At 60.3% G+C, this 57,516-nt stretch carries 53 protein-coding genes and 1 pseudogene; 11 read left to right on the top strand and 43 right to left on the bottom strand.

Annotated features, from left to right (window positions below; all coding sequences use genetic code 11):
* Positions 1-679 precede the first annotated feature (679 nt).
* Positions 680-1,513 carry a DUF932 domain-containing protein gene (locus B0G57_RS27185; protein ID WP_102607281.1) on the top strand — a complete coding sequence of 278 codons (834 nt, stop codon included), beginning with the start codon at positions 680-682 and terminating at the stop codon, positions 1,511-1,513.
* 129 nt (positions 1,514-1,642) lie between these two features.
* Positions 1,643-3,886: a ParB/RepB/Spo0J family partition protein gene (locus tag B0G57_RS27180; RefSeq protein ID WP_102607282.1), complete on the top strand. Its 2,244-nt coding sequence runs from the start codon at positions 1,643-1,645 to the stop codon at positions 3,884-3,886.
* 48 nt (positions 3,887-3,934) lie between these two features.
* Here B0G57_RS27180 and B0G57_RS27175 read toward each other — a convergent pair whose 3' ends face one another.
* The 9 genes from B0G57_RS27175 to B0G57_RS27135 form a co-directional block, all read right to left on the bottom strand.
* Complete coding sequence (locus B0G57_RS27175) at positions 3,935-4,576, bottom strand: hypothetical protein (protein ID WP_399278959.1); 642 nt, start codon at positions 4,574-4,576, stop codon at positions 3,935-3,937.
* A gap of 82 nt (positions 4,577-4,658) precedes the next feature.
* Positions 4,659-5,366, bottom strand: coding sequence for a nucleotide-binding protein (locus B0G57_RS27170; protein ID WP_102607284.1), 708 nt, complete (start codon positions 5,364-5,366; stop codon positions 4,659-4,661).
* A 10-nt stretch (positions 5,367-5,376) separates the two neighbouring features.
* The gene (locus tag B0G57_RS27165; protein WP_223258753.1) at positions 5,377-5,907 is read right to left on the bottom strand and encodes a hypothetical protein; all 531 of its coding nucleotides are present in this window, start codon (positions 5,905-5,907) and stop codon (positions 5,377-5,379) included.
* A 1,018-nt stretch (positions 5,908-6,925) separates the two neighbouring features.
* A complete protein-coding gene (locus B0G57_RS27160; protein WP_102607285.1) occupies positions 6,926-7,747 on the bottom strand; it encodes a phytanoyl-CoA dioxygenase family protein in 822 nt (273 codons plus the stop codon).
* A 156-nt stretch (positions 7,748-7,903) separates the two neighbouring features.
* Positions 7,904-8,146, bottom strand: a complete 243-nt coding sequence (locus B0G57_RS32445) for a chromate transporter (RefSeq protein WP_399278962.1) — start codon at positions 8,144-8,146, stop codon at positions 7,904-7,906.
* Between the two features lie 241 nt (positions 8,147-8,387).
* On the bottom strand, positions 8,388-10,550 hold the full coding sequence (locus B0G57_RS27150; RefSeq protein WP_102607286.1) for a prolyl oligopeptidase family serine peptidase: 2,163 nt from the start codon (positions 10,548-10,550) through the stop codon (positions 8,388-8,390).
* A gap of 505 nt (positions 10,551-11,055) precedes the next feature.
* Positions 11,056-14,127: an efflux RND transporter permease subunit gene (locus B0G57_RS27145; protein ID WP_102607332.1), complete on the bottom strand. Its 3,072-nt coding sequence runs from the start codon at positions 14,125-14,127 to the stop codon at positions 11,056-11,058.
* An 8-nt stretch (positions 14,128-14,135) separates the two neighbouring features.
* On the bottom strand, positions 14,136-15,326 hold the full coding sequence (locus B0G57_RS27140) for an efflux RND transporter periplasmic adaptor subunit (protein WP_223258754.1): 1,191 nt from the start codon (positions 15,324-15,326) through the stop codon (positions 14,136-14,138).
* Between the two features lie 17 nt (positions 15,327-15,343).
* Positions 15,344-16,852 carry an efflux transporter outer membrane subunit gene (locus B0G57_RS27135; RefSeq protein ID WP_102607288.1) on the bottom strand — a complete coding sequence of 503 codons (1,509 nt, stop codon included), beginning with the start codon at positions 16,850-16,852 and terminating at the stop codon, positions 15,344-15,346.
* A 381-nt stretch (positions 16,853-17,233) separates the two neighbouring features.
* Between B0G57_RS27135 and B0G57_RS27130 the strand changes: the two genes are divergently transcribed.
* Positions 17,234-17,833 carry a TetR/AcrR family transcriptional regulator gene (locus tag B0G57_RS27130; protein WP_158256634.1) on the top strand — a complete coding sequence of 200 codons (600 nt, stop codon included), beginning with the start codon at positions 17,234-17,236 and terminating at the stop codon, positions 17,831-17,833.
* Positions 17,834-18,006: 173 nt separating this feature from the next.
* On the opposite strand, the gene B0G57_RS27125 is transcribed toward B0G57_RS27130, so the two are convergent.
* On the bottom strand, positions 18,007-18,675 hold the full coding sequence (locus tag B0G57_RS27125; RefSeq protein ID WP_102607290.1) for an OmpW/AlkL family protein: 669 nt from the start codon (positions 18,673-18,675) through the stop codon (positions 18,007-18,009).
* A gap of 357 nt (positions 18,676-19,032) precedes the next feature.
* On the opposite strand from B0G57_RS27125, the gene B0G57_RS27120 reads away from it, so the two are divergent.
* Positions 19,033-19,764 carry a helix-turn-helix domain-containing protein gene (locus tag B0G57_RS27120; protein ID WP_308836383.1) on the top strand — a complete coding sequence of 244 codons (732 nt, stop codon included), beginning with the start codon at positions 19,033-19,035 and terminating at the stop codon, positions 19,762-19,764.
* Positions 19,765-19,845: 81 nt separating this feature from the next.
* On the opposite strand, the gene hemN is transcribed toward B0G57_RS27120, so the two are convergent.
* The 6 genes from hemN to cyoA form a co-directional block, all read right to left on the bottom strand.
* Positions 19,846-21,207 (bottom strand): oxygen-independent coproporphyrinogen III oxidase, encoded by a 1,362-nt coding sequence (hemN, locus tag B0G57_RS27115; RefSeq protein ID WP_102607292.1) that lies wholly within the window; start codon positions 21,205-21,207, stop codon positions 19,846-19,848.
* Positions 21,208-21,218: 11 nt separating this feature from the next.
* Positions 21,219-22,283: a fatty acid desaturase gene (locus B0G57_RS27110; protein ID WP_102607293.1), complete on the bottom strand. Its 1,065-nt coding sequence runs from the start codon at positions 22,281-22,283 to the stop codon at positions 21,219-21,221.
* Between the two features lie 86 nt (positions 22,284-22,369).
* Positions 22,370-22,702: a cytochrome o ubiquinol oxidase subunit IV gene (gene cyoD, locus B0G57_RS27105; protein ID WP_102607294.1), complete on the bottom strand. Its 333-nt coding sequence runs from the start codon at positions 22,700-22,702 to the stop codon at positions 22,370-22,372.
* Positions 22,703-23,311 carry a cytochrome o ubiquinol oxidase subunit III gene (gene cyoC / locus B0G57_RS27100; RefSeq protein ID WP_102607295.1) on the bottom strand — a complete coding sequence of 203 codons (609 nt, stop codon included), beginning with the start codon at positions 23,309-23,311 and terminating at the stop codon, positions 22,703-22,705.
* 3 nt (positions 23,312-23,314) lie between these two features.
* Positions 23,315-25,321, bottom strand: a complete 2,007-nt coding sequence (gene cyoB / locus B0G57_RS27095) for a cytochrome o ubiquinol oxidase subunit I (RefSeq protein WP_102607296.1) — start codon at positions 25,319-25,321, stop codon at positions 23,315-23,317.
* A gap of 3 nt (positions 25,322-25,324) precedes the next feature.
* Positions 25,325-26,215: a ubiquinol oxidase subunit II gene (gene cyoA, locus B0G57_RS27090; protein ID WP_102607297.1), complete on the bottom strand. Its 891-nt coding sequence runs from the start codon at positions 26,213-26,215 to the stop codon at positions 25,325-25,327.
* Between the two features lie 497 nt (positions 26,216-26,712).
* Here cyoA and B0G57_RS27085 point away from each other — a divergent pair, with 497 nt between their 5' ends.
* Positions 26,713-27,075, top strand: a complete 363-nt coding sequence (locus tag B0G57_RS27085) for a DUF3564 family protein (protein WP_102607298.1) — start codon at positions 26,713-26,715, stop codon at positions 27,073-27,075.
* 51 nt (positions 27,076-27,126) lie between these two features.
* Positions 27,127-27,327, top strand: a complete 201-nt coding sequence (locus B0G57_RS27080; protein WP_102607299.1) for a hypothetical protein — start codon at positions 27,127-27,129, stop codon at positions 27,325-27,327.
* Between the two features lie 186 nt (positions 27,328-27,513).
* Here the strand turns inward: B0G57_RS27080 and B0G57_RS27075 are convergent, their stop codons facing one another.
* Complete coding sequence (locus tag B0G57_RS27075; protein ID WP_223258755.1) at positions 27,514-27,882, bottom strand: hypothetical protein; 369 nt, start codon at positions 27,880-27,882, stop codon at positions 27,514-27,516.
* Between the two features lie 55 nt (positions 27,883-27,937).
* Here B0G57_RS27075 and B0G57_RS27070 point away from each other — a divergent pair, with 55 nt between their 5' ends.
* On the top strand, positions 27,938-28,195 hold the full coding sequence (locus tag B0G57_RS27070) for a helix-turn-helix domain-containing protein (protein WP_102607300.1): 258 nt from the start codon (positions 27,938-27,940) through the stop codon (positions 28,193-28,195).
* 118 nt (positions 28,196-28,313) lie between these two features.
* Here the strand turns inward: B0G57_RS27070 and B0G57_RS32200 are convergent, their stop codons facing one another.
* Together B0G57_RS32200 and B0G57_RS27060 are read right to left on the bottom strand one after the other, a co-directional pair.
* Entirely contained in the window at positions 28,314-28,850 is a 537-nt protein-coding gene (locus tag B0G57_RS32200; RefSeq protein WP_102607301.1) for an H-NS family nucleoid-associated regulatory protein, read from the bottom strand.
* Between the two features lie 43 nt (positions 28,851-28,893).
* Entirely contained in the window at positions 28,894-29,220 is a 327-nt protein-coding gene (locus tag B0G57_RS27060) for a helix-turn-helix domain-containing protein (RefSeq protein ID WP_102607302.1), read from the bottom strand.
* Positions 29,221-29,429: 209 nt separating this feature from the next.
* Here B0G57_RS27060 and B0G57_RS27055 point away from each other — a divergent pair, with 209 nt between their 5' ends.
* Positions 29,430-29,930, top strand: a complete 501-nt coding sequence (locus tag B0G57_RS27055) for a hypothetical protein (RefSeq protein WP_102607303.1) — start codon at positions 29,430-29,432, stop codon at positions 29,928-29,930.
* Between the two features lie 211 nt (positions 29,931-30,141).
* Entirely contained in the window at positions 30,142-30,570 is a 429-nt protein-coding gene (locus tag B0G57_RS27050) for a hypothetical protein (RefSeq protein WP_102607304.1), read from the top strand.
* 104 nt (positions 30,571-30,674) lie between these two features.
* On the opposite strand, the gene B0G57_RS27045 is transcribed toward B0G57_RS27050, so the two are convergent.
* The 21 genes from B0G57_RS27045 to B0G57_RS26935 form a co-directional block, all read right to left on the bottom strand.
* Positions 30,675-31,691: a relaxase/mobilization nuclease domain-containing protein gene (locus tag B0G57_RS27045; protein ID WP_102607305.1), complete on the bottom strand. Its 1,017-nt coding sequence runs from the start codon at positions 31,689-31,691 to the stop codon at positions 30,675-30,677.
* A 1-nt stretch (position 31,692) separates the two neighbouring features.
* Entirely contained in the window at positions 31,693-32,163 is a 471-nt protein-coding gene (locus B0G57_RS27040) for a plasmid stabilization protein (protein ID WP_332888234.1), read from the bottom strand.
* 80 nt (positions 32,164-32,243) lie between these two features.
* Positions 32,244-33,731 (bottom strand): LPD7 domain-containing protein, encoded by a 1,488-nt coding sequence (locus tag B0G57_RS27035; RefSeq protein ID WP_102607307.1) that lies wholly within the window; start codon positions 33,729-33,731, stop codon positions 32,244-32,246.
* A 46-nt stretch (positions 33,732-33,777) separates the two neighbouring features.
* On the bottom strand, positions 33,778-35,616 hold the full coding sequence (locus B0G57_RS27030) for a PriCT-2 domain-containing protein (RefSeq protein ID WP_102607308.1): 1,839 nt from the start codon (positions 35,614-35,616) through the stop codon (positions 33,778-33,780).
* Positions 35,613-37,334 (bottom strand): type IV secretory system conjugative DNA transfer family protein, encoded by a 1,722-nt coding sequence (locus tag B0G57_RS27025; protein WP_223258756.1) that lies wholly within the window; start codon positions 37,332-37,334, stop codon positions 35,613-35,615. The genes B0G57_RS27030 and B0G57_RS27025 overlap by 4 nt, the downstream gene beginning before the upstream one ends.
* Positions 37,335-37,342: 8 nt before the next feature.
* Positions 37,343-37,744, bottom strand: a complete 402-nt coding sequence (locus B0G57_RS27020) for a hypothetical protein (RefSeq protein WP_102607310.1) — start codon at positions 37,742-37,744, stop codon at positions 37,343-37,345.
* Between the two features lie 7 nt (positions 37,745-37,751).
* The gene (gene virB11, locus B0G57_RS27015; RefSeq protein ID WP_102607311.1) at positions 37,752-38,870 is read right to left on the bottom strand and encodes a P-type DNA transfer ATPase VirB11; all 1,119 of its coding nucleotides are present in this window, start codon (positions 38,868-38,870) and stop codon (positions 37,752-37,754) included.
* Positions 38,867-40,102, bottom strand: a complete 1,236-nt coding sequence (gene virB10, locus B0G57_RS27010; RefSeq protein WP_102607334.1) for a type IV secretion system protein VirB10 — start codon at positions 40,100-40,102, stop codon at positions 38,867-38,869. Before virB10 ends, virB11 begins: the two co-directional genes overlap by 4 nt.
* Positions 40,103-40,106: 4 nt before the next feature.
* Entirely contained in the window at positions 40,107-40,931 is an 825-nt protein-coding gene (locus B0G57_RS27005) for a TrbG/VirB9 family P-type conjugative transfer protein (protein ID WP_102607312.1), read from the bottom strand.
* On the bottom strand, positions 40,928-41,632 hold the full coding sequence (locus B0G57_RS27000) for a virB8 family protein (protein ID WP_102607313.1): 705 nt from the start codon (positions 41,630-41,632) through the stop codon (positions 40,928-40,930). The genes B0G57_RS27005 and B0G57_RS27000 overlap by 4 nt, the downstream gene beginning before the upstream one ends.
* Positions 41,633-41,827: 195 nt before the next feature.
* Positions 41,828-42,523: a P-type DNA transfer protein VirB5 gene (gene virB5 / locus B0G57_RS26990; RefSeq protein WP_102607315.1), complete on the bottom strand. Its 696-nt coding sequence runs from the start codon at positions 42,521-42,523 to the stop codon at positions 41,828-41,830.
* A 15-nt stretch (positions 42,524-42,538) separates the two neighbouring features.
* The gene (locus B0G57_RS26985; protein WP_102607316.1) at positions 42,539-43,714 is read right to left on the bottom strand and encodes a type IV secretion system protein; all 1,176 of its coding nucleotides are present in this window, start codon (positions 43,712-43,714) and stop codon (positions 42,539-42,541) included.
* On the bottom strand, positions 43,711-46,149 hold the full coding sequence (locus tag B0G57_RS26980) for a VirB4 family type IV secretion/conjugal transfer ATPase (protein ID WP_102607317.1): 2,439 nt from the start codon (positions 46,147-46,149) through the stop codon (positions 43,711-43,713). The genes B0G57_RS26985 and B0G57_RS26980 overlap by 4 nt, the downstream gene beginning before the upstream one ends.
* A 1-nt stretch (position 46,150) precedes the next feature.
* Complete coding sequence (locus tag B0G57_RS26975) at positions 46,151-46,471, bottom strand: type IV secretion system protein VirB3 (protein WP_102607318.1); 321 nt, start codon at positions 46,469-46,471, stop codon at positions 46,151-46,153.
* A gap of 17 nt (positions 46,472-46,488) precedes the next feature.
* The gene (locus B0G57_RS26970) at positions 46,489-46,830 is read right to left on the bottom strand and encodes a TrbC/VirB2 family protein (protein WP_102607319.1); all 342 of its coding nucleotides are present in this window, start codon (positions 46,828-46,830) and stop codon (positions 46,489-46,491) included.
* Positions 46,831-46,882: 52 nt separating this feature from the next.
* Positions 46,883-47,524, bottom strand: coding sequence for a lytic transglycosylase domain-containing protein (locus tag B0G57_RS26965; protein WP_189595356.1), 642 nt, complete (start codon positions 47,522-47,524; stop codon positions 46,883-46,885).
* A gap of 2 nt (positions 47,525-47,526) precedes the next feature.
* Positions 47,527-48,102 (bottom strand): hypothetical protein, encoded by a 576-nt coding sequence (locus B0G57_RS26960; RefSeq protein WP_102607321.1) that lies wholly within the window; start codon positions 48,100-48,102, stop codon positions 47,527-47,529.
* A gap of 240 nt (positions 48,103-48,342) precedes the next feature.
* On the bottom strand, positions 48,343-48,630 hold the full coding sequence (locus tag B0G57_RS26955) for a hypothetical protein (protein WP_102607322.1): 288 nt from the start codon (positions 48,628-48,630) through the stop codon (positions 48,343-48,345).
* Positions 48,623-48,856 (bottom strand): helix-turn-helix transcriptional regulator, encoded by a 234-nt coding sequence (locus B0G57_RS26950; protein ID WP_102607323.1) that lies wholly within the window; start codon positions 48,854-48,856, stop codon positions 48,623-48,625. Before B0G57_RS26950 ends, B0G57_RS26955 begins: the two co-directional genes overlap by 8 nt.
* 915 nt (positions 48,857-49,771) lie before the next feature.
* Positions 49,772-50,176 carry an ACT domain-containing protein gene (locus B0G57_RS26940; protein WP_102607324.1) on the bottom strand — a complete coding sequence of 135 codons (405 nt, stop codon included), beginning with the start codon at positions 50,174-50,176 and terminating at the stop codon, positions 49,772-49,774.
* Positions 50,177-50,321: 145 nt separating this feature from the next.
* The gene (locus B0G57_RS26935; protein ID WP_102607325.1) at positions 50,322-51,206 is read right to left on the bottom strand and encodes an HTH-type transcriptional regulator ArgP; all 885 of its coding nucleotides are present in this window, start codon (positions 51,204-51,206) and stop codon (positions 50,322-50,324) included.
* Positions 51,207-52,024: 818 nt separating this feature from the next.
* Between B0G57_RS26935 and B0G57_RS26925 the strand changes: the two genes are divergently transcribed.
* Both B0G57_RS26925 and B0G57_RS26920 read left to right on the top strand, forming a co-directional pair.
* Positions 52,025-52,972, top strand: coding sequence for a fatty acid desaturase family protein (locus B0G57_RS26925; protein WP_102607335.1), 948 nt, complete (start codon positions 52,025-52,027; stop codon positions 52,970-52,972).
* A complete protein-coding gene (locus B0G57_RS26920; protein WP_223258757.1) occupies positions 52,969-54,288 on the top strand; it encodes an SLC5/6 family protein in 1,320 nt (439 codons plus the stop codon). Before B0G57_RS26925 ends, B0G57_RS26920 begins: the two co-directional genes overlap by 4 nt.
* Here B0G57_RS26920 and argP read toward each other — a convergent pair.
* From argP to hutU, 3 genes and pseudogenes are all read right to left on the bottom strand, one after another.
* Positions 54,176-55,125 (bottom strand): annotated as a pseudogene (gene argP, locus B0G57_RS26915) (HTH-type transcriptional regulator ArgP). The gene B0G57_RS26920 and the pseudogene argP sit on opposite strands and share 113 nt — an antisense overlap.
* Before the next feature lie 131 nt (positions 55,126-55,256).
* Positions 55,257-56,636 carry a formimidoylglutamate deiminase gene (locus B0G57_RS26910; protein ID WP_189595357.1) on the bottom strand — a complete coding sequence of 460 codons (1,380 nt, stop codon included), beginning with the start codon at positions 56,634-56,636 and terminating at the stop codon, positions 55,257-55,259.
* Between the two features lie 24 nt (positions 56,637-56,660).
* The coding region (gene hutU, locus B0G57_RS26905; protein WP_104489605.1) for a urocanate hydratase at positions 56,661-57,516 on the bottom strand (856 nt) is incomplete at its 5' end.

Raw genomic sequence — 57,516 nt, 5'->3', positions numbered from 1 at the left:
GGTTTCGCCCTGCATGCGGTGTGCGTTCAGACATAGCTAACGGCATGATACTCCGCCGGAAGCCTGAAACGGCACCCCGGCACCTTGTACGGCGCCATAACTACATCGGTACACACTTCCGTCGCGTCAGCCGCCACGCGCCCGCACATTGGTAGACCGGACTGCCGCACTTTTTCGTCGATCACGCGTGTTTTTCCTCGCCATCCGGTCGCGCTATTACATCCAGACCGAAACATTCCTATCTCAACTGGACGCCTCCCGACGCTTATCCTCGGGACCGGGGTTTCTCGCCGCGCGTCGAGCCGCGTACCGCGTTTCGCCCCTGTCGGGCGTCAACCCTGGCGCAGCTGTCAACCCCGGTAGCTTCTACGCGGCACCTCATACCCGGTCACCCTCGGCACGGCATGCACCCGACTCCCAGCTCCCCGCCCTTGACCCGCGACCGTAGCCGATAGCGGGCAGGCATCAAGGGGCGAGGGACCGTGTTGCCCGCACCCCTCCCTCGCCTTTTTCCTTGACGCCTGCCCGCTATCGGCTCCTCCAGTCGCACGGGCGGTAACCCGGGAGCCTGGCGGCAGCAAAGCCAACCCCGAGTTCCACCGGGAGGTGTCCGGCCGCAACGGCAAGTCACGTCCCTTCGCCCGATTCAGGTCTTCAACCTTGACTGCGGAGAATTGCCATGCAACTCGCTTCCTATTTCCGTTACGGCTCCCCGATGCTGCGCGCTGACTCGCCCCTCTCGGACGATCAGATTCGGCGCGTTGCCCCCTCCATCTTCGCGGACGGCAAGCATGAAAGCCGTTCGGAGCGCTACACCTACATTCCCACCATCGATGTGCTGCGCGGCCTACGCAAAGAAGGCTTTCAGCCATTCATGATCTGCCAAACCCGCGTGCGCGATGAGGGCAAGCGTGAATTCACCAAGCATATGCTCCGGCTGCGGCATGCCGATCAAATCACCGGTGAGGAAGCCGATGAAATCGTGATGCTGAACTCGCACGACGGCACGAGCAGCGATCAAATGCTCGCCGGCACATTTCGGTTTGTGTGCCAAAACGGCATGGTCGCGGGCGACAACATCGCCGATATCCGAGTGCCACACAAAGGGAACGTCGTTCAGAACGTGATCAACGGCGCGTTCGACGTGCTCGACGGCTTCGACCTGATCCGCGAACAGAAGGACGGCATGCGCACTGTGACGCTCGATCGCGACGAACAACACGCGTTCGCCCGCTCCGCCCTCGCATTGCGCTACGACCCGACCGACGCCGAAGCACCCGCGCCCATCACCGACAGCCAACTGCTCGCCCCGCGCCGCTTCGAGGATCGCCGCGACGACTTATGGACCGTCTTTAACCGCGTGCAGGAAAACCTCACGAAAGGCGGTCTACATGGGCGCTCGCGCTCCGGCCGCTCCATGTCGACGCGTCCCATCACCGGCATCGACCAGAACGTGAAGCTCAACCGCGCGCTGTGGATGCTCGCCGACGCCATGCGCCAGATGAAGGCGTAGCGAATTCGGGCGGCGCACGCACGCCGCCCCGGCTTTCAGCCTCTGCGCCAGACCGCCCGTCGGGTCACGTTCTGACGCATTCGCACTGCACTGGCCCGGCACCCTCTTTCCAACTTTCTGGAGTAGATCATGCAAGCCACAATTCTCGAAACCGTCAGCGCCGCCGCTGACGCCGTCAAATCCGCAACCGTGCTCGAAACGAACTTCGGCGACGAGCAACCGGTCGCGACCGTGCCGTACTCGAGCCTGCGGCGCTCGCCGCTGAATGTCCGCACGAAACCTCTCGCCGGAATCCCCGGACTCGCCGCCAACATCCACGCGAAAGGGTTGCTGCAAAACCTCGTGGTCCCCGAAATCAAAGGCTCGCGCGGGAAACACCGCAAATACGGCGTCTGCGCAGGCCAGCGCCGGGAGGCCGCACTCGACTTGCTGTTCGAGCAAAAGCATATCTCCGCCGACTATCCGGTACCCGTGCGGATCGTTAGCGAAGGCGAAGCGCTGGCAATTTCACTGATCGAAAACAGTGAGCGCGAGGGACTGGATCCGTTCGACGTGTTGCGCGCCTACCGGATGCTGGCCGAGGAAGGCCGCAGCGTCGATTACATCGCCGCACTGTTTTCCGCCTCACCAATCACGGTTAAACGGCGCATGAAACTCGCCCACGTGTCGCCCAAGCTGCTCGCGCTGCTGCGCGAGGACGCGATCACGCTCGACCAACTAGCCGCGCTCGCCCTCGCTGACGATCACGAAACGCAGGAACGTCTCTGGTTCGAGGCAAACGAGTGGCAGCGTCAGCCGCATTATTTGCGGCAGGCGATCACGCGCGCGGAGATTGACGCGAGCCGAAGCCGTCTCGTGCGTTTCGTTGGCCTCGCGGCCTACGAAACAGCAGGTGGCTATGTGCGTCGCGACTTGTTCAGTGACGACGAAAACGCGGGCTACATTGCCGACGCCGACCTTCTGCAACGCTTGGTTGCGCAGAAGCTCGACACAGCCGCCGCCGAAATTCGCGCCGAAGGCTGGGGCTGGGTTGAAACGCGTGTCGAGCGAGACCTGCTGGAACTGAACCGCTACGGCAAACTGCAGCCGGTCCAACGCCCGTACACCGAGGACGAGCAGCGCGAAATCGATGCGCTTACTGCACAGCGCGATGAACTCACCGAAAAACTCGACGTACTGTCGGAGGACGATGAAAACGCCTACGAAGAAGCGGAACGCCTCGACCTGGACATCGAGCGAACGAGTACCGCAATCACGGCGATTGAGAGCCGCGCCGTCCGGTGGGATACGTCGCAGATGGCCGAGGCTGGCGCATACGTGATCGTCGGCTCACAAGGCGAACTCACCGTTGAACGGGGCCTCGTGCGGCGCGAGAACAGCGCGGCGCTGGACGCGGCAGGTGCGACCGTCACCGGTGTGCCCGTAGCCGACGCCCCCGACAGTGCGGACACTCAGGCTCCAAAGGCCAAACCCGTCCACAGTTCGAAGCTCTGCCAGCGGCTGACCGCGCATCGCGCCGCCGCCATCCATGCCGAACTGGTCGCGCAACCGGTTGTCGCGCTCGCAGCGCTGCTGCGACACCTGATCCCGCAGGCGCTACCCGAGCATTATGGCTATACGTCGGCGCCGGACTATCTGACTCTGTCCGGAGAAAACAATCACGACCGGCTGCTGCGTGCGGCAGACGACCTGCCCGAGAGTCAAGCATGGAACGCTATCGAAGCGCAGCGCGCACGGTGGGTCGAGGAACTGCCCGCGAAACGATCCGACCTGCTCCCTTGGTTGATCCAGCAAGACCCCGGCACGACGTTGCTCGATCTGCTCGCCTTCTGCACCGGGACGCTGCTCGACGGCATCCCGGGCGAGGAAGAGCCGCTTGCCATCAATACGCTCGCGCATGCGCTGAACCTCGATATGACCAAGTACTGGAAGGCAAACCGCATCACGTACTTCGACCATGTCAGTAAGGCTCGCATCGCCGAGGTCGTGTCCGCCGCTGTGTCACCGAAGGTGGCCGCTGATCTCGCGAAGATGAAAAAGGCTGACGCCGCTGCCGCCGCAGAAGTTCGCCTCGCCAACGTCGCATGGCTCCCGGAAATCCTCACCGATCGCGACACGCCGACTATGCCGTCGTGGACTGTCAGCGAGGACGCTGAGGACGAGGATGACGCCGGTACGGGGGAAGGCGGCAGGGACGCAGAGAGCGACGACGACGCCGATGCCGAGTCGGACTGTGGCAACGGCGAGAAGCACGTTAACAACACGCCTCGCTCGCCGGAAGCGCCTTCCGCTACCCACACTGAACAACCGCCGTGGCCCTTCCCAACTGCCACTACGCTGAACTCATCGCAAGCTGACTCGCGCACCGCGTAGCATAGGCCCTTGCCCCCGGCAGCGCGACACATCAGACGGCAGCGCCCTTTATGGCCTGCCGTCTGCCTGCCGGACCTGCACTGCACGACAGTCCGGGCCTACCAGGTGGCCCCCGATCCACCAACTTGCGCCCCCGCCGATAAGAACTAGTAGACAGAACGCCGCACCGCCAAACGCCATCATGCGATGCATCGAACGGGCGAAGCCCTTTTCCATTCGCCTCGCCATCGCCTCCACCCGCGCCGTCGACGCCTCGACTGTCCGTTCGAATGTGCGAATGGTGTCGTCCAATCGCTCACGTTGCTCGCGTGCCGAAGTCGCCGCCGCACCGATCAGCCGGTTACCTGCCATCCGCGAAACCCGATTCGACATGCGCTCGATCAAGACCGCCATCGCCGTCTCATTCACGCTCGCCAGCGCTGCCCGATACCGCGCCTCATGTTCCTCTATCAGGTTTTCCGCCAATTGGATTGTCGCCTTGCATCGCTCAAGCGCCTCCTGATGTTGCTGCATCAATGCATCGGTCGCGCAGCCAACCTCCCGACGCGCCGCTTCGAGGCTTCCCTCGCTTGCCCATCGGATGCGTTCGGGCATCGCCTCATACAGCCGTGCGTAGTATTCGAGCACAGCAATCATCGCCCATAGCGCGTCGTTATCTCGAAGATTCAGTGCGCCGGACACCCGGCGCATGCGTGCCAGGCTGGCCTCGTCCGGAACGTCGCCCGATACCTCGCGAAATAGGCGGATGAGCGGATCGACGGGCCTTGACCGCCTATTGCTCACGATCTGGCCCGTCAGTGCCGATCACTTTGGCGAACATCGCGTCGCACAACTCACGCCAGCGAAACAGCTCCGCTCGCTGCCCGATTTGCATCGTCTCGGCCGCCTTGCGGATCGAGATGCGTTGACTGCGCAACTCGTCGGCAACCCGATCCGCAAGATCAGGAAAATCAAGCGATCGGCCCTTCGTCTCGATCGACTTGCGAAGCTGCGATTCGTGATACAGCGCGAACTTGTCGGGCGTGCCGAAATATCCGTTGCGCACGACGTGCGTCACCGTATCGGGGAACGTCTGCCCGAAGATGTGTAGCAACTCCAAACTGTCTCGCTGCCTGTTAATCACCCATAGAACAACGAGTTGTCGTTCCAGTTCTTCGAGCGTCCGGGCCAGTGTGCCGCCATATCGGGCAACTCCCGTTTGATTGCGCGCCGCCGTGTTCACGATCACCGCAGCGCCCCTGTGTGTGTCGCAAAAGTTGACGAAGCCGATCCAGCCATCCGCATCGTCGAGATCGTACGCCGCACATTTCATCTCATCCCGAAGCGCTTTCATGACATCCGGATTGGACGTGTCCGTTTCGACGAGAACGGCGTGGGTGTCTCGCCGCTGCAGGTGATCTGCGAGTGCGAGCGTCACCATGCTTTTGCCTACGCCGCCCTTGCTGCCGCCGACCAGATATATGGGTTGGGTCGTATCCATGCTCGATCTCCTACAGGTTTTCGATATCAGGTCTGATCTCAAACGAGAACGCGTCCTGTATCTGCATCGATCCCGGCTGACTTACGCCCCTTTCCCTTTGTTGTCGTGTTTCGTCACGCGCATTTCCTGCGCGCTTTTCCGCTTTCTTTCGACCGGACGGCGGTTCTCCTTTACTCTTGCGTCGTGTATCCGTTTCCTGGGGGTCCGCATCGACAGGTGCGGGACGATACAGCGCATATTTGATCGCGCCGATGCTGACGTCGATTCCTTTCCGCTCGGCCTCCTGGACGATCTCTTCGAGCGTGTAGCCCTTCGCCTGCGTCGCTGCGATCTGCACGCGCTTCTCTTTCATTGCGTCGCTGACCGTGACGCGTTGCTCGTTCCGGGGCTTCTCGGGCAATGCTTCCAGCGTACGAAAAAAGTCGTCCCACTGCGCCCGCGTATAGCTCTTTGCACCCCGCACGATTCGCTCCCATACGTCGCCCTCGAGGTCATCATGCGAATCAATAAAAGGCTCGTCAATACCCTGTCCGACGCGCAATCAGCACTTCCGGAAGCGCTTGGAATACGGCGGAAATTGACGGAATAGGAAAATTTTTGTCGGGCTTTTTGCAAGCGAACGACTTCGAAGATCGAGGAGCGCAGACGGAACGGTGACTCCGCAAACTACCGCACGATCGTCGGCCAACTACAGGCACTACAGACCGCGAACTACGGTCGCCGAACATGCAACCGCAACGGAGGAAGCCGACAAACGTCAGCGTTCGCACTCGCCGAGTTCAAGGCGCACCGATGCAGACTACTTAACCGCACATCGCAAACCGAGCTGTCGCAGTGAGCAGACATCTGGCTGCAACCAGTCAGACTGTGACTGCCGATTGAAGCGACGCGAGGGAGCGCCCTTGTCAGATTCGTGGCCCGGGACTCACGAACTGTAGCGCGAACGGGAACGAACTCGCAGTGCCGACCTCACGAACCTAACTCGACCAGCCGACTGCACAGACCGGAGACGCGAGCAGACTTTCTGCAGGTGGCTAACGGAATAGCATGAACGACCTTGCAGACTCGACCGGCAGACCTCACGGAAAGCGTCGACGTAAGCAACAGAAAAACGATATTGAAAAAGTGATGGCAGGATAGGCTACCGCCGGTTTTGGGCACCATCGGCTATCATCTTTGGTGGGGTGACGGATAAAATGTCGCCCAAGACGCGGATCATGTTCAGCACCAAGTGCCCTAGTATGGGGGCGATGCGCGGCCGAAGCGAAGGCTTTGGGACCGACCGCCCGAGGAATCTGACAGCGGTCCGGACGTCGACTCCCGCCATGCGGCTCAAGCCGGCCAAACAGAGCGCACGACCACGACGCGTTGCTTGCGCAAAGACGCGACCTGCCGCGGTTTGATTGCATCACACTATGGAAAATGGCGCGCGCTCCGATGAGAGCGCGCAACTTTCTCCACACCGCGCCACCGATTCGAACTGCAAGCCTAAACCGGGCTGTAGACTTGCGAAAGCAGCAATTGCGATCGCGCCTCTCCGCCTTCTGGCGTGACTTGGGTTAGCGCGCGTGCTGCGCATTCCTGCGCCACACGACCGGGAATGCTTCGCAATCCAGGGGATCGCCATCGCGCGGAGCGCCATTGGCCGGAGGCGGGGGGGACATCTCTCCCGGCCGGCGCTGAAACCGAGCATCATCACCGGTCCAGCGCGTGGAGAGCACACGCCGGTCGGCCGTGTCGCTATTTCCTGCCGCTCCATGCAGGGTGAGACCATGGAACACCACTACGTCGCCTGGTTTCATAGCCCACCTCAAGATCTCGTAGCGATCTCGATCTGCTTCGACGTCCGGCAGGATCTCCCACCGCTGATCGTCGCCCTCGCGAAGAGATCCGGTCGTGAACCGCTGCGGTCGGTACCATTTGCCTGAAGCATGCGATTCGGCCACAAACTCGAGGGCCGTCTCGGCGGAAACCGCGCCCGTCGGCAGCCACATCGTGCAGAAATCGCGGCCATCTACTGGACTGTATGGTTGATCTTGATGCCATGGCGTCCGCTTCTCGACGCCTGCTTTTTTCACGAGCACATGGTCATGAAGAAAGTTAATTTTCGACGCGCACATCAACTCGCCCGCGATGATCTTGGCGGGAGAATTCAAGGCGAAGTCGCGAAACTCCTCGATACACCGCCAGTTATTGCTGTCTTGGAAAAACCCGCGCGATTCGCCGTCGACAAAGGCGTTAGGCCTGCTTGGCTTCTCCAGATTCTTCGTAATCCCTGCATCGACGGTCTTTATCCAATGTTCTGAGAAGACGCCTCTCAGGACAGTGGCACCCTTTTGGCGAAATTGTTCGATCTGCTCTGCGGACACGATCGGTTCCATGGCGTTTCTCCTTTCAGTTCCGACGGTACAGCTTGTACTCGGCACATACAATGTATCTCTTTTTTCATTACCAATCAACATGAATAGTCACATTCACTCCCGCTAACACCAGGCTATCGTGGTTTTGTCGTAACCGGGCAAGGACGACCGCGCCTGTCAAGTGACTGGGCGTCCCTGCCAGCATCCAACCGAGAAACGCGGCGAACGTGAAAAGAGGCCCCGGACGGCCTGGGCGGCTCCATAGCCGGCATGAAGATCGTTCGGGCTGCCCCAGCCCGTCGCGACAGTCTGTCGTCCCAAAACCGGTAGCGCGACATGGCCGCCGCCGAAAACCAAGGCTCCCGAACGGTAGAACGCGTCGAATGCCTTAATCGCATGGCTGGCGTCGATGGTGCCCACAGCGGGAAGCCCAAAGACAAGGAAGCAGAAGAGCGCCAGCGCGATGGCTCCGACCAGGCGGGAGACGCGAAATTCGTGAGCATGTCATTGCCACGCCTAGCACATTGCCTGATCCGGTTGTCCGGCATAATGCAAGCTCGAGCATCGCGCCGGACGCAATGACAATGAGTTCCGCGTACACTGTCGTTAGAACGCCGAACAGCGCCACCGCAACGAGCGCGATAGCTGCGCGACGCTGAGGTTACTCATGCACCAAGGACTCCTGAGTCCGCCCGTCAGAACCGAGGCAAGCGAGCGGCCGTAAGCCTGCCCCGATCTTCGCCCGCAGGAACTCAAATGTAATTGACGATGCGCGTGCGATGTCTTCGGGTTCGACGCCAGCGCCGTGGCCGCCGTCGTGCCATTCTAGATACCAGACTTCGCCATGTCCGAGTGCCTGCATTTTCGCTACCATCTTGCGTGCGTGCCCAGGATGCACACGATCGTCCGTCGACGACGACGTGAACAGAACCGGCGGGTAAGAGACGTCCGGCTTCACGTTGTGATAGGGCGAGTAAGCCATCAACATTCCGTAGTCATCGGGATTGTCGGGATCACCGAACTCATCGACCCATGAGGCTCCCCGCAGTAGCAGGTGAAAGCGTGCCATGTCGAGCACGGGCACTCGCGAGATAACGGCACCAAATAGCTCCGGGCGCTGAATCATGCACGCGGCAGTTAGCAGACCGCCGTTGCTTCCCCCCATGATGGCCAGCTGCTTCGGGGTGGTGACGCCGGAGGAGATCAATGCCTCAGCCACGGCAATGAAATCGTCAAACGCGACTTGGCGTTTCTCGCCTTTTGCGGCGAGATGCCACGCAGGACCGAATTCTCCCCCGCCCCGGATGCACGCAATCGCGTACACGCCACCCGGTTCGAGCCACGAGAATCCCATGGTGTCCACATAGGCAGGCGTATCGAGCGAAACTTTAAATCCGCCATATCCATAGAGCAGGCAAGGCCGAGGGTTGCCCTCAAGATCCGCTTTGCGACCGATGATCCAATAGGGAATCTGCACGCCATCGGAAGCTGTAGCATGTCGTCGCTGCGCGACGAATCCGGTTGCATCGAACCGCGCGGGAGCCCGTCCCAGCGGGCGCCAGGGGGCATCGCTGGCGAGATCGGCAAGATACAGCTTAGGTGGCGTCAGGAAATGATAGGCGCAAATCAGTACTGTGTCATCGCGAGCGCTGTCGACGGCGCTCATCCACGCCTCGCAGCCGGCCGGCAACGGAAACACTCGCGCCTCCCACGTTCCGTGAGCCAAAGCCGACGGACGCCAGAGCGTCACATGGGTAACGCTTTCGCTCTTGTGAGAGACGATCAGCCAGTGCTTCGTGTACCGCACACACGATAATACGTCCCTTTCCGCTGGCACGAAAAGTATTGCGAAATGGCGGTTTCCGTCGAGAAACGCGTCACGTCGAATAGCCAATAACGATCCACCTGGATATATCGCCACACCGACCTTCCAGTCAACGCATGGCATAACGAACAGCCATTCGTTCCACTCGAACAGTCTCGCATCGCGCGGCACATCGTACAGCCGCCATTCGCCAGCCGACTCGTCGAGCCAGAATCGCTCCGATTGGGAGAATGTCGTGCTGCGCGATGCGGTATGACGTGCCCGGATCGGGTCATAACGCGCCGACGCGGACAAATCGTCGACCTCACATTCGAACACCACCGGCGCATCTGCCACCGAGGTGCCGCGCTTCCATCTCCGTACCTGCCGCGGATAGCCAGCGTGCGTGAGCGTGGGAGCCGCGTTTGCCGCACGGTCATCCCAGCTCACATAGACCGTCTCCCGATCGATCCATTCAACGCTGTGATGGCCGGGCTCGCGCAGCTCGAACCCATTCTCGACAAACGCGCGCGCTCCTATATCGAACTCGCGCACGATGTGAGCGTCCGCCCCGCCGGGTGAAAGAAAGACCAGCGCCCGATCGGCAGTAGGGTAGATAAGACGAAAGCCGGCTAAAGTCCACCGGGTATCGTCGCTGTTTCTATTGTTCAAGTCAATCGCATCGATCTCCAGCAGCACTTCCCATTCGGGGTTCCCCTCGATCCAGGCTTTCCAGGGCGTACGCCGCACAAACCCGAGTGGATGTGCTTCATCAAGCCAACTGTTGTAAGCCCAGTTGCCCCAGCGTGAGCACGTGACAATGCGGTCTTGGGCCATCATAGACTCGATGAGCCGTTTGGTCAGCGCGTCGTTGTTTGCGCTGTGTCCGTAGGCTTTCATGGTGCGTTCCGTTTGCATACGAACCCATGAGTCGACAGCGGAGTCGTTAAGCTTCTCGAGACCGATATACGGATCCGCTGCATCTATGGCGACCACGTAGTTGGATTGCGAATTTGTCATATACCTTTTCCATTGCATTGATCCGGTACCTCCGGAAGGCAGGGGCTTCAGGATTGCAAGTCGCGCGATCCAGTTCAGCCATCGACCCGATTCGACGCGGTCGAGGCGAGCGAGTTCTGAGACGGTTTGTCGCACTGCGCAGCGCATCAATTGGCTACCGTCCGGCGAACGCGACTCGCGTATAACCGCTCCATTGAGCCCGAGGTTGGCTCGAGCTACGCCGCGATCGGCTTCGCAAGCTGACAGTTGCCGAGGCCGTTACATCCGACGACGCTCGCTCGCGACGCCACACACGGTCGACAACAAGGTCGAGCAAATCGACTATCGTGCTGCTATTGCCGTGGCGAAATGCGATGAAACGCGAGAAGTGCCGTAGCAAGTGTGACCTGAGTCATAAGCACCTCCAGGAATATGGAAGGCTTCCGCGCAGCAGATGCAAAGCTGTTGGAAAATCATTTTCGGGAGAACTGATGTTCGACGGTCGGGTCCTTGGTCTCTTTCACTGTTACGGTACTTTGCAAAGCGTGGATGGCACTTTCGAATTCGGCGTGTGGTCCTCGCGGACGTGTGTGCTACCCACGAACATATACATGGCCGGTACCACGAACAGGGTCAGCAGCGTACCGACACCAAGACCTGCGAAGATCACCAGCCCCATGTCATGCCGCCCCGCAGCGCCAGCACCGGAAGCCCACACCAGCGGAGCGACGCCGAGCACCATTGCCGCCGTAGTCATGAGAATCGGGCGAAGGCGTACCCCCGCCGCTTCCTCGATCGCGTGCCGTTTAGATCGGCCAGCGCGCTGCAACTCGTTGGCAAATTGCACGATCAGGATGCCGTGCTTGGTGATCAGCCCCAACAAGGTGACCAGGCCGACCTGCGTGTACACGTTGATCGACGCAAATCCGGTGGTAATGAAGGCGAGCGCGCCGAAGAGCGCGGGCGGGACCGAAAAGAGGATGACAACTGGATCGCGGAAGCTCTCGAACTGGAATGCAAGCGCCAGATACACGATGACGATCGAGAACAGCAAAAGCCCGAGAAATCCTCCGGATTCTTCAACGAACTGACGCGACTCACCTGAGTAGTCGGCCGAATAACCGGGCGCCACCTTCTTTAGGATGGTTGTCAACTTCGGCAGCAATGCGCCCTGGGAAAGCCCGCTGACGCCCGAGATCGTCGCCGAATTGAATTGCTGGAAGTGGTTGATCGTTCGCGGCTGAACCGACGTCTCGATATGGGCCACGGTGCGCGCGGAAACCATGATCCCCGACGGCGTGCGGATATAGTTGTCGAGAACCTGGTCCGGATTGAGTCGGTCCACCTGCAGCACCTGTGGTATGACCTTGTACGAGCGTCCGGCGATCGAGAAGTAATTGACGTAGTTGCCGCCAAGCGCCGCCGACAGTGCCGCGCCAAAATCCGCCTCGGTCATGCCCATGATCGCGAGCTTTTCACGGTCGACGACGACTTCGGCCTTCGGTTTGTCGAGCTTGAGATCGACATCCGCGAACCAGAAGAGCTTCTCCTTCTGTGCCTCCGCCAACACGGCCTGGGTAACCTCGTTCAGCTTTTCCACCGGCTCGGTCGACCTGATGACGAACTGCACGGGCAGCCCCTGCGATCCCGGCAACGACGGCAGTGAAAAGGCGACAATCTGCGCGCCCGCCACGTCGCTCCATTTGCGCTGCAGGTCCATTACCACGTCGGTCTGCGTGCGTTCACGCCGATTCCAAGGCTTCAGCAGGACGCCGCCTAGCCCCTGGTTGAGCGCGGGAGTACCGGTCAGTTGAAACATCTGGCTGTACTCTGGCACTTTACGAGCAATGTCATACGCTTGATCGGCGATGCGCCTCATTTGCTCCGGGGACGCGTTGGCCGCGCCCTTGATCTGCATGAACACGATGCCTTGGTCTTCGGTCGGTGACAGCTCGCTATTTGCGGTAAACGCGGCTGCTCCCGCGAGCAGGGAGACGACGAAGCCGAAGGTGACCAGCACCGGCCATGCGTCAATTGTCCTGGCCAGGGCAGAGTGGTACCCGCGCAGCAGGCGGGCGAAAATGCGGTCCAGCAAGAGCGCTAAGCGCCCCTCATCTTCACCACTCCTGAGGAGACGTGAAGTCATCATGGGCGAAAGCGTCAGTGCGACCACCGCGGAGACCACCACCGCGCCGGCGAGCGAAAAGCAGAACTCTTTGAACAGCGCGCCGGTAAGACCCGTTCGCATGCCGATCGGTACGTAGGCTGCCACCAGCACGACGGTCATGGCAACGATCGGTCCACCGAGCTCGCGTGCCGCAATGAGCGACGCTTCACCCGCGCTTTTGCCCGCTTCCTTGATGTGCCGATCGGCGTTTTCAACGACGATGATGGCATCGTCCACGACGAGACCAATCGCGAGCACCAAAGCAAGCAACGTGAGCAGGTTGATCGAATAGCCGAGGACGAACATGAAGAACAACGTGCCAACGAGTGAAAGCGGTATCGCGATGAGCGGCACGATGACCGCACGGAATGAGCCGATGAACAGGAAAATGACGATCGTCACAATAACCAGCGCTTCAGCCAGCGTCTTGACGACTTCCTGGATCGACGTGTTGATGTACTCCGTGGAATCGTAGGCGATGGCGCCGGTCAGGCCGGAAGGCAGTTGCGACTGAAGTTCTGGAAAGGCCGAACGGACCTTCGAGGCAACCGTCACGACGTTGGCGTTCGGCGCGACCTTGATACCGACGAACACCGACCGTTTGCCCGAAAACGCAACGCTGGTGCTGTAGTCCTCCGCGCCGAGCGTGACGGTCGCGACGTCCTGGAGCCGGACGAGCGCGTCGCCACTTTGGTTGACGACCAGTTGCTTGAATTCGTCCACCTTGTGCAGATCGGTGCCGGCCGTCAAATCGACCGTGACCGTCTGACCTTTGGTCGAGCCGATCGTGGACAGATAGTTGTTGTTCGAAAGTGCGGCATAGACCTCACGGGCGGATACATGATGCGCGGCCAGTTTGGCAGGGTCCAACCAAGCGCGCAACGCGAACTGGCGCCCTCCCAAGATCTCCGCCGTCTGCACGCCCTCGATCGAGTCGAGCTTGGGCTTCAACACGCGAACGAGATAATCGGTGATGTTGTTGGTCGGTAGCACGTCGCTGTAGAAGCCGATGTACATGGCATCGGTAGTCTGGCCGACAGCGACGGACAAAACCGGTTGCTGGGCCTGCGCGGGCAATTGGCTGCGGACCGAGCTGATCTGCGTATTGATCTCGGTAAGCGCCTTCGTCGCGTCGAAATTGAGACGCAGGGTTGCCGTAATCGTCGATACGCCGGCCACGCTGGTTGACGAAAGGTAGTCAATGCCCTGAGCCTGAGCGATTGCCGACTCGAGCGGCTGAGTAATGAAGCCAGCAATCGTCGCCGCGTCGGCGCCGTTGTAATTCGTCTGGATGGTCACGACCGCGTTCTCGGTGCGCGGCCATTGCGAGACGGGCAGTCCGGTCATCGAGCGTAGACCGAGGATCAGGATCATCGCCGAGATGACTACTGCCCATACCGGCCGTTTGATGAAGGCGTCGGTAAATTTCATCACGGGTCTCACCGTTCTTGAGGCGTCGGGGACGCTTCGTTCGCGGGCGGATTACTGTTGTCGATCGCGACCGACGTACCGTTGTTGAGCTTCATCTGACCGCTGGTGATCACCAGGTCACCCTCTTTCAGTCCGCTCAAGATGGCGACCTGATCGCCTCGCGTCGCCCCCGCCCTGACGAAGGTCTGCTGCGCCGTAAGTACATCGAGCCCCTTCGCATTCTTTTTCTTCACTGCGACGAACATAGTGGTGCCGTACGGGTTGTAGGTCACCGCCGTCTGGGGAACCGTCAGATAGTGCTGCGCTGAGCCGGAAATGACGACTGCGCGGGCAAACATCCCAGGAAGCAGCAGCCGATTGGGATTCGGAACCGTTGCTTCGACCGTCAAGCTGCGCGTGGTCGGATCCACTTTGGTGTCGATAGCCGTCACCATGCCGCGGAACGTCTGGCCGGGCACCGCATCCGTGCTGACCGAGACGGCCTGGCCCTTCGCAATCTCGGACTTTTGATCCTGCGGTACGTTGAAGTCGATATAAATCGGATCGAGCGTGGTCAGGGTCGCGATCTTGTCGCCTGGATTGAGGTACTGCCCAGGATTTACGGTGGTGATACCGATGCGTCCGCCGAACGGTGCGGTAATGGACTTTTTAGCGACCAGCGCACGCTGCTGCTCGACGGCTGCACGCTTGGACTTCCAGTCGGCCTCGTCGGCATCCACCTGGGCCTGTGAAACGGCATTTGCCTCTAGCTGCGCCTTGTCCCGGTTCAAGACGGTTGCTGCCTGATCGGCAGTTGCTTCCTGCGAATGCAATTGGGCAACATCCGTATCCGCGTTGAGCTGCACCAGCGGCTCGCCGGCCGAGACGTCCTCGCCAGATTTGAAGGTAATACTGCGAACGATGCCGCCTATTTCAGTCGTCACGTCAACGCCGCGGAAGGCTTTCATCGATCCCACAGCGGATACAACAGGTTGCCAGTCGGTGAACCGGGCGGGAGCCGCAGTGACGACGGCGGGAGGCTGGGGCGCCTTTGCGTATGCAATCTGCCGGGAAATCTGAACGAACTTCGTCCCGCCGATGATCAGGACAATGACTAGGACGGCGCCAAGCATGATCAGCATTGGCCGCAACAGGCGGCGGCTGGTACGTCCACCAGACGCTTCCCGTTTAGCTGGGGGATGGAGCGCTTCCTCTTCCATGGGGCTTCTCACGGATCCTATTGATCAAGTGGAGGCGAAATAACCTGACCGGTCTGCGCCTGCGAAGTGTTTTTTGACCGATTCCACCAGCCGCCGCCGAGCGCCTGAAAAAGCGCAACTGTATCGCTGTAACGACTGGCCTGCGCACGCACGCGTGCAAGAACGGCGTTCTGGTATGTTTGCTGCGCAGTCAAAAGATTCACGTAACCAACCGCTCCGAGTCGGTACTGGGTCTGGGTGAGTTCGAGGCTGTCTAGTGCGGCTCGTTCAGCGTCTACTTGCTGCTTTAGCTCATCGGCGTCGGTATCCAGCGCACGCAACACGTTCGCGACGTCCTGGAATGCCTTGACGACTGCGCCGCGGTAAAGCGCGGCGGATTCATCGTAGGCGGCAACGGCGGCTTGTTTGCGGTGCCAACGAGCCCCCGTATCGAAGAGGCTCTGCGAGACCGAGCCGATCAAGGCCCATACCCCTGTGCCCGGCGAAAACAGATCGACCAATCGTGAAGCATTGAAGCCCAACGAACCCGTGAGGTTGAACTGCGGCAATTCATTGGCGATTGTCACGCCGATGTTTGCGCTAGCTTGGTGCAGTCGGGCCTCCGCGGCGCGCACGTCGGGCCGCTGCTCGATGATGGACGACGGCAGACTAATAGGCAGTTCTTCCGGCAAGTGAAGTCCCGCTAGCTCGAAATGTTCCACCTGCTCCTGGTTCGGAAACCTTCCGAGATAGGCCGTCATCTGGTGTCGTGCCTGGTCCAACTGCCTTTGCAGTGGTGGAAGGGTCGCGCGCGTTTGCGCCACCACCGCTTCTTGCGCAAGGACGTCGCTATTAGATACTGCCCCCAGCCGCAGGCGCGACTTCGCCAAGTTCAAACCTGCTTCTTGTATCCGAACGAGGTCCTTTGTCACAGCGATCTGATCACGGACCGACGCGAGCGTCACTGCGGTGTTGACGACGCTCGCGGTCAGCGTCAGGTAAGTTGCTTCGAGTTCGAACTGTTGGTACTCGGCCACGGCAGCAGCCGCCTCTATCTCACGGCGTGTGCCACCGAACACGTCAGGAGCGTAGGAAACGCTCACCGAGGCTGCATTGATAGTCAATAGTTCGGGGGGAAATGCACCAAACTTGGCCTTTTCGCGCGTGGTGGATGCGTTCGCAACCACTATAGGGAAGAGCGACGCGCGGTCGGCATACACAAGTTCGTTCGCCTGCCGCAGAGACGCCTGAGCTGCCGCTACATCCGGGCTAGCACGCAATGCCTCCTCCACCAAGCCAGTCAGCTCAGATGAACGGAACAGGGTCCACCATAGTCCGGGGATGTCCATCCCTTCGATCAGGTGCTGCGCCGCGCCGCCCGGCACGGCGGAAGACGCCGTGCCGGTCAGCGGCTCTTCCCGCGAGAAGTGGGCGTTCTGCGTCATCGCCGGACGCACGTAATCGGGCCCGACGGCGCATCCGCCGAGCAAAAGTGCGCTCAGCAGGCCAAGTTGCGGTGCCAGAGCGCTCCAAATTCGAAGCGTCATTTCATCGCCCTATCCGAAGCTCTGGCACATTGCCGACGAGTCCGGGCATTGGGCTGCGGTAACGAGCGCGACGTGGCGCAGCTCAGGACGAACTGTCATTTCGGTATTGATGACGCAATCATCGGCAGCCCCGACAAATAAAACGATACCGTTTCGTTCACATACAGTAACAAGGAAACCAAAAGCGGTCAATAAGCCCTGATACGAAACCGTTTCGTTCCTTTACAACCCCGGCTCTGCCGTGGTACATCCGCGGTGTACCGATATTCGGACTACGTCCACCACAAGATGCCGAACTCAACAGATGCGATGCCGAAAACGAAGGCTTTGAAGCATTCTGCCGTACGGGCAGGAAGGCCCCCAAGCGAGCTGGCTGGAGAAGTGGACGAACGCATACTTGATGCTGCCCATCAGGTGTTCATGGAGCGCGGGTTCCATGGCGCGAGCATCGACGAGATCGCCCGTCTCGCGCACGCCGGCAAGCCCACTATCTATGCGCGGTTCGAGACCAAGGAGGCCCTTTTTGTAGCTGTCGGCTTGCGCGGTGCGGCGCGGTTCAGTGCTCACTTCGGGAAGTACGCAACCACCGGAACAACACTCGAGGCAAGGCTCGTCTGCCTCGGACGTGAAATGCTAGAACGGTTGCTCGAGGATGAAGTGATCGACTTCATGAGGCTTGCCGCCGCAGAGGCACGCCGCGTCCCGGAACTGGCCCACTTTTCTCGTGACGCGCGCGAGCGCGGCGCTTCGGCAGCGCGGGAAGCCCTACTCGACGCAGCTAGCGTCAAGGACGTCCGTCGCTTCCCGGCCTTCGGGCCCGATCACATCGAGACTACGACCAGGTTCTACATTGACTTGGTCGTCGACCCGTTGTTCATGCGCGCGCTCGTTGGCGAAGGCCTGAAGACATTGCGAGCACAAATCGACAACCATGTGCAGCATAGCGTCGCTTTTTTTCTGGCTGGATGTCGGAGTGCTTGACCTGCCTGAGCGCGACTTCTGTTATCCATGGAGGTAAGCGATCTCGCGCGACCCGCCCCATCCACATTCCGCGCGTATGCCCTCGCGTTCCCTGCATTCTTCCGGCCAGCCAGCAGCCGTGCCACATTCAGCCCTCTCGCCTTGCCCTTTTCGGCGCCTCGAATCCGCCCCGGCTAAAATTTCATCCCAATGCCCACCCCAATAACGAGCGGATCGATATGTAGAGTGCCGATTGCAGTGCCGCCAAGCGACGCGTCGGTCTTCATCCAAATCTTCTTAATGTCGGCGTTGACGAAAAGCGCCTTTGTCACCTGCACGTCGACGCCGGCCTGCAATGCTGGACCGAAGCTGTGGTTGTCTATGGAGACCGGTTGACCTCCGGCGTGCAAACTGTTGTTATAGAAGAGCGTGTAATTAAGACCCGCACCGACATAGGGGCGAATGCGTCCCTCATGATTGAAGTGATACTGTAACAGCAATGTCGGAGGCAGCACGCCGACGCCACCCAAGTTACCGAGGTTCGACGTCACTTGGTGACGCGAGGTGCCAAGAATCAACTCGATGCCTATACTGTCGCGAATCATGTAGGTGAAATCGAGCTCGGGAACGAGCGAGTTGTTCACGCCGACATCGAGCGTGGACAGCGTGTTGCTCGTGTGAACTTGCGGCTGGATGCTAATTGTACGAAGGCGAACCAGCCAATCGCCAGCATGTATCCCGGCCGCTGAACTGTCTGCGGTCGAGGCCAACGTTGCCGCGTCGCCGGCAGCACGGGCCGTGGATAGTCCAAATGCGGAAGTGAGGCAAATCGCTGCCGTGATGGCATGAATTTGGTTTTGCATGATAGTGTCCGGTTGCTATAATACCCACACAGTCTGTATGGTTATAGGGCTATCAGCGTTGACCGCAATCAACTAAACGTACGCATGTAGTTGCCCGCGACAGCGTGTCGCACGCGTCCGATCGACAAAACCTGCCGAACGGCAAACGCGTCATTGGAACGGTCAACGATTTCTGTGATGCGACGGTTAGCCGCCCATTGCTCATTGCAAGGCGACTGCAGTAAGGAGAAGCTCGGTGTCGTCGACAATTGACGCCCGTTCGTAGGCGTTGTTGTGTCAGTTTCCAATGAGCCGAACGAGATCTCGGTTGCGACAGAGTCTTGTTCGCCGTCGTCGAGGCAAGCTACTGGGTCAGTTATGGTACCAATTGGAATTACACCCACAATCAGCCTGACTGAACCGTGCAGAAGCTGTGCCATGCGGCCTTGTTGCACGGCCAATAGAGCCGAACACGCCGACATGCGCTCGACGAAAGGCCTTGCGCCTGCCCGCCACGTAGTTCGCAGAGGTGCGCCAGTCTTCCGAATCGGGGACCCGTTCACGAACATCTATGCCATACGCACTGGCTCATTCAAGAAGGTGATGCTGCTTTCCGATGGCCGAGAACAGATTACTGGATTTTTCTTCGCCGGTGAACCGCTAGGACTTGACGGCGTTTGCCACGCTTACCACATGAGCGACGCCATTGCACTCGAAGATAGCTGCGTCTGCGTTCTGCCATTCGCGCTGCTCGAACTGCTCGGCCGGCAGGTGAAAGCGATATCGGATCACCTGTACCGCGTTTTCTCCGCCGAGCTCGCTCGTGACAGCAGTCACATGGTCGTGCTCGGCACAATGACTGTAGAAGAACGCATCGCGACTTTCCTTTTGGACATGTCGTCGCGGCAATCGCATCAGCGTGCCAATTCGCCAACCCAGTTTGTGCTGCGCATGACGCGAGGAGAAGCGGGAAGTTTCCTCGGGGTAACGATGGAAACGGTCTGCCGAGTCTTGTCGCGCTTTGAGAAGCGCGGACTCATCGCTGTCGGTGGCAGAAATATTCGGATTCTCGACCTGGACGGTCTGCTCGATGTAAGTCGGGCCGAATAGTTGGTTACTTTCGACGACGCCGCGCAAACGCCGCCTTGGAGGGGCTCTGACGGCCTTTCAAAGCATACGCAAAAGTCGACCTTACGTCTGAATGCTCACGTAGTGGTCGAATACCATCGCGATATCGAGCACCAGCATTCTGCCCGCCGCAAGCACTTGCAGTCGGTCTGAGTCGACCGCGATGAGGCCATCCCGCTCGAATTCGCGCAAGCGTTCCAGCTCGGGAGCGAATACATTAGCGAAGCAAATCCCGTATGTGGCCTCGAACTCAACAAAGCACAGTTCGAAGTTGCACATCAACTGAGCGATGACGTCTCGCCGCAAGCGGTCGTCGACTGTGAGGCAAATGCCCCGTGCGATCGCGAGGCGCCCAGTATTGATCGCGGCCGAATAGCTGGCCAGATCCTTGGCGTTTTGAGCGTACACGTCGCCGACCTTACTGATCGACGACATGCCTAAGCCGATCAGGTCACAATCCGCGTTAGTGCTATATCCCTGAAAGTTCCGATGCAGCGCGCGACGCGCCTGCGCACGCGCGAGCTCGTCGGTTGGCAAAGCGAAATGATCCATGCCCACATACACATACCCGGAACTTGTCAACTTCTCAACCGCGAGGCGCAGCAGCGCAAGCCTCTCTTGCCGCGATGGCAGAGTCGACGCATCCATCTGACGCTGCATCGTGAAAAGCTGCGGTAAGTGCGCGTAGCCGAATACGGAAAGTCGATCAGGTGCGAGCGAGAGCGTGATGTCGAGCGTGCGCGCGAAGCTCTCGGCAGTTTGATACGGCAACCCGTAAATCAGATCCACGCTAATCGAATGAAATCCTGTTGAGCGCGCGGCACGCATGACGTCGGCAGTCAACTTGAGTGGTTGGATACGGTTAATCGCGTGCTGCACGAGCGGATCAAAGTCCTGTACACCGAGACTGAGCCGGTTGAAGCCTAGCGTGCGCAACTGGACGATCGTTTTCGCGCTTACCTCCCGGGGGTCGATTTCAATCGAATATTCGCCTACGTCATCGGGCAGCAACGTGAAATGCTCGCGAGTGGCGGCCATCAACTCGATCATTTCGCCAGGAGAGAGGAACGTGGGCGTACCGCCACCCCAATGCAGCTGTGTCACGGGACGCGCCGTATCGAAGCGTTCTGCCTGAAGCGCGAGCTCACGTTTCACGCAGTCGAGATAGGGCCGCGTACGTGCGCGGTTCTTCGTGGCGATCTTGCTGCAAGCGCAATAAAAGCACGCCGTACTGCAGAATGGAATATGGAAGTAGAGCGAAAGATCCGTATCCGCCGCGCCGGGATCAGCAGCCGCGCGCGCGTAGTCCGCAACGTCGAAGTCCTCGCGAAACTGGACCGCGGTCGGATACGACGTATAGCGCGGGGTGGCGGCATTGTACTTTGCAAGCAGCCGGTGCTGAAACAGGATGTCGGCATCGATCATACGTGCTCCAGTCAAACGGTCGGCCGCCCGGCGAAATCGGTCCACTGATGCGAGGCAAAATCATAGAGCTTGCAGCGCTGGGCGGTGCCGAAGTACCAACGCCATGAGAAAGGCTGCACCACGATTCGCCCTGGCAGCTGCTCCTCGAGCTTGCGCTGCGCAGCCGCGAGTCTGTAAAGCGGCAGACTCATGTCGACGTGATGAGCCGTGTGTTCCATGATCTGATGAAACAGTGCGCCAATGCCGCGTCGGAAGGTCAGGTGCACCGTCGTCGAGACGAATGGGTCCGTGCGGCCCCACTCGGCGCGCTCGTCGTACCAGCGAATTCGCGTGTGGGTGTGATGGACATACACAACAAATCCCACCATCGCACACCAGAACAGGAACGGGATGGCGAAGCCGGTCACGATGAGCGACATGGCCGGCTGATCGGTCAGATAGGCGGCCCAAACAAGGGTGCCGATCCAGAACAGCGCGAACACGGATACCAGTACGCAGTCGCGAAGAAAAACCGGCCGGCGCGTGGGCATCGCCGCGCGCGACGGGAAGAACATTCGACGCCACCAAATCTCGATCATGTAGTACAGCCCGGGCGCCCACCCGCTGCGGTAGACGCGCTCCAGAATGCGACGCGGGCCGGACAGCGCGCGAAACTCCCGCACAGAAAGCGGTGCCCACACGAAATCGACGCCTTTCAGGTTCGTATACCCGTGATGGATGACATTGTGTCCGACTTCCCAAAGGCTGTAGGGCGTGAGCGATGGCAAAAAGGCGACTCGGCCAAGCCACCGGTTCAGCTTCCGGTGTCGGGTGAGGCTCTGATGGCACGCATCGTGGCCGATGATGAACAGCCGGCCGATGACGAAGCCGGCGACGAGCCCGCAGACGGCTTTCCACATGAAGCCGTGCGTCTGTATAACCGCTGCGAGCGAAACCAAGAGCAGCGCGAAGTCGAATGTGATCAGCACCAGTGCGTAGGCGGTGTCGCTTTCACTGAACGGGATCAGCCACGACCGAATGATCCTGCGATGCGGCAGCGGCTCTCCGGCAGAGATAGGGCGGAGCGAATCAGTCATGAAACTACTGGGATAACGTGAAGTGCAAGGAGGAATGCCCTGCCCAGGGGGCCGAGCCTTTCCAGATGGATCAGCGAAGACTCGGGTCAGCGAGACATCATGTGGATGCTGACGTTGTGCATCACCCAGAGCGTTCCGAAGATCAGAAACAGCGCTGCGAATGCGGCGTAACAGAACGCGAGCACATTCCACCGCTGGCCGCGGGAAAAATCGAGATGCAGGAACGCGACCAGATGGACGACGATTTGCACGAACGCGAGCGCCCCGAGGACAATCATTGCGGTTTCCGGCGGCAGAGACCGGTGCGTGGCCAGTATGAACGATCCCGCAGTCAACAACACGGCAAGGGAAAAGCCGACGATATATCCAACAACGCTGCTGTTCCGCGCCGTCAGCGGCAAGGAAGAAGAATGGGTCATTTAAAGCACGCTCCCGAGATAAACGAAGGTAAATACGCCGATCCACACGATGTCGAGGAAGTGCCAGAATAGGCTCAAGCACGTGAGACGGGTCAGGTCGCGCTCGGAGATATCCGACGAACGGACGACGTGCGCGACGAGTACGGCCATCCAGACAAGCCCGGCTGTGACGTGGAGGCCATGCGTGCCGACCAGCGTGAAGAAGGAAGAGAGGAACGCGCTTCGGTCAGGGCCTGCCCCGCCGGCAATCAGCTGCGAAAACTCGCGCAATTCCTGAGCGAGGAAAAACGCGCCGAGCACGAAGGTCACGAGGAGCCAGCCGAGCACCGCGCGACGCTGCCGGCGATGTGCGGAAATCATCGCAAAGCCGTATGTGATGCTGCTCACGAGAAGTGCGCCGGTTTCGAGTGCGACACCCGAAATATTAAAAAGATCCCGCCCGGTTGAGCCACCTGCGAACTCGTTTGACATGACGGCAAACGCGGCGAATAGAGCGGCAAACAACACGCAGTCAGTCATCAGGTATAACCAGAAGCCTAATACCGTCGGAGAGACGCCATGTTCTGCGGCCGTTACGCCGTCGGTGGTAAGCGATGCAGTTTGCGACACGGATCAGCCCTCCGCCTTTTCGGGTAACTCGAACGGTCCCAGCGTGCGCTTGCGGTTTCTCAGCGACTCCATTTCGCAGACGCGTACGGCGGGAATGACATAACCGTCATTTTGACGAAAACTGCGCGCGATCAGCGTCGCAATGATGGCTGCAAACGATAGTCCGGCGAGCCACGTGATGTGCCACACAAGCGCGAACCCTAGTGCAAGGCTGAACTGACCGATAGCAAAGCCGTCGGCAGTATTGGAAGGCATGTGGATGTCCTCATGGCTTTCTGGCGCCGCGTTGGCTTTGCCCGCTTCCTTCATGTGCGCGAAGGCGTCGAGCTCTTCCACAACCGGAAGATGCGCGAAGTTGTAGATCGGGGGCGGCGACGCAGTCGCCCATTCGAGCGTTCGACCACCCCACGGATCGCCCGTTGCATCGCGGTATTGCGGAAGGCTACGGCGTTTGACGGCGACGACGATCGAGGCTATCTGGTAGGCAACGCCACTGGCGATCAGCACAGCACCGAATGCAGCCACGACGAACCATGGATGCCACGCTGGGTTTTCGTAATGACTCAAGCGCCGCGTCGCACCCATGAATCCGAGCACGTAAAGCGGCATGAACGCCACGTAGAAGCCGATCAACCAGAACCAAAAGGCACGCTTGCCGAGCTTTTCATCAAGCTTGAAGCCGAACGCCTTCGGGAACCAGTACGCCAGACCAGCAAAGTATCCGAATGCAACACCACCGATGATTGCGTTATGGAAGTGCGCAATCAGGAAGAGACTATTATGAAGCACGAAGTCGGCACCCGGGATAGCCAGCATGACGCCGGTCATCCCGCCAATCGTGAACGTCACCATGAATCCGATCGTCCAAAGTACGGGCACCGAAAACTCGAGCCGGCCTCTGTAAATCGTGAAGAGCCAGTTGAAGACCTTCACGCCGGTCGGCACCGCGATGACCATTGTCGCAATACCGAAGAACGAATTCACGTCGGCGCCCGACCCCATCGTGAAAAAGTGATGTAGCCACACGAGGAACGAGAGGATCATGATCACGCACGAGGCATACACCATCGTCTTGTACCCGAAGAGCGGTTTCCTGGCGAACGTGGCGATGACCTCTGAGTAGATGCCGAATGCGGGCAGCACGAGGATGTACACCTCAGGATGCCCCCAAGCCCATATTAAATTCAGATAGAGCATCGGATTTCCGCCGGCGTCGTTTGTAAAGAAATGCATACCCAGATAGCGGTCAAGGGCGAGCAAGCCCACAGCGACTGTCAGAATCGGAAACGTCGCCATGATCAGCACGTTCGAGCAGAGCGCCGTCCAGGTGAACACGGGCATCTTCATAAGCGTCATGCCGGGAGTGCGCATGCGTATGATCGTGACGAAAAAGTTGATGGCTGTGATCAGCGTGCCGACGCCGGATATCTGAACGGCCCAAATGTAGTAGTCGACCCCGACGCCCGGGCTGAACTGCAGCTCCGACAGCGGCGGATAAACCAGCCATCCCGCCTTGGCGAATTCACCGATGACCAGCGAGAGATTCATCAGGATGGCGCTCACCGCCGTCATCCAGAACGAAAGCGAGTTAAGGAACGGGAATGCGACGTCACGTGCGCCGATCTGCAGCGGCACGATAAGGTTGAAGAGGCCAACCATCAGTGCCATCGCCATGAAAAAGATCATGATCGTGCCGTGTGCCGTGAAGATCTGGTCGTAGTGATGAGGCGGCAAATAGCCGGGTGAATGGTAAGCAAGCGCCTGCTGCGCGCGCATCATCAGCGCGTCGACGAAGCCGCGCACCAGCATGAGTCCCGCTACGACGAGGTACATGACACCGATCCGCTTATGATCGACGCTCGTAATCCACTCACTCCAAAGCCATTTCCATTTGCCGAGCGCCGTCAGCGTGCCTGCGACGGCGAGGGCGATCGCCAGCATCAGCACGCCTGCCCCCATGATGATGGGCTGATCGAACGGTATCGCCGAGAGTGTCAGTTTTCCAAGCATGGTCTATCCCTTGCTTCCACAGGTGCCGTCCTTGAGGTCAAGGACGTTGCCGTTGTTGTACTTCGCGATGATCTTGCGAAAGAGCTTCGGATCAATAGACGAGAAGTACATGACCGGTACATGCTCGTCCGGCTTCGCAACTACGCCGTAGACGTCCATACTCAAGTGCTGGGGAGAAGCGCGCACCTTGTCCACCCAGGCGGCGAAGCGCACGCGATCCACCGCGATGGCACGGAATTTCATGTCAGAGAATCCCTCACCGCTGTAGTTCGCGGAGAGGCCGGCATAGTCGCCCGGATAATCGGCGATGAGATGCAGCCGCGTCTGCATGCCGGCCATCGCGTAGATCTGGCTGCCTAGCTGAGGAATAAAAAACGAGTTCATCACAGAATCCGACGTAATGCGGAACTCGACCGGCGTGCCGACGGGGAACACGACCTGGTTGACCGTAGCAATGCCGAGGTCCGGATAGATGAAGAGCCACTTCCAATCGAGCGCCACGACATCAACCTCCATCGGTTTCACCTTTGAGGCCAGTGGTCGATACGGATCGAGTTCGTGCGTCGTGCGCCAGGTCAGCAGGCCGAGATAGAGGATGATGAGCGCCGGAATCGTCCACACGACGACTTCGACCGCCGTCGAATGCGCCCATTTTGGCGAGTAGCTCGCTGCAATGCTCGAAGCGCGATAGCGCCAGGCGAATAAAAGCGTCAGCACGATGACAGGCACGACGACGATGAGCATTGTAAGCGTCGATGTCAAAATCAGCGCCTTCTCTGCCGCACCCACAGTCCCTTTTGGGTCGAGCAATGCGGCATCGCATCCGGAAAAACAGGCAGTCACTCCCGCCACAAGGGGTATCGACCATTTCTTCAAAGCTTTTCTGGATGTCATGTTTGTCCAGTCATGGGTTGAAGTACGTGGGTGTCGTATCACCTGCATACATGCAGGACCGAGCACGCTAGGGCGATCGTCCAACATCAGGGGTTGATCTGGCTTGACTGAAATCAAATAGCGAACAGCAAAAACGTGCGGCATGTTGACGCAGATGTAGCACGGCGAAGCCGTAGTCAGTGCGCGCAGGCATGCGGGATTCCACGACGAATGCGCGGCTACGGCTGCGGTGACGTAAGCACGAGCAAGCGTCATTGAGTCATGGCAGGTTGTGACCATGTAAGTTACACAAGGCTGATGACCCGCGACGGGAACCTCGATCAAGCGAGTGCAATCGAACGGCGGAAAAGCACCTTCATAGACATGCCGATGCGCTACCGCAGGATAAGGGCGGCCCCCTCCGCCAAATTCACCTAGCCTATCGACTCACCATTAATTCAGTGATGTAGGCCATCACTCACACATGTCGCCGAGAGGCGCTCGTCTGGACGACGCGAATGCGGATCACAGTTCACCTTCACTCGTTCGATGGCATCGACCCTAGCGCATACGCGATTCTCTGGTTCGATGACGAACTGCTCGAATGGTCGCGCGAGTCCCACGCAAGCCTGACCTTACCTTCATGGGGGCGGCTGCAGGGCCGTCCCGCGAAAACGCGTGTTTGCCCGCCCGGCGGTGGAAGTCCGCTGTTCGAACTCGAGGACCTCAAACTCCGCAAACACGGCGGGCCGTTCGAAGGAGAAACAGGTGTAGCGCGGCGGGTCGCCCCTCCCTCGGCATGTGGCCGTTGGCATATCCAATGCATCGATGATCAACGCGCCCGGGCCGAATCGAGCATCTGTGCGCACGGCGACGCCTGACGCACCGGCCACCACCGCTGTCGACAGCGGGCACTAAGGGCATCGGAAAGGATGCTCGATGAAGATTCAATGTGCACGCGACGGTACATTGAAGAGAGCGAGGTCCGGCGGGTTTCCGACCCGCTCCCCGAAGGGGGGCACAGAAACCGCATCTTCATCGGGCTCGCGCCGACGGTTGCCCAACGCACGGCACTGTTCCGCACGGGGATTTTTGTTATGCAAGCATCGGCGCTCATCGTCGACACCCGCTGAAGAAAAAGCGCCGGCAGGAAGCCTGCCGGCAAAAAAGGTTCCGGCATCCGAGGGTGATGTATCGCCGGAACCAGGCACTAGCTGTAGCGTTTGCAAGCTTCGTCATCAGCGCTGCCATTTTCTCCGCATCGCACCTGCGACCCCATGCGCCCTCTCCGATTGCGCAACTGGGCGGTGTGACAGCATTCATTCGACGTTGTTCGAGTCGTGAAGGGTTGTACATTCATCATCCAGCACTTTCAAGCAGGCTTTGAAAACTGACGTGCCGATCAGGCCGGACTGCAGCAACGTGACCAATCGCTTGCGGCGAGTGTGGGAGGGGTATGAATCGCCGCCCACGATCTGCCAAACGGACGCGATTAGGGCCCGCCGTGCAGCACGTCGGAACATGAGATAGACGACACCTGCAACCGGGCCCGAGCAGATACACGCGAAAGTCCATCCGCTACGTGAAAGCCAAACGCGGTTGGCGGCCAAATGGCGCATGTCGATTGCGATCGACGCTGCGATACCGGCCGCCGCTAGCACCCACACGATCACCATCAGTTCCCGCACAGTATATCCCAAATCCGAATCTGGGATATATGATATCCGAATTTAGAATGTGTGGATGGCCCATCCGATACATGACCGCCGCTACCGTCAACTCGCCGCGCTGCTTATGGAGACGCGCAAGCAGCGTGGGCTGCTACAACAGGATCTTGCCGAGCGCCTAGGACGACCACAGTCTTTCGTCTCGAAGTACGAGAGTGGTGCGCGACGCATTGACGTCATCGAATTGCTCGACATTTTGCGCGCGCTCGAAGCCGATCCGCACGAATTCATCGATCGCATTCGAAACCTGCCGCTTGCGGCACTACCGCGTTAGACTGCCCGATCGATGTGATTTTGCGGCGCGCGGCTCGTGCGAGCTATTGCATGTGCAGCCTACTTAGCACAACAGTTAAAGTGCCCAGTTGTGACGTTTTGTGAATAGCTATATGGCACTAAGAAGCAGTACGCGCGCGTCGACCGCCCGACGGGTCTTCAATCAAGAATTCTGCGCGGTTCTTTGCGTTCGCCAACCACGCGGGAGCACGACCGCGTCCACTCCAAGTTGCACCGGTCTCAGGGTCGCGATACTTCGCCGGCTGCTGCCCTCGGATATAGTTGCCCCGCTTTTTTTCAACGTTTCCGCCAGTCGTCGATACATCCGACGGATTGCCATCAACGAGAAAGCGCGTACGGTTCTTCGCATGCGCAATCCATGAGGGAGCGCGACCGCGTCCAGACCAGGTAGCACCAGTTTTTGGGTTTTGGTATTTCGCCGTAGCAGGAGCCGTCTGCGCAGCAGCCTTCTTACCGGGCCTCCCGCCACGTTTCTTCGCGTCAACGTGAGCCTCGATGTCAGCTAGCGTAACCCCGCCCTTTCGCATGAGTTCGACAATGCGATCGAGCGTCGCCGAGAGTTGCTTTGCTCTGATGGCTTGTGCCTGCTCTTGCAAACGCCTTATCTTTACCTCAATTGCTTCCAATGTTGCCATGACACCCTCCCGATCTTCAAAGATGACACACGATGCTACGAATCTACTTCGAGCCGACCTCCAGGGTTTGAGCATGCGATAGAAGCTCGTTGCGTTTCCGTTTCGAGAGCCTGCCAAAAATCAAAATCAAGCGGGCGAGTTCTTCATCTTCCGCGTAGAGAAACGCAACCGGTACCCGAAGTACTGCCGCGATACGGATAGCAAAGGTGTAATCCGCCTTGTGAACGCCGAGCTCATAGCGATTGATGCGCGTGCTCGCGACAAATGGATCCAGGCCCGCCTCAATCCCAAGCTGCTTCTGCGACAGCCCGGCCTCTAGGCGAGCCTCCTTCAGTCGCGTTCCAAAGATTGAAGGCGGCGCCGCGGACATTCACTGGTAGCCCGTTACAAACAGAACTACGAATATCGTTGCAAAGCGCTCGCTTAGATACTACGACTATCGTAGTATACTCCGATGCGCCGGAAATCCATGGGGATCTCAGCGGGGACACCGGTCGGAGCACTGCCCTGTGGATAATCGGCATCGCCCCCCAACACCTCGTTCAACAGGGGTTTCCTCAATAGACCGGGGAGCACTCAATGCAAGAGATGCCGGACAAATGGCCGCCGCCCGGCCCCTCCACTGACATGAGCGAACAGGACTACCGCCGGCTGCGGATGCTCAACGAGCATCTGCAACAGGCGGAACAGTGGATTGATCGCCGCAGCAGGAAAATGTTGACCGCCTATGGCCTTGCTGCAGCTCAGTCCCGCCACACCGAGCATCTGGAGGAAGACGTCGCATTGGTTGGGACCATATTGTTCCTGCGGCGGGATGATCAGCCGCGTCTACGTCCGGAAAGACACAACGTTGTAGCACGGATCGATATTCCGATCCTATCCACGGCCGGGTGCGTTGATGAGCCACGCGTCGCCGACGCAAGGATAGTCTGCCCGCCCGCGAACGATCATGCGAACTGGTGTTCACTGTTTGTGAACCTATACGAACAGGCCTTGCAACGGAACCTAACGGAGCTTCTCAGCATAGGCGCATTGTCCATCGACGTCGCGCTTATTCAGCAGCACGTGCGCTCCTGGTAACGGCGTCCACTTGGTCCGTGCATCGGCGACGAACTTTTGCACTGCCTGTGCGGTCCTGAGATGAGAATATGAATCGCCACGGCGACTGCTCCTTGCGTTCGTCTAACGGACGTCTATCTTGATTAAGAGATAGCGAAGGCATCGCGCCGAAAGTTGACGCTTTTTGGGCAAATGGCATAGAACCGTAATACACATCGAAGGAGAGAAAAAGATGGTGCTACTGAAGGTAGCCATCACCGTAGGTATCCTGCTTGCTATCGCCAGAGGCATCCGGCAATTTGATCGCCACTGTCGGCAGCGGTTTGGTCGCAACATTCTCACGGTACGAGGGTTCTGGCTCGCGGCCGTCGCGATCAATTTTCTTTGGTGGGGATACTACGCGTGGGTGACCGCGCCACTCCACCACGTACCGGCCTATGGAGGACTTATTCTCGTCACTCTAGGCATTGGGACAGTGGCGAACCTGATACACGAAAACGTTCGAGGCACGAACGTTACATACGGCGTCGGTGGGACATCACTCCAGCTTGTGCTGTTTTTCCCAGTGGCGCTCTACGGCGTACCACTGCTGGCCATCGCCTTCGTTTTCCTGCTCTTCGCAACGTACAAAAGCGTGCCCGCTTGGCTTGCTGATCGCTAGACTCTCACCGCGCGCGGGTCTACTGCGTCGAACCAGCACGTTCCTTCATCAACGATAGTCTCGGCGGCCGATTCGGTCGCGTATAGCCTACGCCCGCTTTCCCTTCATTGCCGCTCGACGTCCGGAGCCAAGCCACATAGCTGCTCGGCGCGCGAGGGCATCCCGCGATCTCCGCGTGCTAGCGCCTTTTCGGGTTGTGATTCAGGACTGGGGCCGTCCCTCTGAATCGGCATAGCCCGTACAAAGTCCGTAATGTCGATAGCCATGGCTCGGTCCGCCGTCAGCAGCGACTCCGCCATTGCTTGCGCCACTTCGCGCCACGCGGCAAGTGCACAATCGTGAGCTCTGCATTCTGCCTGCCGCTGCTTTTCGCTGCTTGTAGCGTGCCAGTACATCGGCGCTTCACCGCGCGCGAGCATATGCGCGACACTTTGCTTCGGGTACCGCTGGCTGACGCCGCGCGTCAGTCTAGGGGTCGCATTTGCATCGACGCCATGCTCACGGAGTTGTTCAGCAAATCGCTCGCGCCAGCGCCGTATGTCTTCCTTTCGCGGATTGAGTCGTCGTCCGTCGGGGCCGCGCACCTGCACGCTCAGATGTACATGTGGGTGGGCTTCGTCATCGTGGGCAGCGAAGACATACGCACGTCCATCTCCGAACTCTAGGGCCGCAAAGTCTCGCGCGGCGTCCCGCACTGCCTGCCGATTCGTTCCCGGCGGCATAGATAGAAGAATGTTGAATACCTCGCGGCGATGACTCGTCTCCGGTATTCCCCACCCGCCTAGCTGCCAGCTGTGCGCGAGCTCGCGGACGGCGTCCGCGCCTGCGATGCTGTCTCCGTTCTGATCTTCGAGCTCCACCTGCCCGTTGCGCGAGATATAGCGCATGTGCCGACGTACCGCACCCATGCCTTGGGCACTCGACGCCTTGTTTGTGATTTTTACCATCACTTCAGGGGAGCGCCGTAGCGTCCGCGCCACGCGATCACGCATCCGCGCTGCCTCATCACGAATTGCTGAGCGCGAGAGCCGCTGTGCCCGGGCATGCCAGAACGGCTCCGTGAACAGACGATCACCCCAGTTCAGAAGCATCGCGTCAATGTAGGTCTTCGGATAGGACATATTACCGGCTCCATCTATCCAGGTTGGCACGGATCACAGCCGCGACAGCGCGCATATGTACGTCGATCTGTTGCCGGACGGCCGCGATGTCCGGTCGATCATCGTGCACCAGACGCCCGGCGCCTCGGTTACGCCCGAGTTGCGCGAGCCAGCGGTTGATTGTCGCCAGGTGCTGGTTCGAGTCTGACAGCAAGCGCAGCTCGTTTTCGCCGAGCTGTGGCGCCTGCGTCAGATGAGCACGGATCAACGCGGCAATCCAGCGATTACTGGTCAAGCCCGAAGCGGCAGCCCGTTGCTCTACCGCTTGAAGCTCGGTGCGCGTCAACCTGACTTCGATTCGCGCGTGTGGGTCTTGGACGGTCCCCGGTGGCATCGCAGCCTCGACGTCCAGATCGCTATGCACGCCGCCGGAATCCAGCGCGACCGCGATCAACTGCCGCACGCCCTCGCCCGCTGTCACGCCGCGGTGCATACACCACGCCTCCCATTCCCGACGCGTTCCGACCAGTTCAACGCACAGACGCTCCCGGATACGCATTTGCCGAAGCCCTTCTATCGTGCCGGCAGCGAAGGCTCGGCGGCCGCGCGCTCAATCTCGCGTGAAAGCGTGCGCTCCGGGGTGGAACGCGTGCGCCGGTCACGCTCAGACGGGGCCTTTGGATCGAAAACCCTCGGGCGCGGAAGCTGAACGCCACCCTCGCCGAACGCGTCGAGCATTGCTTCTGCACGCTGCCGGACGCGCGAGATCGACCGCGCACTGAATCCCTGCTCCCGCATGGCTCCGGTCAGTACAGCGAGGTGCAGCACTTTATCTTCGTCCGATACCGTGGAGCGAAGACGTTCCTGCCCGCGGTCCTGCGATGGCGATGCGATTGGCGCACTCGAGCGCCCGGATGCATCCTCGGGCTGCACCGTGGATCGAGTCGACGACCGCGTGCGGTCGATGACATCCACCTGCCAGGTGTTGCGGTACACATCTTTTTCCTCCTCGCCCACCATCACGCCGCGGGCATCGACGACCGGCACTTTGACCGTCACGAGCCTTCGGCCGAGATTTTCAAGCGTCACTTCCTGGCCGGGCTGCGCTCGTGACTCCCGCACGGCGCGCGCGAGATCGACGCCCCAAACGATATGCTCGTCGCCCCTCGCATCGCGAAACACTACGTAGTACGAGTCGCTTCGCGCGGGATTGTTCTGATACGGGGCTCGGCCATGCTCACGCAATTCACCGGAATAACTGCGCGGTGCTTCCTGCTCGTCATTAGCGGCCTGTTGCGGTACGACCTGATCAGCACCGCGTTGAGCGAATGGTCGCGAAATGCCCCCGGCGACAGAAACCACTTCATCGCTTTTCGCCGCCTGCATCGGCGGCCTCCCGCCGTCTGCATGCGCAGAAGCTTGCGCCCGCGCCATCGATGCATCAGCCTCAATGCGGTTATTCAGCCGCGTTTGTCGCGCGTCGGCGAGACGTGCGAGATCAGCAGCCTTCGGCTCGTAGCCACTCACGTCGATACCGAGCACAGTTGCCCGCAGCCATACTTCGCTGCGGAATGCCTCGTTACCGGACACACGGATGCGCTGCCACGACTTGGCCGCCGCCATATCGACCATCGATTCGACCACGTCCGGACGGTTGTGCTCGGTGACGAGGTGCGCCCCAAGGTCCTCGAACGCCAGCTGATACGGCGCATCTTTCATGAAATACTGGTTGCCCGCGCGCAGGTACCGCTTGCGGACACGCTCCGGCGGCTGCTCCACCGGCAGACGCTGCGAGTCGGTGGGGCCCCGCGGCTCATTCATGACCGCACGCGAATCGGGATCGAGTCTTCGAGCATCTTGCGGACTAGCCATGTCGCGCAGGCGCGCCCGAGCCGAGTCGAACTCGCGTCGGCGCCGTGCCGCCACATCGCTCAACGCGGCCGCGTCAAAGCGACCGGCACGGCTTTCATCGGTTGCGAGCCCCGCTAACGGGGAACCGCCTGGGACATCCTGCTCGATCAGGTTGATCACCGGATCGGCAGCAATTGAGGTCTCAGCCATCGTCTGACTCCTTTCTGACCGGTACGGATCGCCGGCGATACTTCCTTCATCTATCGGGTCCTGAAGGATCTTGGGACGCCCCCTTTTCCTTGGACTGCTCCAGCGCCGCCGCGCGGGCTTCGCGTACACGCGCCCACGACCTCGCCTGCAACTGATCGAGCATCACCTCCAGGTTAGGGCTGTAGTTCAGCTCGCGCGCCGACTTCTTCAGCGAGCCCACGGTGCGTTCCAACAACTCGCGGGCGCGATCCCACGGATAGACTTTAGGACGATCACCGTCATATCCGATCTGCAACTCAGCCCCATTGAGGCGTGCGTTTTCATCCATCCAACGCAACCGCTCGGAGACGAATTGCATTTGAGCCTTCGGGTGAAAGACGACGCTGCGCGTCGCGACCTCCTGGATCACGTAGTGCTCCGTGTTGAACACTTCTCCGCGGTACGGCCCTCCGTTCTCACGTGGCGCCGCCACGCGCAACGGTGCACCAAAGCGATATTCAGCTTGCGCCCGTACCTCGTCAGGCACATCCGACACTGCGAACAACGGCTCGCCAACTGCCGCACGGGTTGGCGCAGTTGGTCTTTCATGGGCCGGCGTGGCAGCGATAGGTTCGGCGGTGACTGATCCCTCCGCGACGGTCGGAGATTCGGGCGCCGCCGCTTGCTTTGAGGCACCGCGCTTCGGCGCACGACGGCGCGAAGCGTCCTCGGCCTCGTTCACCAGCTTTGCTTTCACATTGCCCATGACTTGCTCCTTTAGTTCGTGCGCCTCGGCACCGGTCGTGAGCTCTTCTGCCGCCGCATCCGCCGCTGGCTCGGTGCCCGTTCGCGTTTGGTCGATAGTGCGAAATGCAATGTCACGCAGGCGTTCCCTGACATATGCAAATCCGGAGAGGACCGCCATGTCGTTGAAATCAGTGGGTGTCTTGTCGTCAATCCGGGCATCGCTTGCGAATATAGGCAGCGCCAGACGTGCGTGCGATTCTTGAGCCGCCTGTCTCGCCTTAGCTTCCCCAGGGCCGAGGTCGCCCAGGACAACGAGTTCCGCGTCGGGATAGCGGTCTCGCAGAATGGCGCTCACCTGTGGAAGTGTTCCGCTCGAAAGTGTCGCGAGCGCCATCCACTCCGTCGCGCGGTACGCGGACAGAACCGTGGCCATACCTTCGCCGATCAGAATTGGTGTGGTCGGCTGATCAGTTGTCGGTAGCAGGCCGGCGCTCCAGTAGCCCCCCTTCTTGAGGCCTCCCGCCAGTGACGACTTTCGGCCGTGCTCGTCGATCAGCTCGAGCGTCGAGATCGCTTCGCCGATCCAGAACGGCACCACCAGCACACGACCCGCGAGCGGCAGCTCTTCGCTCGTCGGTGTATAACCCAGCAACGCATGCAACTCCGGGGCCTCCAGCTCGCGCAACGTCGAGACGGGGGCGAGCTGTTTGCGGATGAGATACGGGTGTTCGGGACCGACGGGCCGAGCCCATTGCCAGACGGCTTGCGCCTCGCGCGCCACTGCCGCGTGTCGCGCCCGTTGCTGCGCTTCCTCGCGCGTGCGGCGCACCACGGTATCGGCGTTTGGCAGAAGCGCTGTCGCCATCCGGTCCGGATACTGCGTGCGCGTCAGGTCGAAGCCGTGCTGCCGGGCAAGCCAGAACAGCGACGCAAGCGTCTTGCCGCCCGCTTCGTTCGCGGATCGCCAAGTGGTACGCGCGGCGCGCTCGTTATAGTTGCTGGCCGTGCGGCTCCATTCGTCCCAGATCTCAAAGCCCGCATCGCCCAAGCCGTTCTTGAGTGCAAACGCCATATCGACCCACGTACCGTAATCGTCCGCGGGAATGACCGCGAGCGCGGCGCGCACGCGCGCGGTCTCATCGAGGTAGGCCGCACTCATTGTCGTGCTCCTGCTGCCGACACCGCATCCGACGCGCCACGCACTGATCTATGTTTCGCTCTGGAAGGACTGGCGAATGTCAGCTCTGCCACGTCAAGATCTGCGACCGAAAGCCGACGCGTCGCCCGCCGGACGCGCTCTGCAGGAACACCGAGGAGCATGAAGTGCTGCTCTACATAAGCGGTCACGTCATCCTCGCTCAGATCGTTCAGCGACGCCGGCAGATTCCGCGGATCCCAGCCCTGCAGGACTTCGAGGTATTCAGCCGGCACATCAAGTAGCCTTGCGCCTTCTGTATCGACTTCCTCCGGCTGCAACTCACGCAGCCGTCGCTCGGCTTGCGCTGTAAAGCGTACGAGGTCCATGGTGGGTACAGACGGCGCCGCGCACACGCGCGAGGCGAATACCGGATCGCGCCAGTAGCAGATCTTGTCGGCCAGGATGGGCTTCGTATTCTCGAGCACGATGATCTCCTTATCGCGGCCGAGCTCCTTTAGCTCCTGCGGCAGCAGCAAAGGCCGACGCTGCTCCGACAGGCTTTCAGACGCGCCGCCGCGGCCACCGAACATCCCGCTTGGGCGGCTGATGCTGCGCGAATGGGCGGTAAGCGTGCCGAGCATCTCGGAATAGTCGTTCGCGTCCTTCTGCTCGCGCGGCGCGTACAAGATTTGCATTGCGTGATTTGTGATGAAAGTGCGCGAATCGGCCCGGCCGTAGACGGATTCCAACTGCGCAATCGACTGGACGATCGAAAGCAGCCGCAGGTTGTAGCCCGCCATGTAGGCGACCGCTCGCGCGATGATCTGAATCTTGCCGATCGCCGTCATCTCATCGAGCAGCAACAGGCACTGCAAGTGCAACGTCGGATCCGCATCAGGCAACTGCTTCGTGTTCAGATTGACCAGTTGAGAAAACATGAGATTCACGAGCAGCGCCGCCTCGGACAGGTGGTCCGGTGTGATGCCGATATAGATGGACATACGCCGTCGGCGCACGTCGCGCAAATCGAAGTCATTGGCGCTCGTCGCCGCGTCGACAATCGGGTTGGCCCAGATCGTAAGCGGCGCATTGAACGTCGCCAGAACGCTCGCCAGCACCTTGTCGTCGTTTGACAGGAAGCGATTCAGTGCATCGACGCAAGCGCCACTCAGGAGCTCGCGATGCTGCACAAGCGCGCGCTGCAGGTAAGCCTTGACTGGCATCCCATTTCCCGATGACTGCCTGAGCACCTCGCCCATGGTGACGGGATAGTCAGGAATCGATGTCCCGTTACCTGCTCTTCGGGCGTCGCGCCACTCGCACAGCAGCAGCGCTATCCCGAGGAAAAGATTGCGCGCCTGGTCTTTCCAAAAGTCATCATGCCCGCCGGGCGGATACAGTGCGTAGCCGATCGCAAGAATGTCGCCCACGCGGAAGAGCCCGTCCGAAATTGCCGACAGTGGGTTGTATCGATGTGTGCGGCCATCTTCGGCGAACGGATCGAACAGATACACTTCTTGCCCATGCGCGCGACGGAACCCCGCCGTCAGAACGTAGTTTTCGCGCTTGATATCGAGCACAACGACCGAATCGGGGTAGCTGAGCAGGTTCGGAATGACAATGCCCACGCCCTTACCCGAACGCGCTGGCGCGGCGAGCAAGACAAACTGCTGTCCGGCGAAGCGCAGGTATCGCCCCCGCCATAGGCCGACGACGATCGCGGGCGCGCTCGCATCCATCCGCCCGCTCATAGCAACCCCGCCGCGCGGATTTCGGCTCCGGTCGCAAACCGGGCGCTGCCATAAAGACGCCGGCGCCCGGTACGCTCCCACAAGGCGTACAGCCCCATTGCGGGACCGCCCACGCCGACCAGTACGCCAAGGAGCGCCGCACCCGCCAGCCGATTCCCTCCGCGAGGCATCAGACCGTCACGCCAGGCAAGCAGCGCGTCAAGCCAACCCGCAAGTCCTCCATGCAGAGGGTTGATCTGCAACGTCATGTACACAAAAAACGATGCGAGCCACAACGACGCCAATCCGCCAGCGGCGACCATCAGTAGTGCGAGGACCGTAACCACCGCTACTCGCAGGTGATGAGCGACTGGACTGGCGACTTCGGGCGGAATGCGAAAGCGATCATCCGTGTCCATCGCGACCTCACACGATCGCCGTGCGCAGCTTGCGCACCGGATCGAACCAGATTTCCGTCATCGCCCAGCGCTTGCCGACTTGCTCTCCAGCTTCGTCGAATATGGAACGCGCCTCCATGTGCGCCACGACATCGATGGCCAGAAAGAGCAGGCGCTTGAGCGCTGCATCGTCGTATGCGGCAGCCTCAGGATGCTCCTTTGCCATCAGCGCGAAGCGCTCGACCGCGACCGTCGCGTTCGGGGCGTGATAACTCGTAATCGAGCCAGCATGGCCCGTCGTGAGCAGTTTCAAAAAGTCATAAGCTTCCGCGCCGCGCAGCTCGGCTAGCAGCACCCGGTCGGGCCGCATACGCATGGCGCTCGCGATGAGGTCGGCCGGCGCCACTTGTGCCTGGCCATGGCCGCCCTTGCTATACGTCAGATGAACACAATTCTCGATGTGCGGCAGGAAGAGCTCGCGGACGTCCTGAATCGTCACGATCCGCTCGCTTATGGGAATGGACCGGCAAAGGGTTTTCATGAAGCTGGTTTTGCCTGAACCGGTATTGCCCACGATTACGATGTTCAGCCGCTCCCGAACGGCCAACTCAAAGAACCCGCAGCGGTCACGTGCCTGCAAATATCCAACAAGCCGGCGATCGTGCGAACGCAATGCCGGCAACGCCGCGTCGAGGCCGTCGGGCTGGCCCCATACCGTTTCGTCAAAGAGCCCCTCGTTGCGATAGTCGTCAAGCGTCTTTTCGCGCGCCGACGGACGGCGGATCGTAATCGAGACGGTGCGCGGTGGTACGACTGGCGGCACGACGACCTGGATACGGGCGTCGCCGGGCAATAGCGCGGACAGCACCGGATGCTGTGCCGATATCTCCTGATTCGTCAGTGTGGCGACGGCCACCGCGAACGACATCAGGCGGTCATAATCCAGGTCTGCGTAGTCGAAGCTATGCCATCCGCGATGCGTCTCCGTCAACACACGCTGTGGCTGGTTAATGACGAGCTCCGTCACATCAGCGTCGTCGAGCAACGGCGCAAATGGCCGCATGAGTTCGCGCACAGACGCATCGTCCGGAAGCCGCGCGACCGTGGCATCGGGCACCGAGTTCGGCATGTTCGGATCGGCAATCATTGCGCGCCCTCCGGCTGCAGCGCATAGACCGATTCGAAGTCGATATCGCGCGCGAGCACGATCGTGAATTCGGCTCCCTGGTTCTGCGTGAGGGTTGGTGGGATGTTGATGGTGCTGCTCAGCACGCGCGTAGCCATGTCGTTGCCTTGCTGCTGCGTATTCTCGTAGACGACGGAGCCGTTGCTGTTGCCACCGCGCGTAGCGAGATACCCGATGGCGTCCTGCGTCATGCCGAGCAGCATCGCCGCACCGATACGCTGCCTCCAGTGGTTGTCCACGTAACCATCGATCCCCATGCGACCGAGCGCATCGGCTGCGGGCGAGTCGATCTCGACGGTCACACCATGGGGAGTCTTAATGCGCGCCGCCAGAATGAACGCGCGCTTTTGCCCCGGCGACAGATTGGAGCGGTACTGGCTATTGATCTGCGAGCCACGTTCGATCAGCACCACCTTTCCGTCGTCAGAATAGACGTTCTTCGTCACCGTGCAGGTGGACAGTCCCGCCTCAGTCGAATCGAAAGCGGTATCGCCTACGCAGTCAATCTTTGCGTCCTGAGACAGAGTCAGGCTGCGGTTACCGAGCGTGCCTGCGACTACGCGCGGTGTGGGCGTCGGTGCGAGGGCCTGCGCAAGCGAACCCGTTTCATTCTGGTCAGGGGAACCTGCTTTTCCGCCGGACGACCACGACCGCATCGACGAAGCCGTTCCTGCGCCGCTGCCAGCAGCATCTCGCGCTGCCACGCTGCCTTGATCGTTGGCGGAGGACGTCCCACCCGTTACGAGCAGCGGCGCATCGTAGTAGCTGCGCACGGGCGCTGCGGGCATGACCGGAACCGGCGGGCGATTCGCTACGGGCGCGGATGCCACGGTCGCGGCACTCGCTAGAACCGGCATCGAAGCCGAGTTGGCAGGTGATGAAGGAACGTCCTTGAATAGCCGTCCCTGGGTTGGCGTTTGTGCTATCGCGTCGCGGCGCGCCTTCGCCTGTGCGTCGTGACGTGCAAGATACGCGTGAACGGTCCAAACTGCTCCAGTGCCGGCTACGAGGATGATGAGAACTGGTGTCAACCACCAGGCGCGTGGCCGGGCGCTGCGGTATTGGCCGAGCGCCGGCATACCACGGTCCCCGACCAGTTGCGACGTTTGACTAGCGTCAGGATCGTCCGCACGCGGGCCACGCTGGGCAGGCTCGTCCGGTCCGATTGCGTTGCGACGCCCGTCCTGACTCAGTGGATCATTCATCGCCGTGGCTCCGCAAAACGCGCATTACTCCGTCAACGGCGGTGCCGTCACGCGGCGGCACGCCGTCCATGTCGTAGGCGTCGTTCCAGATACCGACGACCTCGTCGCCCAGTCTCAGCACGAAGCGCTTCGCCACCTCGTGAACAACGATGGTGTCGCCATCCATGTGCTTATCGACCGTGCTCTCGGTGCCGTCATCGGCAACCCGAAAGATCGCCGGAATGCGCCGGTTCGCGGGAATACGGATATAGGTGAAGCGGCCGTCGTCCCACGCTGCCGTCGGCGCGATATCGTCCGAATGCGGCATGACCTGCATGGAATATCGGGAATTGCGTATCACGGGCGACTGCTGAAGGCGCTGAACGACGAGCACGTTATCCGTCTCGGCGCGCGACTGCGCCTTCAGTGCGTCCGGGTATACGAACGTCACCCGGTATATCTCCTCGTCGTTACCGAACTTCGTCTTCAGCGGCAGCACGATCAAATCGAAGCTATAGCTGCGCTTATCGGTCCTGATTTCAAGGTTCGAGTCGTGCGCGGCTAACTGCGGCTTGAGATAAACGTCGTTATCGCCCTTGTTGGCAACGACCTGCCAGCCATCACGGTCGCCCGGTGCGACGACAACGATGTGCTCTCGCGGATCAAGAGCGATGTGTGTCGCAAATCCGCGCTGCGCGATGATGCGCACGACAGCGTCGGGCTCGTACACGACCTGACGCACCCGCGAATCGCCGGACCAGCCCGGCACCGTATAGGCGCAGACAACAGGGCTACCGATCATCAGCAGACAGCAAGCGATCACAGAAGCGCGCTTCATGGTGCACCTCCCGCAGTGGCCGACGCCGCCGCCGGCGTGTACTCTGGATCGCGGCTGTAGGCCGTCACCTTGAAGCCAAGCGGATTCGCAACCGCAACGCTCTCGCGGGTGAACATGGGTGGCCGATACCTGTAAGCCAGCGTGATCACGAAGCGCTGAGGCGGTTCCGCGTTCGCCTGGCCATTCTTGAACATCGTGCGTTCGATATGCACGACCGCGTGCCCTGGTTCGTCGGGTGGCAATGTCGTGGACATGATCCGAACGCGCCCTTCGGTGTTCGCGCCGAGCTGCCGGTCGAGCGCGTCCGGGCCGCTGTAGATCGCGCGGTAATCGCGTGCGACCACGTCATCGCTCATCGCGAGCACGTCGTCGTAGTCCATCTGCAGCAGCCCCCAGTTGTAGCGTTCCCGCTCGCGCACATACGCCTCAACCCAATGCTTGTCCTCGATTTCCTTCGTATGTACGTGGCGTGCGTCAAGCACATCGATAACCTGCGATTCGCCTGTCAGGCGATCAACCTCGATCGGCAGCGGCACGACACGGTAGAACGGCACCATGACTGCCAACGCGGTTACGCTCAGCATTGCTACACCCGCAGCGGCGTAAGCGACGTGCCAGGCTCGCCGCTCGGATCGCTCCTGCAGATGCGTGAGCGACGCCTCGATGTCGAGCACGCGACCGTAGTCGTCGGGGGCACTCATCGTCCGCCTCCGATTACCGCGTCGGGCCTCGCAGATGACGCGGCCGCTGAAGAATCCGGTGACACACGGTTGATCGGCACCCGATGCAAACCCTCAGGCAGGACGGGTTTAGGTGGGCCCGAAGTGCATCCGCTGACGGCAATGACGAAACTGATCGAAAGCAGCGCCCGAAGATGTCCAAGCATCGCCGTCTCCTCAGTTCCCGAACGAGGCCGGGACCATCTGATCCTGCAATCTGGCGGTGTTGCCGGCTCGACTGAGGATCAGTTCGCTCTGCTGCTCGGCGACGAGCTTGTCTTCCGTATCGGCGAGCATCCTGAAGAGCTGTAGCTTCGTCATTTCGTTACCGACTGCAGTACTCTCGGCCTGGATACGCGCCTGCAGTTCTGCCACGCCTTTCGGGTCCTGCGTTGCATCGATCTGTTGCATCAGGCTCCGGATCTGGTCTAGCTCCTGCAACTCCGTTTGATAAGCCTGCAGACCGAATGCTTTGTCTTGGAACGGCTTGTTCAGCATGCGCTGGCACACCCGTTGGTCGACGCCCACCTGGTCCCCGCAGTCGTATGCCTCGCTGGCCGAGCGCAACGCCTGGGCACTTCCCGTCAGGCCGGCGTAACCTCCGTTCTGGACCGCCGTATAGACGCTTTGCCAGTTCGCAGGCAGCGAGTTCGCGATCACCGGGTTACTAAGCAACGCGCCAAAGCCGCGCGTGCCGACCGTCGACTGGTAGATCTGGATCTCCTGCTGGACTTCCTGCTCCAACTGCGCGACCGTCGCAATAGCCTGAGCGACGTTCTCCGCGTCAAATACCGGGATGCCCTGTGCATGCCCATTCGAGGAAAGCACCGCCGACACAATGGCAGCGCTCGCTACCCTAAACTGTCCTGTCATGATCACCACCTCACTTCAACTGCTGTGTTGCCCGAGATTTGCGCGCGCAACGCGCTCGTACGCCGGCACGGCTCCACCGCCTGAGGTCCCCGATCCGCCGCGTGGCCCGCCTCCCGAACCCGTGCGGTCGCGGATCGTGCCACCGGAACGCGGCCCTTTTCCCCCGCCGGTGAACGCTCGTGCAAGGGCAGCGGTGACCCGACGCGATGCGACACCTGCGACGAACGCTCCGAAGCCGGATAGCGTTGCGCCTCCGGATAGGCCTGCAGCAACAGACGGCAACTGCCAGCCGACCATCGCCAGAAAAATCGCTGTTGCAAACAAGCCGAGCGCGGCGCCCCACGCGGCCGACGCCTCGAGCGCTGCCTGGCCTGCCGCCACGAGCGCCGCTGCATTCGCGCCGGGCGGCGATGTCGTCACCTGAAACGGCGCGAGTTCCGCCGAAAACGCCGTCAGGGCCATGCCGAGGAACGCAGCCACGAGGATCTGCAGGAGGGCATAGTTCGCGACCTTGGCGGTCCACGCCTCGAAGAAGCGCGCCGTCGGGGCGAATGCCGCGCAGGCGATGAAGACCGGGCCGATGCCCAGCACAAGATCGAGCAACATCCGCCCCATGACAACTTCGAAGGCAAGTACGATCAAAAATATCGAACCGCCCAGCGATGCCACGAAGCCGCACACGATGTCGCCAATCCCCGCCACGATTCCGGCGAGACTCAGCCCCTCGTGGGTCGCCTTAACCGCATATGCGTCGAGAACGAGATCGACCTGCTGGTCATAGCAGTCGAGCGTCTGATAGATGGTCGTGGCGCTAGTCGCCGTAATGCTGTCGCCACTGACGGGACCGCATCCCGGATTACCCCCGCCGGTCGTGTTCGCTGCGTTCTGGATCGTCTGGGCAAGTCCGGCTGTGGCACCATTGACCGCAGTCACCACCTGCTGCTGGTAAACGCCGCCGGTTAATGCGAATGCAAGAATCGCGGCGACCTTCAGGCCTCGCCACGCAAACGCCTGAACCGCCTCGTGCGCCTCCCCGCGCACGATAGCAAGGCCATAGGCCAGCACCCAGATAGTGACGCCCGTGGTCACGGCCGGAACGAGCGCGCCGGACAATGCTGACGACACGTTCGTCACGTAGGTCGACATGCCGTTCTCGAGTGTGCCGCCGATGGCAGTAAAGATTCCGCTCATCGCGCACTCCTCGCCTGCGCGCTGCGCCGCTTCGCCAACTGTTCGTGGAAAACTGGCAACCACACGTCCGGATCATCGCCCACCCGCGCGCGGATCCCATCGAGCAGTTCCACGTTGTCCGTTGTACCCGACAGCACATCGAGGACATCTTCCAGCCCGGAGAGATCGAGCTTTCCAATGGCCGCGCGATGCCCTTGCTTGACGAGGAACATGCGGCTGTTCTCGCCGAGACTGCGCACGATGTTGAATTCGGCCTCGGTGAGCTTGAAGCCATGCACATAATCATCGATGTCCGCGCGCGGATTCGGCAGGAAAAAGAACGTGGCGCTCTGCTCGACGAGCGCTCGCGCAATGTCACTACGCAACACGTCAGATGGCGATTGAGTATCGAATATGCCAAACCCGTTCTGCTTGCGGATCGTCTTCTGCTTGTTTTTTGCGAAGTCGGTGAATACTGGATCGTCAAGCCGCTTCCAGAATTCAGTCATCACGTAGACAAAGCGCCGGCCGTCGATGAGATTCTCGGTAAGGTGCAAGAGGTACATCGTGACCGGGGTCGAAACTTCAGCGTCATCGAGCAGTTCGGTGTCGTCGAATCCGAATAGACGCGCACGCGAAAAATCAATGCGATCACTCAGGTTGTCGAGTACCCAGCCGAGCCGGCCGCCTGCGCACCATTTGGCGAGCCGCGCGTGCAGGCTGTTTTCACCGACATTCGGGAGGAGTTGCCTGACCATCGATAGACGCCGCATCGGCTTCGCCATGCGCGCGACCTCGCGCACGGCTCGTGAGATGACCATCTCGTCGTTGGCGGGCAGCGGTACGCCGGTGCCCACAAGCTTTCGTACAAGGCGCTCCCAGAAGTCCAGCACCGACTCGCTCGGCTCCAGTTGAAACGGGTTGAGGCCAGTCGGCTCACCGCGCCGGAGCACGGTGTATGTGCCACCCATCGCGCGAATTGCGATCTCGGTGCCGCGATCCTTGTCGTACAGTACGGCGGTCACGTTGTACTTCATCGCCATCGCAAGCAGGAACAGCTCAAGCACCGTCTTGCCGGCGCCGGCCTGACCGATGATTTGCGTGTTGGCGAGCGCCTTCTCGTCGAGCGAGTCGAGTTTTTCCGGGGTGACGTGGAAATTCAAATAGAGTGGCTGGCCACTGGGCGTCTTGACGATGGTGATCGCCTCACCCCACGGATTACCATCGCGCTTGCCGGTGGCGAAGTTGTGCAGGCTGGAAAGCCCGCAGAAGTTGCGTGACGTCAGCTTCGCCTCGCGTGGGCGATAGCGCCAATTGCCGGGCAATTGCGCAAACCACGCGGCATCGGCAACAAGATCGATCAGCGCCGTCTGGAAACCGGCATCGGCCAGTTGGGTGCGCGCCTTCGCCACGTTCGCCGATACTGCGTTCAGCGTATCGCCGAGCACCGCAAGCGAGTAGTGGTACTCGCCCAGTACGAAATCGCCATTAACCAGATCGTCGAGCGCCTGATCCATCGCCTCGACTTGTGACACGGCGACATCCTCACCCGCGATCAGCTGATTGCGCTGCCGCTCGAGTGCCTCTTTTGCGCTCGGTTTGTCGAGGATCGTAAAGCTCTGCGTTTCGATGTACTCAAAGTCCCCATAGAGCAGACCGTTGAGCATGCCCGGCTCGGTGTCTTCCGGGTAGTCTTTCAGATCGAGCATCGCCGCATAACGAGTCTCACCGGGCATGCGGATCTCGAGCTTTTCGGCGCCGACAAAGAGGCGCGCCGTGGGCAACGCTTCCCTTATCGGCCCCGATGGAACGGGCTGCATCTCCCACGTTGCATTGACGAGATAACCCAGCAGCTCGAGTGCGGAGGAATACCGGCGCGGGCGCGTCGCATACGGACTGGGCTTACGGAAGACGCTGAGCGCCACCGGATCGTACGGTGTCAGCGCTGCGTCGACCTGCTCAGCGAGTTCGCCTATGACCTTGAGCGCTTCATACTGGTCGCGCCGAATATCGTCGAACGTGCGACGTGCCGCCCGACTGAACACGCGACCCAGCCGGGTTCGGCTCGGCCGGTAGACGAGCGTCAGATACAGCTCATCGGCCATCATCCGGTAGCCAGCAAAACTCGCGTAGTAGCGGATGGCGAGGTCCTGGCAAAAGCTGTTCGCGTACGGACTGATGAAGTGATCCGAGACGCGGCGACGCAAGCGATGCGACCAGAGCGACACGTGCCCACCAGGCAGTCCGCGCACGAGCTGGTTGAAGCCATCATGCCGCACGAGGATGTCCGCCGCATCGGCCGCCTCGAAGGCAATGCCCGCGATCTTCCAGATCTGGAGATAATCGCCTTCACGCGTCTTGATGACGTGATCTGTCACATGCGTTGAGTAGGGAATGTAGTCGGCAACCGGGACTTCGCGATTCGCGATGGCGGCAAGTTGCTGCGCGGCTGTCATGTCACACCCTCCTCTTGAGGCGGACAGGAACGTATGAATGGGTTCCCCAAAACTGGCGGTTGCGCTGTTGCAGCCGCATACGGAATCTCAGCGCATACTGAGCGAGTCGTTGATCGTCGCGGCGCGTCATTACACGCATTGTTATGTACACCGGTCCAATGAGAAAGACGATCGCGACGCCCAATGGGGGACTTACGAGCAACGCCCAGATGGCCGGAATCAGCATGCCGCCGCCGGCGATCAGAAACGGCACGAGCGGCACGCCCCATAGCATCGCGGGACGGGTACAGCCCTTGAAGACGGGATCCTTGAGCGAAGTCATGATTTGACAGCCTGGTTTCAGCCCGCCGGGATCAGCATGCCGGCGATTACCGTCGCACAGCCAACGAAAAGGCCACCGATGAACACGTTCGCGATGTCACCGAAGCGTGCGTGCTGGAACATCATCCTGAAGCCCGCCCATATGATCGAAATGGAGCAGATCACGCCGCCGACGCCCAGCAACGTGGTCTGGATAGTGCTCAACAGCGTGTTCACCTGCGAAAGCTGAGCCCACGCGGGCGATGTCACGAGCAGCGCAGGAATCACCAGCGAGATGGCTCTCGCAATTCGCCGGCTCAGATCGGACCGACACGAGGACGTCTGGTGGCGCCATCCCTTGAGTCGCTTTTCGGGATTCATCGATTGCTCCCACTTACCTGCTACTTCGATTACCGTCACTTGTCCTGACGCGCTAAAAGATCACTGCGGTTTCAACGTGCTCGCCGCCCTGCTCAACCGGCGACGCGTCGCTTCGGCCCGTTCGTCGCGGCGGATCCGTCGCGCTCTTGGGCCGAATGGGCCCGCGCGACATATCGGAGTTCAGAGGTACGACGCGGATCGGCGCAATGGCCGGCACCGCGTCGGGCGAGACTCGAATCGGCAGTCGCGCGTTATCCATGACGCGCTGCACGTAACCGGTGCGATAACCGGTCGAGAAGTCGCCGGTTGCATAGCAGGACAGTCCTGCACGCAGCGCGAGTTGCGGCTCGGCGTACTCATGACGCGCTGAGGCAAAGCAACCCTGGAGAATCGCCGCGCCAGCCGCGAGGTTGCGGCAAGGATCGAACGAATCACGCGCGGTCAACCAATATCTGGACCAATTGGCGCGGCTGACCTGTGCGAGCCCAACGCTGTAACGCCAGCCGGCGGCCTCCAAGGCACGCGCGGTAGCCGTTGCTTCAGCTTCGCTTGACGGCTGCCGTACGAGCCGTCCATGCACGACACCTATCGCATACGGATTGAATCCCGACTCGGTGCGTACCACCGCCGCCATGGTGATCGGCGAAATCTGCGGGGCACACTGAGATGTGAGGGCCAGGAAGTCGAGCGGCATGATCAGTGCCCTCCGCCGAATCCGCTCTCCTCTTGCTCAATGAGCTTGAGGAAGAGAGCCGCAGATTGCGTCGGGTCGTAGGGCACCTGCGTGCTGCCCGGACCATAGAATTCGGTAATCGACGGGCCGCGCCCGCCGACGTCCCACCAGACACGCGTGTAAAGCTGGTTGTCGATCTCGACGTTGATCGCGCCGTCCGCGCGGCACAACAATTCACTTTGCTCGGGACCGCCCCAGTACAGGAGGTCTTCGCGGCAATATCCGCCGCTTGCGAACGTGTTACTCACGGACGTGCCACGTGATCCACCGGTGCCAAAGTCGCAGGTCGGAAACGGATCACCGTGACGCAACGCGCGCCAGAGCCGCTCCATCGGTGGCACGCACTCGCCGTACTGTTCGGGGCCACCGGGATTCGAGAGGCAAAGAATGACCTGACAGCCCCAGTCGTCAGCGCGTGCGTCCTCTGACATGCACACAGCCATCGAGGCGGAGACCGTCGCGCCGATCAATGCATGGCTCAAGACCACACAGATCCTCGGAATGCGAACCTCTTTGCAACTTGTCAGACTCGTCTTCATGATCCGTCTCCCATCGATAGCCACCGATGTACCTAAACGGACGCCGAAGAAAAAGGAACCCGCGGCGCCGGGAGGCTGACCGCGAGTTCAAGGGGGATCGGAGACAACGACAGAAACCGCGAGGGCTGGGTGAATTGAGGCTGTCGTCGCCGCGCATACACGTCGGTAAATCGGGGCCGCTAACGCGTACTCGGTCGTGCTGTTGAATCTCGACCGGAACAGATTGTCAGGGTCTCTTAGTTAATTTCGTTTCGCCGACAACAGGCCCGCCAGCGCGTCCTTCGCTGACGCGAGCTCAAGCTCGTATCGACGCCATGGGCAGCGCGGGATCTTCAGTCTTCGGCAGATGACCTCCCGGCCGGCGCGCCACAGATAGGCCATGCGCAGCAATTCCATATGGCGCGGTGCCAGCCGCTGCCAGGCCTGCTCGACGAGCGCCGCGTCTACCGGGTCGTAGTGACCACGGTTCACACTGGCCCAGTTGTCCAATCGCGCATCGACAGAAATAGCTGCCTGTTGTTCAGTCATCGACCGCCTCCTGGTCGTTCGAACATGCACGGTATCCGGCGGGATCTTCTAGGAAGTTTTCGATATCGGTGGCGCGCCAGCCGACGGCACGGTCCCCGAGGCGGATGGGGCGCGGAAATGTGCCCTCCTGCATTCTTTGGTATATCGTCGAACGCTTCAGTCCAACTTCGTTCTCAACCTGGGCACGCCGCAAGATAGCGCCCGCGGCCCGCAACTGTACTGGCATGTTCGACCTCCGACTGCTTTATCCGAACAAATTGCTGCATGGGTCCCATTAAAGCAGTGCAGTGGCCTGACGGGCAATTCCGTCATGCTGTCGGAACATCCCGTCGGAGAACGACTATCAGCGGTGGCGGCCATCAGATTCGCTGGCAAAATCCGGTCTAATTGCCGCGGCGAACGTCTGGGCGCTTCGCGAAGCTTCGCCATTAGCTTGGCCTTTGAGGCCCAGCTTGTCGTCAATGGCACGTGCAACGGTGGAGGATTTTGGGGGGCCGCTCAGGGTCCCATTCCGTCCAGTGCTCTCGCATTACGTCAAAAAGTGCCTCGAGTGTACGTGTCAAATGAGGAAGGTGCACAACCACGCCTCCGGCGGGATGTTCATCAGCACACGCGTGCGTAGAATCGGATCTTCGTCCATCGACTTTTGGTTGTGTACCCGCGTCAGAAACAAACGACCGGTCGAGCTTGCGCTCAAGATGCGACGCCCAGACTTGATGCATCAGCACAGTGCGAGCAAGGGCAAGTTCGAGCAATTTAATGCGACGATCACGCTTTCGAAGGCGTTCATTGAGGCGCATAATGAGCGCCTTGACCTCCTCAGTTTGTCGAGGTGAATGGCTCGTACAATGTTGCTCATTCGCTTCGTACAAACTCGGGGCCGGCCGGTCATCGGTCGATTCAGACATGCTTGCTGCTCTCCAGCTTTGAGCGAAATAGGCACATAGGCTGCGTCGCGGAGTATGCCTTGACGCGATCGCCCGACATGCTACCGTTTGCCCTTTGATGGTCCACAATATCTGATTTTCTGACGAATTTATTCAATACATTGTGTTCGCGCAAGTTGTAATCGACCGCCTTCAAGTTATCTTTCCACCGACAAGGAAAACTAACGGGCCGTCCGTGGACTTCGGTTGCCAAGCTACAATTCAGTGGCTGACGCGGCTATTTCATGCAGCAATGTCATTGCCTCGCCAGCTCGTTGGACCGGTACGAGCAGATGATCGTGGCAATACCCGGCGATCACGTTGCATGGAATCTCGGCTTCCGCCAGTTTGCGGCTGATGACAGCGATAAGTCCAATCGCTTCCAAGCTCGAGTGAACTGTCAGCGTTATGAGGCGGGCATCGAACGTAAACGAAAGGTTAAGGCCCTCGGCATCCGAGCGTTCCACGACGGCCGTCAGCCCTTCTCGCTCGCGCATGGTGCAAAGGGTCCGCAGACCGGCTGGTACCAGGAAATCAGGAAAGGAGCAATAGACGTAGATGGCCTCATCCATATACGGATTGAGCGTCGCACACAGTCTGATCAGGTTTTTTTCGCCCAACGTTCCTCTCCATAATTGTTTGTACCGTTACGCTAACCGGCCAAAATGCTGCGCGATCTTGTATAGGTGGCTCCCGATGAAAGTGAAGTGCTCAAGGGTTAGTCGTCGGCAGTACTGGCCTTTGCCGGATTCACGACATCGCCGCTCATTGGATTAAAACTTGACGCGCCTGACGCATCACCACGTCGCTGATCATCTGTGCGTTGGGCGGCGCCGACTTCCAGTGATGCCAATAGAGCTTAACCGACACTCTGTGGTTCGGCGCCAGCGGCACGAGATCGCCGGACTGAATCAATGGACCGATCTGGAAAGTCGGAACGAGGCCATATCCGACGCCTGCCAGGATGGCGGTCAGCAGGGCGTCTGGCGACGGGAAGTAATGCGTGGCATAGCCGGTCACCGGAAAGCCAAGCAACTGCTCCAGAAACATCGCATGCAATGCATCCTTCTTGTTGAACAATACAGCGGGAGCAGCAAGAATGTCTCGCAGCGTCATGCCATGAAGAAAGTTCAACCGAGCGAAGGACGGTGTAGCAACGCACTCGTATTCCATCGCTCCGATCGGCTCGGCAATGAATCCGATCGGAGCGACGCGCGCTGTCGAAACACACCCCATGGCCTCGCCGCGCGCAAGGACTGCCAATGTGTGATCTTGATCATCAACGATCACTTCGAGCGCTACGTTCTCTTTTGCGATGGCGCAGGCGACTGGTCCGAACCACGTCGCCAGAGAGTCGGCGTTGACGGCAATACCGAGCCTCGCCCGGCTTCCGGCACCCGGTTTTATTCGTTCAAGAGTGTCGGCCTCCAGAAGCTTTTGCTTTTGTACGTGCTCAAGCAGCCTCTCGCCCGACGGAGTCAGCATCATGCCTTTGCGAACCAGTAAGGGCGTCCCGAATCTTTCCTCGAGCGAGATGATCCTTTGCGAAACGGCAGCTCTAGAGATGTTCAATATGCTTGCCGCCCGAGCATAGTTCCCGGTTTCGACGACGACAGCAAAGGTCTGGAGCTGTTGGGGATCGAAGTTCATGACGCTCGGAAATGTGCTGTCCCAATTTTGGATGAGCGGGTCCTGGGATCAAGGGAACCGCCAGAAATGGATGAGCATCATCTGCAGTGCCTCATCTGACTTGCGAAGGCTAACTCCATAAGGCAGCAGCCGATCGCGCGCCTGCCCTCGAATGGAGGCTCGAATCCCGCTGTCGCTCGCCCATCGGCAGGTCTACGAAGCCACGGAAATGTCGTGCTGCGAATACTGAAGACAATAAGTCTAGCGACACAGCATTGCCCTACAGCAATGCAGAGCAGTGCGGTGAGTTATAGTGCTCAAGAGCCCGTCGTTCGCATTGCCGGGCGGTCCCGATCTGGGGGGAAAATGCGCCAGTAACCGTCCTGGTGACGAAAGAAGAACAGCGATACAGGGCCTCCTGTTCTTACTGTTTCGACGCACACATAGCATTGGCGTCGGGATCGCCCCCTTCTGAACTCTGTGACGCAAATGCCCTTCTGGGGATCCGGGGCGAGCCAATCCTCAACTATCAAACGCAACGAGCTTCGTCCAGTAGCCATTGACCTTCTCTTCGTAGGAACTCGTACCACCGTTCTGCCTGATCCGCAGCAATTGTCGGACTGCACGGATCGAAGTTTCCAACTTCCAATTCCGGGCACTAGGTTAGCGGGAAGGCATCCCTCATGCATGCCGCTGTCCATAAATCAACGCCGCTCAAATTTTCGCAGCGGCTCAGCGACGGCTCGATTGTTTCCTAAGATCAAGGCTCAGTTGCCGCCCGCCTGCACTATGTCTCCTGTTCGCCAGGTGGAATGAGCAACCACGACGGGAGGTTATCGATGAGTCATCGCGCCGTAATTCACGATCAGGATGTCATCCGCTCCGCGTTCCGGGATTGGAGCAACGCTTATCAGGAGATGACGTCTCGTGACCTGTTCAGGGTAACAGTCGACCTCGTCTTTGACTGGTCGAGCATCGCTGTGGCGATGGTGCTTTTGCATCGGTTTGGCTGGTGGTCGTGCCCGGCAACAATCGTTTGGGTCGGAAACCGGCAGCGCGCGCTGGGAAACCTTCTCCACGACGCCGCGCACCGGAACCTCGCACGATCGACCCGGATTAATGACGCAATCGCGCGGCTCTTCCTTGCGCCCGCGCTGTTCAATAGCCTTGCCGTCTATCGTGAGCAACACGCACGTCATCATGCATGGCTCGGTGATTCGAACGCCGATCCCGACTTTATCGCCGTCCATCAGCAGCAAGGTCATACCTGGCGAAGGCCGTTTCGCACGCTACTCCTGACGCCAGCCGCATGGTCAAGCTCGGCGTTCGGTCATCTACATCAGCCGAAAATCAGTTGGTCGCGGCGAACGGGGATAGCGGGATGGTGGACAGTACTCTTATGTGTCACGGCACTTGCACTGGGACTTCATGCGGCGACGCTGTTCTTTGGAGTGTGGATGCTGGCCAGAGCCACTGTCTTTCACGCGATCACCACGTTTCGCGAGCTCTGTGACCACTTTGGCCGACGCCCCAGCGGCATCTTTAATTACACACGCGACGTCTGCTCACACGGCATATGGCGATGGATCATTCATCCGCACAATAATGGGTACCATCTGACGCATCACCTGATGCCCTCGGTTCCCTACCATCGGCTGGCCAACGCCCAGCGCGAACTTTTGCAGTTGCCGACTTTCAGTCGGGCCGCCAGAGTATGTAATTCATACTTTCGCGGTCCGGACGCGGTGGTCCGCGAATGGGAATATTCCATCGGGGAGCAACGATGACTCAGCGCAGGCTAGGTGCCATCCGTGTGGGCGCACTTTTGGTGTCGGCGAGCTATGGTGTCGCGTTCCTGCTTGGCTCGGGAGAGATGGCGATCCATTCCGGGATGGCAGGTAGTCTTTATGCGATCGTAACGGCTCTGGGCATGCTCGCGCTCGCGATGGCCGCACCTGCTCTCTGGCGGGGGCGCGAACCGATTTGGAACGTATTCGGTCAGCGCTATGGACCCGCAGTCCGCAAACTGGTGGCGTTCCTGTCACTCTTCTGGATGACCGGGGTCCTCGCGGCCCAAATCCATGGCGGCATCGCCGTGCTCAAGGCGTGCGGACTTCCGGCAACCCAGGCGCTAGCGTTAATTGCGATAGGGCTGCTGGTGATGTCTGCCATTGAACTGGAATTGGCAGCGATGCTTTTCGCGTTCTGCCTCCTGGGGACCAACCTTGCCCTCCTGCATGTATTATTCGAGTCGAACGGCTTGGCTCTGTACGTGCATGCGTGGCCATCGTTCATCCGCGACGTACGCGTCGCCCCTCCGGCTGAGACGCTGGTCACCATCGCCGCGATCATATTTCTCGTCGTCACAGGGTCCGACTATCAACAGTTCGTGATCGCGGCACGTCGCCCCGCAGATGCTTCGCTGGGCTGCGGGCTTGCGGGTGCTTTCCTCCTGGCTACCGGATTTCTTCCAGCCGCAACGGTCGTCGCAGCGCTTCGTGCTGGAAAACTGTCCGGCGTAACTGACGCCGCCAGCGCCATTCCCTCGATCTTGCTACAGACCGGCGAGCCGACAGGGCTGCTATGCATTGGCGCCATCCTTCTCGCTGCGCTTGGCTCGGGAACCGCAGTCGTCCGTGCGATGAACTGCGCACTGGAGGACCTGCATCTCACGAGCAGTGGACACGGCCACGCGTGGAGAATGCTGATCATTTTAATCGGTTGCACTACCGCAACTGACGGTGAGGCTATCGTCTCAACCATCGTGGCGCTTAACATTGTCTATGTTTCGGCCGTCGGATTACTGTTTATCCTGCATGAAGCCGGGTTTTGCGTGACACCGCGCTGTGCATCTATGATGCTGCTCTCTGGAGCCACGACATCCCTGCTCGTCATAGCGCTCCACTGGACGGGCATCGACAAATTGACCGGCTGGCTCCCTCTTCCAGCGGGGCTTGCTGCATCCGCTTGCCCTCTTTGTGTACGGCAAATCACATTCTTTCGCCGTCGCGTCCGATACATGAGGATCGCGCAACGGCGTCTTTGCCCATCGGAGCCGGCTGGATCAGACTCTGCCGGGCGCCATGAACGATCAGGGCGTTGAGCTTCGCCAGCGGTTCGGGTTCCGACTCCCTGTGATGCCAATAAAGATCGACCATCAGATCGTGCTCCGGGGCAAGAACGACTAGCTTGCCGTGGCCAATCAGTGACTCCGCCTGCATTGCGGGCACCAGTCCATAACCGAGACCGTCGAGAATCGCGTTGAGCAACGATATTGGTGCCGGAAAATAGTGCTTGACGTACCTACCTACTGCCCCCCAAAGCGCGACTCGAGGAAGGTATCGTGCAAGGTGTCCTTTCTGTCAAATAGTACGGCTGGCGCCTTTAGCACATTCGCCAGAGCCATACCTCCAGCAAAATGCTTGCAGGCAAATTCCGGCGTGGCGACACATTGATAGCGCATCTGCCCGACTGGCTCGGCCAAAAACCCATCGACTGGTCTGTGCTGCGTCGACAAACATCCTTTCACGTCACCGCGGGCCAACGCTTTGAGCGTGTGATCCTGATCGTCCACGACAATCTCGAGAGTCACATGCAGCCTTGCAAGCTCCCGCGCGACCGGCTCGAACCAGGTTGCAAGGGAATCGGCGTTCACGGCTAGGGCAACTGCGGTCGTCGCCAATGCGTCGGGCGTCAGCCTCCGGAGCAATGCGTCCTCCTGTAGCCGGACAGACATGAGATACCGCAAAACATCCTCTCCAGCTTTCGTGAGCGCAACCGTTGGCTCGCGGATCAGCAATAACTCTCCCAGCGATTGCTCAAGCACCTTGACCCGTCTGGTAACCGCTCCGGAAGAAATGTTCAGGCTGGCTGCGGCCTTCCGGAAACTGCGATGCTCTACCACCGCGGCGAACGTCTCTAGTTGGAGCATGTTCAACATGACGCCCTCTCGAAAGGCTATGTGGATGCGTGCGCCGATGCCACCCACGTCAACGGCACGCGAGAGCGCACCCGCACCAGGTTTTCCGCAGCGGCGTAACCCGCCACGCGGCACGCGCCGGGGGCCGCGTGTCAGCACAGCAGTTGCGCCAGTGCGGCGCGGTAATCCGCATATGCGGCGGCTTGATCGCGATGGCAGCGTTCGCGCACCACGCATTCGCCGCCCGTGTAGACGTCGCGCACCGGCGTGTCACCGTGCTCCGCGAACACTGCGCCAGAGAGCCACGCGTCGCTCTCGTGCTCGGCAATCGCCGGATGATCTGGATCGAGAACTAGCCAGTCGGCGCGGCAACCTTCTCGAAGCGCGCCGATGCGTCGCCCGCTCGCCTGCGCGCCACCGGCGAGCGAGGCATTGAACAGGCGATCCGCGGCGTAGGGCCGCGTATCGCTCGCGAGCACGTTGCGCACACGATTTGCCAGCCGCTGCCCGTATTCGAGCAGGCGCAGCTCCGCACGCCAGTCGACCGAGGCATGGCTGTCGGAACCAATGCCGATCACGCCGCCGTGCGCGAGATAGTCGACGGCCGGGAATATGCCATCGCCGAGATTTGCCTCCGTCGTCAGGCACAGCCCCGCGACCGCCCCGCTCCGCGCGAGCGCGGCGGTTTCGATCGCATCAGCATGCGTCGCGTGCACGAGGCACCAGCGGGCGCCGACATCGAAGCGGTCGAGCAGCCACTGCACGGGCCGCACGCCGTGCGCGCGCACGCAATCGTCGACTTCGGCCGTCTGCTCGGCGACGTGGATATGCACGGGCGCGTCATCTGGCAGGCAGTCGAGCAGCGCACGCAGACCCGCCTCTGACACCGCGCGCGGCGAATGCGGCGCGACGCCGTAGCGGAGCGCGCCGTGTTCGGGCTCCGCTTGGCGCAGCGCATCAAGCAGCCCGAGCAATCCGTCGGGCGTATTGATGAAGCGACGCTGATCGTCGTGCGGCGGTTTGTTGCCGAACCCGCTGAACTGATAAGCGACCGGCAGCATCGTGATCCCAATCCCCGCGTCGCGAGCCGCGCCGACGACGCGTGCGCCAAGTTCCTCGATCTGCGGATAGCGCGAGCCGTCCTGCGCGTGATGCATGTAGTGGAATTCGCACACCGACGTGTAGCCGCACTTCAGCATCTCGACATACAGCCAGCGCGCGATCGCCGCGAGCGCGTCCGGCGTGATCTTCAGCGCGAAGCGGTACATCAGGTCGCGCCAGCTCCAAAAGCTGTCGGAAGCATTCGCGCGGTATTCGGTGAGTCCAGCCATCGCGCGCTGGAACGCGTGCGAATGCAGGTTTGGAACGCCGGGCAGCACCGGGCCCGCCGCACGCGCGGCGCAGGCCGGTGCATCTGTGTCGGGCGTCACTTCGGTGAGGGAGCCTGCGACGTCCCAGCGCAGCAGCACGTTGCGCCGCCAGCCATCCGGCAGGTAGGCATGGTCCGCGAACAGCATCGTGAGTCCTATCATCCGCCCGGTCAACCGCCGTCATGTTCAGCGGACAAGCATCGGCAGCTTCAGGCCGGCCTCGAGGGCCGTCTGCCGCGCGAGTTCGTAGCCGGCGTCCGCATGGCGCATGACGCCCGTCGCCGGGTCGTTCAGCAGCACGCGGCTCAGTCGTTCGTGCGCGTCAGCGGTGCCGTCAGCGACGATTACGACGCCCGAGTGTTGCGAAAAGCCCATCCCGACGCCGCCGCCATGATGCAGCGACACCCATGAGGCACCGCCCGCAGTGTTGAGCAGTGCGTTGAGCAGCGGCCAGTCGCTGACCGCGTCCGAACCGTCATTCATCGATTCCGTCTCGCGATTCGGGCTGGCGACTGAACCCGTGTCGAGGTGGTCGCGTCCGATCACGATCGGCGCTTTCAGTTCGCCGTTCTTCACCATCTCATTGAACGCCTGGCCGAGGCGGTAGCGATCTTTCACGCCGACCCAGCAGATCCGCGCCGGCAGGCCCTGGAATGCGATGCGCTCGCGCGCAATGTCGAGCCAGTTGTGCAGATGCGGATCGTCAGGAATCAGCTGCTTGACCATCGCGTCGGTCTTGTAGATGTCCTCGGGATCGCCCGATAGCGCAACCCAGCGGAAAGGCCCCTTGCCTTCGCAGAAGAGTGGGCGAATGTAGGCCGGCACAAAGCCCGGGAAGTCGAACGCGTTCTCGACGCCCATTTCCAGCGCCATCTGGCGAATGTTGTTGCCGTAGTCGAGCGTCGCCGCGCCGCGTTCCTGGAGAATCAGCATCGCACGCACCTGGGCGGCCATCGACTGCTTCGCGGCCTTCACAATGCTCTTCGGAGCGACCTTCTGCGCCTCGCGCCATTGCCCGACGGTCCAGCCTTGCGGCAGGTAG

This window comes from Trinickia symbiotica (assembly GCF_002934455.1).
GTDB classification, from domain to species: domain Bacteria; phylum Pseudomonadota; class Gammaproteobacteria; order Burkholderiales; family Burkholderiaceae; genus Trinickia; species Trinickia symbiotica.
The sequence above is the reverse complement of the archived record's forward strand: the minus strand, read 5'-3'. Positions and strand labels throughout refer to the sequence as shown.

What these genes read in the sequence shown, in the direction of transcription:
- B0G57_RS27055 (WP_102607303.1), top strand. Translation starts at nt 29,430, where the DNA reads ATGCAAGAGATGCCGGACAAATGGCCGCCGCCCGGCCCCTCCACTGAC.
- B0G57_RS27030 (WP_102607308.1), bottom strand. Translation starts at nt 35,616, where the DNA reads ATGAGTGCGGCCTACCTCGATGAGACCGCGCGCGTGCGCGCCGCGCTC.
- B0G57_RS27005 (WP_102607312.1), bottom strand. Translation starts at nt 40,931, where the DNA reads ATGAAGCGCGCTTCTGTGATCGCTTGCTGTCTGCTGATGATCGGTAGC.
- cyoB (WP_102607296.1), bottom strand. Translation starts at nt 25,321, where the DNA reads ATGCTTGGAAAACTGACACTCTCGGCGATACCGTTCGATCAGCCCATC.
- B0G57_RS27135 (WP_102607288.1), bottom strand. Translation starts at nt 16,852, where the DNA reads ATGACGCTTCGAATTTGGAGCGCTCTGGCACCGCAACTTGGCCTGCTG.
- B0G57_RS27175 (WP_399278959.1), bottom strand. Translation starts at nt 4,576, where the DNA reads ATGCGCCGGGTGTCCGGCGCACTGAATCTTCGAGATAACGACGCGCTA.
- virB11 (WP_102607311.1), bottom strand. Translation starts at nt 38,870, where the DNA reads ATGATTGCCGATCCGAACATGCCGAACTCGGTGCCCGATGCCACGGTC.
- B0G57_RS27160 (WP_102607285.1), bottom strand. Translation starts at nt 7,747, where the DNA reads ATGGAACCGATCGTGTCCGCAGAGCAGATCGAACAATTTCGCCAAAAG.
- B0G57_RS27085 (WP_102607298.1), top strand. Translation starts at nt 26,713, where the DNA reads ATGCGGATCACAGTTCACCTTCACTCGTTCGATGGCATCGACCCTAGC.
- B0G57_RS26910 (WP_189595357.1), bottom strand. Translation starts at nt 56,636, where the DNA reads ATGATAGGACTCACGATGCTGTTCGCGGACCATGCCTACCTGCCGGAT.
- B0G57_RS26980 (WP_102607317.1), bottom strand. Translation starts at nt 46,149, where the DNA reads ATGACAGCCGCGCAGCAACTTGCCGCCATCGCGAATCGCGAAGTCCCG.
- B0G57_RS27070 (WP_102607300.1), top strand. Translation starts at nt 27,938, where the DNA reads ATGGCCCATCCGATACATGACCGCCGCTACCGTCAACTCGCCGCGCTG.
- B0G57_RS27170 (WP_102607284.1), bottom strand. Translation starts at nt 5,366, where the DNA reads ATGGATACGACCCAACCCATATATCTGGTCGGCGGCAGCAAGGGCGGC.
- cyoA (WP_102607297.1), bottom strand. Translation starts at nt 26,215, where the DNA reads ATGACATCCAGAAAAGCTTTGAAGAAATGGTCGATACCCCTTGTGGCG.
- B0G57_RS26925 (WP_102607335.1), top strand. Translation starts at nt 52,025, where the DNA reads ATGAGTCATCGCGCCGTAATTCACGATCAGGATGTCATCCGCTCCGCG.
- B0G57_RS26960 (WP_102607321.1), bottom strand. Translation starts at nt 48,102, where the DNA reads ATGAAGACGAGTCTGACAAGTTGCAAAGAGGTTCGCATTCCGAGGATC.
- B0G57_RS26970 (WP_102607319.1), bottom strand. Translation starts at nt 46,830, where the DNA reads ATGAATCCCGAAAAGCGACTCAAGGGATGGCGCCACCAGACGTCCTCG.
- B0G57_RS27110 (WP_102607293.1), bottom strand. Translation starts at nt 22,283, where the DNA reads ATGACTGATTCGCTCCGCCCTATCTCTGCCGGAGAGCCGCTGCCGCAT.
- B0G57_RS26955 (WP_102607322.1), bottom strand. Translation starts at nt 48,630, where the DNA reads ATGACTGAACAACAGGCAGCTATTTCTGTCGATGCGCGATTGGACAAC.
- B0G57_RS27025 (WP_223258756.1), bottom strand. Translation starts at nt 37,334, where the DNA reads ATGGATGCGAGCGCGCCCGCGATCGTCGTCGGCCTATGGCGGGGGCGA.
- B0G57_RS27035 (WP_102607307.1), bottom strand. Translation starts at nt 33,731, where the DNA reads ATGGCTGAGACCTCAATTGCTGCCGATCCGGTGATCAACCTGATCGAG.
- hemN (WP_102607292.1), bottom strand. Translation starts at nt 21,207, where the DNA reads ATGATCGATGCCGACATCCTGTTTCAGCACCGGCTGCTTGCAAAGTAC.
- B0G57_RS27050 (WP_102607304.1), top strand. Translation starts at nt 30,142, where the DNA reads ATGGTGCTACTGAAGGTAGCCATCACCGTAGGTATCCTGCTTGCTATC.
- B0G57_RS26975 (WP_102607318.1), bottom strand. Translation starts at nt 46,471, where the DNA reads ATGACTTCGCTCAAGGATCCCGTCTTCAAGGGCTGTACCCGTCCCGCG.
- B0G57_RS27080 (WP_102607299.1), top strand. Translation starts at nt 27,127, where the DNA reads ATGCTCGATGAAGATTCAATGTGCACGCGACGGTACATTGAAGAGAGC.
- B0G57_RS27180 (WP_102607282.1), top strand. Translation starts at nt 1,643, where the DNA reads ATGCAAGCCACAATTCTCGAAACCGTCAGCGCCGCCGCTGACGCCGTC.
- B0G57_RS27060 (WP_102607302.1), bottom strand. Translation starts at nt 29,220, where the DNA reads ATGTCCGCGGCGCCGCCTTCAATCTTTGGAACGCGACTGAAGGAGGCT.
- B0G57_RS27145 (WP_102607332.1), bottom strand. Translation starts at nt 14,127, where the DNA reads ATGAAATTTACCGACGCCTTCATCAAACGGCCGGTATGGGCAGTAGTC.
- B0G57_RS27150 (WP_102607286.1), bottom strand. Translation starts at nt 10,550, where the DNA reads ATGACAAATTCGCAATCCAACTACGTGGTCGCCATAGATGCAGCGGAT.
- B0G57_RS32200 (WP_102607301.1), bottom strand. Translation starts at nt 28,850, where the DNA reads ATGGCAACATTGGAAGCAATTGAGGTAAAGATAAGGCGTTTGCAAGAG.
- B0G57_RS27140 (WP_223258754.1), bottom strand. Translation starts at nt 15,326, where the DNA reads ATGGAAGAGGAAGCGCTCCATCCCCCAGCTAAACGGGAAGCGTCTGGT.
- B0G57_RS26950 (WP_102607323.1), bottom strand. Translation starts at nt 48,856, where the DNA reads ATGCCAGTACAGTTGCGGGCCGCGGGCGCTATCTTGCGGCGTGCCCAG.
- B0G57_RS26935 (WP_102607325.1), bottom strand. Translation starts at nt 51,206, where the DNA reads ATGAACTTCGATCCCCAACAGCTCCAGACCTTTGCTGTCGTCGTCGAA.
- B0G57_RS27125 (WP_102607290.1), bottom strand. Translation starts at nt 18,675, where the DNA reads ATGCAAAACCAAATTCATGCCATCACGGCAGCGATTTGCCTCACTTCC.
- cyoD (WP_102607294.1), bottom strand. Translation starts at nt 22,702, where the DNA reads ATGACCCATTCTTCTTCCTTGCCGCTGACGGCGCGGAACAGCAGCGTT.
- B0G57_RS26985 (WP_102607316.1), bottom strand. Translation starts at nt 43,714, where the DNA reads ATGAGCGGAATCTTTACTGCCATCGGCGGCACACTCGAGAACGGCATG.
- virB5 (WP_102607315.1), bottom strand. Translation starts at nt 42,523, where the DNA reads ATGACAGGACAGTTTAGGGTAGCGAGCGCTGCCATTGTGTCGGCGGTG.
- B0G57_RS27000 (WP_102607313.1), bottom strand. Translation starts at nt 41,632, where the DNA reads ATGAGTGCCCCCGACGACTACGGTCGCGTGCTCGACATCGAGGCGTCG.
- B0G57_RS26920 (WP_223258757.1), top strand. Translation starts at nt 52,969, where the DNA reads ATGACTCAGCGCAGGCTAGGTGCCATCCGTGTGGGCGCACTTTTGGTG.
- B0G57_RS26965 (WP_189595356.1), bottom strand. Translation starts at nt 47,524, where the DNA reads ATGCCGCTCGACTTCCTGGCCCTCACATCTCAGTGTGCCCCGCAGATT.
- B0G57_RS27045 (WP_102607305.1), bottom strand. Translation starts at nt 31,691, where the DNA reads ATGTCCTATCCGAAGACCTACATTGACGCGATGCTTCTGAACTGGGGT.
- B0G57_RS27120 (WP_308836383.1), top strand. Translation starts at nt 19,033, where the DNA reads ATGGTACCAATTGGAATTACACCCACAATCAGCCTGACTGAACCGTGC.
- B0G57_RS27185 (WP_102607281.1), top strand. Translation starts at nt 680, where the DNA reads ATGCAACTCGCTTCCTATTTCCGTTACGGCTCCCCGATGCTGCGCGCT.
- B0G57_RS27020 (WP_102607310.1), bottom strand. Translation starts at nt 37,744, where the DNA reads ATGGACACGGATGATCGCTTTCGCATTCCGCCCGAAGTCGCCAGTCCA.
- B0G57_RS27040 (WP_332888234.1), bottom strand. Translation starts at nt 32,163, where the DNA reads ATGCACCGCGGCGTGACAGCGGGCGAGGGCGTGCGGCAGTTGATCGCG.